The 55,592-nt window shown below is 61.3% G+C and carries 61 protein-coding genes, 1 tRNA gene and 1 pseudogene (1 of these 63 running past the window's edge); 4 read left to right on the forward strand and 59 right to left on the reverse strand.

The annotated features are described in order from the left end of the window. From BQ7471_RS03655 to glmS, 6 genes are all read right to left on the reverse strand, one after another. Positions 1-129 carry the beginning of an ABC transporter permease gene (locus tag BQ7471_RS03655; protein ID WP_235821233.1) on the reverse strand. It extends 822 nt beyond the left edge of the window, so only the first 129 of its 951 coding nucleotides appear in the window; the start codon lies at positions 127-129; its stop codon lies beyond the left edge, outside the window. 9 nt (positions 130-138) lie between these two features. Further along, the gene (locus BQ7471_RS03660) at positions 139-1,695 is read right to left on the reverse strand and encodes an ABC transporter substrate-binding protein (protein WP_076464273.1); all 1,557 of its coding nucleotides are present in this window, start codon (positions 1,693-1,695) and stop codon (positions 139-141) included. Positions 1,696-1,909: 214 nt separating this feature from the next. Further along, positions 1,910-2,704 carry a DeoR/GlpR family DNA-binding transcription regulator gene (locus tag BQ7471_RS03665; RefSeq protein WP_076464441.1) on the reverse strand — a complete coding sequence of 265 codons (795 nt, stop codon included), beginning with the start codon at positions 2,702-2,704 and terminating at the stop codon, positions 1,910-1,912. 21 nt (positions 2,705-2,725) lie between these two features. Next, positions 2,726-3,265 (reverse strand): hypothetical protein, encoded by a 540-nt coding sequence (locus BQ7471_RS03670; protein WP_076464275.1) that lies wholly within the window; start codon positions 3,263-3,265, stop codon positions 2,726-2,728. Beyond that, entirely contained in the window at positions 3,249-3,770 is a 522-nt protein-coding gene (locus BQ7471_RS03675; RefSeq protein WP_076464276.1) for a hypothetical protein, read from the reverse strand. Before BQ7471_RS03675 ends, BQ7471_RS03670 begins: the two co-directional genes overlap by 17 nt. A 228-nt stretch (positions 3,771-3,998) precedes the next feature. Next, positions 3,999-5,909, reverse strand: coding sequence for a glutamine--fructose-6-phosphate transaminase (isomerizing) (gene glmS, locus BQ7471_RS03680; protein ID WP_076464278.1), 1,911 nt, complete (start codon positions 5,907-5,909; stop codon positions 3,999-4,001). Positions 5,910-6,149: 240 nt separating this feature from the next. On the opposite strand from glmS, the gene BQ7471_RS03685 reads away from it, so the two are divergent. Genes BQ7471_RS03685 through coaA form a run of 3 tightly spaced genes read left to right on the forward strand, consistent with a single transcriptional unit; the run spans position 6,150 to position 9,858 of the window. Further along, positions 6,150-6,653, forward strand: a complete 504-nt coding sequence (locus BQ7471_RS03685; protein ID WP_159438508.1) for a hypothetical protein — start codon at positions 6,150-6,152, stop codon at positions 6,651-6,653. Positions 6,654-6,702: 49 nt separating this feature from the next. Further along, on the forward strand, positions 6,703-8,862 hold the full coding sequence (locus BQ7471_RS03690) for a GDSL-type esterase/lipase family protein (protein ID WP_076464281.1): 2,160 nt from the start codon (positions 6,703-6,705) through the stop codon (positions 8,860-8,862). A gap of 21 nt (positions 8,863-8,883) precedes the next feature. After that, complete coding sequence (gene coaA / locus BQ7471_RS03695) at positions 8,884-9,858, forward strand: type I pantothenate kinase (RefSeq protein WP_076464282.1); 975 nt, start codon at positions 8,884-8,886, stop codon at positions 9,856-9,858. Between the two features lie 161 nt (positions 9,859-10,019). On the opposite strand, the gene glmM is transcribed toward coaA, so the two are convergent. The 51 genes from glmM to BQ7471_RS11790 form a co-directional block, all read right to left on the reverse strand. Further along, the gene (glmM, locus tag BQ7471_RS03700; RefSeq protein ID WP_076464284.1) at positions 10,020-11,381 is read right to left on the reverse strand and encodes a phosphoglucosamine mutase; all 1,362 of its coding nucleotides are present in this window, start codon (positions 11,379-11,381) and stop codon (positions 10,020-10,022) included. Positions 11,382-12,002: 621 nt separating this feature from the next. Further along, complete coding sequence (gene rpsI / locus BQ7471_RS03705) at positions 12,003-12,494, reverse strand: 30S ribosomal protein S9 (protein WP_076464285.1); 492 nt, start codon at positions 12,492-12,494, stop codon at positions 12,003-12,005. Between the two features lie 44 nt (positions 12,495-12,538). Beyond that, complete coding sequence (gene rplM / locus BQ7471_RS03710; RefSeq protein WP_076464442.1) at positions 12,539-12,982, reverse strand: 50S ribosomal protein L13; 444 nt, start codon at positions 12,980-12,982, stop codon at positions 12,539-12,541. Positions 12,983-13,225: 243 nt separating this feature from the next. Then, positions 13,226-14,173 (reverse strand): tRNA pseudouridine(38-40) synthase TruA, encoded by a 948-nt coding sequence (gene truA / locus BQ7471_RS03715; RefSeq protein WP_076464287.1) that lies wholly within the window; start codon positions 14,171-14,173, stop codon positions 13,226-13,228. Beyond that, positions 14,161-14,910 carry an ROK family protein gene (locus BQ7471_RS03720; RefSeq protein ID WP_076464288.1) on the reverse strand — a complete coding sequence of 250 codons (750 nt, stop codon included), beginning with the start codon at positions 14,908-14,910 and terminating at the stop codon, positions 14,161-14,163. The genes truA and BQ7471_RS03720 overlap by 13 nt, the downstream gene beginning before the upstream one ends. Positions 14,911-15,094: 184 nt before the next feature. Then, on the reverse strand, positions 15,095-15,592 hold the full coding sequence (gene rplQ, locus BQ7471_RS03725; protein WP_076464290.1) for a 50S ribosomal protein L17: 498 nt from the start codon (positions 15,590-15,592) through the stop codon (positions 15,095-15,097). Positions 15,593-15,634: 42 nt separating this feature from the next. Beyond that, a complete protein-coding gene (locus tag BQ7471_RS03730) occupies positions 15,635-16,633 on the reverse strand; it encodes a DNA-directed RNA polymerase subunit alpha (RefSeq protein WP_076464291.1) in 999 nt (332 codons plus the stop codon). A 144-nt stretch (positions 16,634-16,777) separates the two neighbouring features. After that, a complete protein-coding gene (gene rpsK / locus BQ7471_RS03735; RefSeq protein ID WP_076464293.1) occupies positions 16,778-17,188 on the reverse strand; it encodes a 30S ribosomal protein S11 in 411 nt (136 codons plus the stop codon). 70 nt (positions 17,189-17,258) lie between these two features. Further along, positions 17,259-17,633 carry a 30S ribosomal protein S13 gene (gene rpsM, locus BQ7471_RS03740; protein ID WP_076464294.1) on the reverse strand — a complete coding sequence of 125 codons (375 nt, stop codon included), beginning with the start codon at positions 17,631-17,633 and terminating at the stop codon, positions 17,259-17,261. Between the two features lie 150 nt (positions 17,634-17,783). Further along, complete coding sequence (gene rpmJ / locus BQ7471_RS03745) at positions 17,784-17,897, reverse strand: 50S ribosomal protein L36 (RefSeq protein WP_003790577.1); 114 nt, start codon at positions 17,895-17,897, stop codon at positions 17,784-17,786. Between the two features lie 40 nt (positions 17,898-17,937). Then, positions 17,938-18,159 carry a translation initiation factor IF-1 gene (infA, locus tag BQ7471_RS03750; RefSeq protein WP_076464296.1) on the reverse strand — a complete coding sequence of 74 codons (222 nt, stop codon included), beginning with the start codon at positions 18,157-18,159 and terminating at the stop codon, positions 17,938-17,940. A gap of 252 nt (positions 18,160-18,411) precedes the next feature. Further along, positions 18,412-19,326, reverse strand: a complete 915-nt coding sequence (locus tag BQ7471_RS03755; protein ID WP_129583340.1) for a type I methionyl aminopeptidase — start codon at positions 19,324-19,326, stop codon at positions 18,412-18,414. Positions 19,327-19,411: 85 nt separating this feature from the next. Beyond that, positions 19,412-19,990, reverse strand: a complete 579-nt coding sequence (locus BQ7471_RS03760) for an adenylate kinase (protein WP_076464297.1) — start codon at positions 19,988-19,990, stop codon at positions 19,412-19,414. Further along, positions 19,987-21,279 (reverse strand): preprotein translocase subunit SecY, encoded by a 1,293-nt coding sequence (gene secY / locus BQ7471_RS03765; protein ID WP_076464299.1) that lies wholly within the window; start codon positions 21,277-21,279, stop codon positions 19,987-19,989. The genes BQ7471_RS03760 and secY overlap by 4 nt, the downstream gene beginning before the upstream one ends. A gap of 188 nt (positions 21,280-21,467) precedes the next feature. Further along, positions 21,468-21,944 carry a 50S ribosomal protein L15 gene (rplO, locus tag BQ7471_RS03770; RefSeq protein ID WP_076464301.1) on the reverse strand — a complete coding sequence of 159 codons (477 nt, stop codon included), beginning with the start codon at positions 21,942-21,944 and terminating at the stop codon, positions 21,468-21,470. A gap of 2 nt (positions 21,945-21,946) precedes the next feature. Next, positions 21,947-22,129, reverse strand: a complete 183-nt coding sequence (rpmD, locus tag BQ7471_RS03775) for a 50S ribosomal protein L30 (RefSeq protein ID WP_076464303.1) — start codon at positions 22,127-22,129, stop codon at positions 21,947-21,949. Further along, positions 22,129-22,824, reverse strand: a complete 696-nt coding sequence (gene rpsE / locus BQ7471_RS03780; RefSeq protein WP_076464304.1) for a 30S ribosomal protein S5 — start codon at positions 22,822-22,824, stop codon at positions 22,129-22,131. Before rpsE ends, rpmD begins: the two co-directional genes overlap by 1 nt. Before the next feature lie 28 nt (positions 22,825-22,852). Continuing rightward, the gene (rplR, locus tag BQ7471_RS03785) at positions 22,853-23,224 is read right to left on the reverse strand and encodes a 50S ribosomal protein L18 (protein ID WP_076464306.1); all 372 of its coding nucleotides are present in this window, start codon (positions 23,222-23,224) and stop codon (positions 22,853-22,855) included. Next, entirely contained in the window at positions 23,224-23,760 is a 537-nt protein-coding gene (gene rplF, locus BQ7471_RS03790) for a 50S ribosomal protein L6 (RefSeq protein ID WP_076464307.1), read from the reverse strand. Before rplF ends, rplR begins: the two co-directional genes overlap by 1 nt. 15 nt (positions 23,761-23,775) lie before the next feature. After that, complete coding sequence (rpsH, locus tag BQ7471_RS03795) at positions 23,776-24,174, reverse strand: 30S ribosomal protein S8 (protein ID WP_076464308.1); 399 nt, start codon at positions 24,172-24,174, stop codon at positions 23,776-23,778. A 61-nt stretch (positions 24,175-24,235) separates the two neighbouring features. Further along, positions 24,236-24,421: a type Z 30S ribosomal protein S14 gene (locus tag BQ7471_RS03800; protein ID WP_076464310.1), complete on the reverse strand. Its 186-nt coding sequence runs from the start codon at positions 24,419-24,421 to the stop codon at positions 24,236-24,238. A gap of 3 nt (positions 24,422-24,424) precedes the next feature. After that, positions 24,425-24,970, reverse strand: a complete 546-nt coding sequence (gene rplE / locus BQ7471_RS03805; protein WP_076464312.1) for a 50S ribosomal protein L5 — start codon at positions 24,968-24,970, stop codon at positions 24,425-24,427. Between the two features lie 2 nt (positions 24,971-24,972). Beyond that, complete coding sequence (gene rplX / locus BQ7471_RS03810; RefSeq protein ID WP_076464313.1) at positions 24,973-25,404, reverse strand: 50S ribosomal protein L24; 432 nt, start codon at positions 25,402-25,404, stop codon at positions 24,973-24,975. Beyond that, positions 25,404-25,772 carry a 50S ribosomal protein L14 gene (gene rplN, locus BQ7471_RS03815; RefSeq protein WP_076464315.1) on the reverse strand — a complete coding sequence of 123 codons (369 nt, stop codon included), beginning with the start codon at positions 25,770-25,772 and terminating at the stop codon, positions 25,404-25,406. The genes rplX and rplN overlap by 1 nt, the downstream gene beginning before the upstream one ends. 494 nt (positions 25,773-26,266) lie before the next feature. After that, on the reverse strand, positions 26,267-26,533 hold the full coding sequence (rpsQ, locus tag BQ7471_RS03820) for a 30S ribosomal protein S17 (protein ID WP_076464316.1): 267 nt from the start codon (positions 26,531-26,533) through the stop codon (positions 26,267-26,269). A 5-nt stretch (positions 26,534-26,538) separates the two neighbouring features. Beyond that, a complete protein-coding gene (gene rpmC / locus BQ7471_RS03825) occupies positions 26,539-26,772 on the reverse strand; it encodes a 50S ribosomal protein L29 (RefSeq protein ID WP_076464318.1) in 234 nt (77 codons plus the stop codon). Then, the gene (rplP, locus tag BQ7471_RS03830) at positions 26,772-27,191 is read right to left on the reverse strand and encodes a 50S ribosomal protein L16 (protein ID WP_076464319.1); all 420 of its coding nucleotides are present in this window, start codon (positions 27,189-27,191) and stop codon (positions 26,772-26,774) included. The genes rpmC and rplP overlap by 1 nt, the downstream gene beginning before the upstream one ends. A gap of 5 nt (positions 27,192-27,196) precedes the next feature. Further along, a complete protein-coding gene (gene rpsC, locus BQ7471_RS03835; protein WP_076464321.1) occupies positions 27,197-27,997 on the reverse strand; it encodes a 30S ribosomal protein S3 in 801 nt (266 codons plus the stop codon). Position 27,998: 1 nt separating this feature from the next. Then, positions 27,999-28,370: a 50S ribosomal protein L22 gene (rplV, locus tag BQ7471_RS03840; protein WP_076464322.1), complete on the reverse strand. Its 372-nt coding sequence runs from the start codon at positions 28,368-28,370 to the stop codon at positions 27,999-28,001. A 28-nt stretch (positions 28,371-28,398) separates the two neighbouring features. Beyond that, positions 28,399-28,680: a 30S ribosomal protein S19 gene (gene rpsS, locus BQ7471_RS03845; protein ID WP_005962242.1), complete on the reverse strand. Its 282-nt coding sequence runs from the start codon at positions 28,678-28,680 to the stop codon at positions 28,399-28,401. Positions 28,681-28,696: 16 nt separating this feature from the next. Next, positions 28,697-29,533, reverse strand: coding sequence for a 50S ribosomal protein L2 (gene rplB / locus BQ7471_RS03850; RefSeq protein WP_076464324.1), 837 nt, complete (start codon positions 29,531-29,533; stop codon positions 28,697-28,699). A gap of 24 nt (positions 29,534-29,557) precedes the next feature. Further along, positions 29,558-29,863, reverse strand: coding sequence for a 50S ribosomal protein L23 (rplW, locus tag BQ7471_RS03855; protein WP_076464326.1), 306 nt, complete (start codon positions 29,861-29,863; stop codon positions 29,558-29,560). Beyond that, a complete protein-coding gene (gene rplD, locus BQ7471_RS03860; RefSeq protein ID WP_076464446.1) occupies positions 29,860-30,504 on the reverse strand; it encodes a 50S ribosomal protein L4 in 645 nt (214 codons plus the stop codon). Before rplD ends, rplW begins: the two co-directional genes overlap by 4 nt. 2 nt (positions 30,505-30,506) lie before the next feature. Beyond that, complete coding sequence (gene rplC, locus BQ7471_RS03865; protein ID WP_076464327.1) at positions 30,507-31,175, reverse strand: 50S ribosomal protein L3; 669 nt, start codon at positions 31,173-31,175, stop codon at positions 30,507-30,509. 11 nt (positions 31,176-31,186) lie between these two features. After that, the gene (rpsJ, locus tag BQ7471_RS03870; protein WP_003790631.1) at positions 31,187-31,495 is read right to left on the reverse strand and encodes a 30S ribosomal protein S10; all 309 of its coding nucleotides are present in this window, start codon (positions 31,493-31,495) and stop codon (positions 31,187-31,189) included. 1,045 nt (positions 31,496-32,540) lie between these two features. Continuing rightward, a complete protein-coding gene (locus tag BQ7471_RS03880) occupies positions 32,541-34,199 on the reverse strand; it encodes a SpaH/EbpB family LPXTG-anchored major pilin (RefSeq protein WP_083663227.1) in 1,659 nt (552 codons plus the stop codon). A 292-nt stretch (positions 34,200-34,491) separates the two neighbouring features. Then, positions 34,492-37,401, reverse strand: a complete 2,910-nt coding sequence (locus tag BQ7471_RS03885) for a CshA/CshB family fibrillar adhesin-related protein (protein ID WP_407922678.1) — start codon at positions 37,399-37,401, stop codon at positions 34,492-34,494. A 795-nt stretch (positions 37,402-38,196) separates the two neighbouring features. After that, the gene (locus tag BQ7471_RS03890; protein ID WP_235821219.1) at positions 38,197-39,162 is read right to left on the reverse strand and encodes a class C sortase; all 966 of its coding nucleotides are present in this window, start codon (positions 39,160-39,162) and stop codon (positions 38,197-38,199) included. A gap of 1,036 nt (positions 39,163-40,198) precedes the next feature. Beyond that, positions 40,199-40,270: transfer RNA gene (locus tag BQ7471_RS03900), tRNA-Asn, on the reverse strand. Positions 40,271-40,589: 319 nt separating this feature from the next. Beyond that, positions 40,590-40,973, reverse strand: a complete 384-nt coding sequence (gene rplL, locus BQ7471_RS03905) for a 50S ribosomal protein L7/L12 (RefSeq protein ID WP_076464332.1) — start codon at positions 40,971-40,973, stop codon at positions 40,590-40,592. Between the two features lie 99 nt (positions 40,974-41,072). Continuing rightward, the gene (gene rplJ / locus BQ7471_RS03910) at positions 41,073-41,594 is read right to left on the reverse strand and encodes a 50S ribosomal protein L10 (RefSeq protein WP_076464333.1); all 522 of its coding nucleotides are present in this window, start codon (positions 41,592-41,594) and stop codon (positions 41,073-41,075) included. A 560-nt stretch (positions 41,595-42,154) separates the two neighbouring features. Next, positions 42,155-42,700 (reverse strand): hypothetical protein, encoded by a 546-nt coding sequence (locus tag BQ7471_RS03915; protein ID WP_076464335.1) that lies wholly within the window; start codon positions 42,698-42,700, stop codon positions 42,155-42,157. 449 nt (positions 42,701-43,149) lie between these two features. Further along, complete coding sequence (locus BQ7471_RS03920; RefSeq protein ID WP_129583341.1) at positions 43,150-43,518, reverse strand: type II toxin-antitoxin system RelE family toxin; 369 nt, start codon at positions 43,516-43,518, stop codon at positions 43,150-43,152. Beyond that, positions 43,505-43,633, reverse strand: coding sequence for a hypothetical protein (locus BQ7471_RS11785; protein WP_268874457.1), 129 nt, complete (start codon positions 43,631-43,633; stop codon positions 43,505-43,507). The genes BQ7471_RS03920 and BQ7471_RS11785 overlap by 14 nt, the downstream gene beginning before the upstream one ends. Before the next feature lie 64 nt (positions 43,634-43,697). After that, positions 43,698-44,405 (reverse strand): glycosyltransferase, encoded by a 708-nt coding sequence (locus tag BQ7471_RS03925; protein WP_076464338.1) that lies wholly within the window; start codon positions 44,403-44,405, stop codon positions 43,698-43,700. Positions 44,406-44,414: 9 nt separating this feature from the next. Further along, positions 44,415-46,496 carry a CDP-glycerol glycerophosphotransferase family protein gene (locus BQ7471_RS03930; RefSeq protein WP_076464340.1) on the reverse strand — a complete coding sequence of 694 codons (2,082 nt, stop codon included), beginning with the start codon at positions 46,494-46,496 and terminating at the stop codon, positions 44,415-44,417. Positions 46,497-46,605: 109 nt separating this feature from the next. Then, positions 46,606-49,047: an acyltransferase gene (locus tag BQ7471_RS11475; RefSeq protein ID WP_205408241.1), complete on the reverse strand. Its 2,442-nt coding sequence runs from the start codon at positions 49,045-49,047 to the stop codon at positions 46,606-46,608. A gap of 93 nt (positions 49,048-49,140) precedes the next feature. Then, positions 49,141-51,936, reverse strand: coding sequence for a bifunctional glycosyltransferase/CDP-glycerol:glycerophosphate glycerophosphotransferase (locus BQ7471_RS03950; protein WP_159438509.1), 2,796 nt, complete (start codon positions 51,934-51,936; stop codon positions 49,141-49,143). 17 nt (positions 51,937-51,953) lie between these two features. Beyond that, positions 51,954-52,367: a hypothetical protein gene (locus tag BQ7471_RS03955; RefSeq protein WP_076464346.1), complete on the reverse strand. Its 414-nt coding sequence runs from the start codon at positions 52,365-52,367 to the stop codon at positions 51,954-51,956. Then, a complete protein-coding gene (locus tag BQ7471_RS03960) occupies positions 52,364-53,380 on the reverse strand; it encodes a hypothetical protein (RefSeq protein WP_129583343.1) in 1,017 nt (338 codons plus the stop codon). The genes BQ7471_RS03955 and BQ7471_RS03960 overlap by 4 nt, the downstream gene beginning before the upstream one ends. A 334-nt stretch (positions 53,381-53,714) precedes the next feature. Next, complete coding sequence (locus BQ7471_RS11790) at positions 53,715-53,843, reverse strand: hypothetical protein (RefSeq protein ID WP_268874458.1); 129 nt, start codon at positions 53,841-53,843, stop codon at positions 53,715-53,717. Between BQ7471_RS11790 and BQ7471_RS11620 the strand changes: the two are divergent. Further along, positions 53,833-53,937 (forward strand): annotated as a pseudogene (locus tag BQ7471_RS11620) (IS481 family transposase); the annotation flags it as partial. The gene BQ7471_RS11790 and the pseudogene BQ7471_RS11620 overlap by 11 nt on opposite strands. 203 nt (positions 53,938-54,140) lie before the next feature. On the opposite strand, the gene BQ7471_RS03970 reads toward BQ7471_RS11620, so the two are convergent. After that, entirely contained in the window at positions 54,141-54,701 is a 561-nt protein-coding gene (locus BQ7471_RS03970; protein WP_076464350.1) for a transposase, read from the reverse strand. Positions 54,702-55,290: 589 nt separating this feature from the next. Further along, complete coding sequence (locus BQ7471_RS11830) at positions 55,291-55,359, reverse strand: hypothetical protein (RefSeq protein ID WP_328586644.1); 69 nt, start codon at positions 55,357-55,359, stop codon at positions 55,291-55,293. Positions 55,360-55,592: the final 233 nt, after the last annotated feature.

A 55,592-nucleotide genomic window follows, 5' to 3' on the forward strand; every position in this document is an offset into this window, starting at 1 on the left:
CGAAGCGTGTTGGCCGAGGATGATCGCCGCAACGTTGCCGCCGGCGGCTCTGATCAAGACGAAGATCAGAATCGATGCGGCGAAGCCGGCGATGAGGAAATAGCCAACACGCCTCAGCACGAAGGACATCATGATGGGTCACCACGACATCTCGTAGAGAGGGATCTCTTTGAAGACCACCGAGGCGGCCCCGGCGTTCTTCAGATCCGGCTTCGCAAGGCCGATGCCATAGGTGTAGGTGAGGGGAACGATGACCATGTCGTTCTTGAGGATATCGTTCGCCTGTCCGAGCAGATCGTTGTACTCCTGGGCGTCCGCCGCTGCGTCCGCTTTAACGATCAGGTCGGTGAACTCGGAGGAGCAGTACGTCGTCCACCCCGCAGAGTCCGCGTCGGCGCAGGTGAATTGCGTGATCCCCGCGGGGTCGCTCATATTGGTCACCTCGAACTGCGGGGGCCTGCCCTGGAAGATCGTCTGGCTGTAGCGGGCGAGATCGATCGGCTCGCGATCCACTGTGATCCCAGCGGTCTTGAACTGTTCGATGAGGACATCAGCGGGAAGGGACAGATCCGGAACGTCGCTCAGGGAGACGAAGTGGCTCGCTCGCGCTCCCAGATCGAGTTTCTCGGCGAGCTGCTTCGCCAGGTTCGCGTCCTCTGGCACCGGACAGGTCTGCGAGTCCGCCCTTTTGACCCATGGATCGGTCTCCAGACCGTAGTCGCAGGTCGGCACCATCGCCCAATCGGCGTTGACTGCGGCGACCAGTGCACTCCGATCGATGGCGGAGGCGATCGCCCGTCGGACTTCGCGATCCTTGGTATTCTCGCCGTTCGCATTGAGGACGAGGTACTGCTTCTCTCCCATGGCCGGATTCTGCAGCAGCGTCATCTGCTCGTCGAGCCTCTGATTCTTCAACTGCTCCCACATGTCGTTCTGGATCAGCGGCATTCCGTCGGCCTCGCCCGATTTCAATGCGTTGAGGGCCGCGGCGCCGTCCGTGATGATCCGGATCTCGGCCTCTTCGATCGCTGGCTTCTCACCGGCGTAGTGGGGGTTGGCCTTGAGGAGGATCCGGGAGTTCTGGACGTACTCGGCGAGGACGTAGGGGCCCGAGCCGATGGGATTCGTCGCGATCCCGTCGAAGGCGGCCTCCGGCTGGATGAGTCCCGGAACAGAGGTCATCCCCTGAATGAATGCCTGACTCGGCTGCTTGAGTGTGACTTTCACCCGGTTCTCGTCGAGCTCTTCGATCGACGAGACCTGTGTGTAGGCGCTCGCCCAATTCGCGATCGGGCTCTCCTTCATCGTGTTGAGGGAGAAGACGACATCGGAGGCCGTGATCTTCGACCCGTCCGAGAAGCTGTTGTCCCCGATCGTGAAGGTGTATTCCGTCCTTTCGGGGTTGACCTCGAAGTCCGCGAGTCCGGGGCCTACCTCCCCGTTGTCGTCCTTGCTGAGAAGCGGCTCGACGACATTGCCCGGGATCCAGTTCAGCAGCGCCGTCTGGAGGCTCTTCGTGTAGTCCAGCGATCCTGGATCCTGCCGGCTGATGAGCACGACCCTGTTCCCGGCGGTACCGGGTGATGCGCCTCCCGACGAGGCCGACGACGTCTGATCAGATCCTCCGCAGCCGCTCAGCGCCATTGCCGTGCTCATCGCTAGGGCGATCGCGATACCGACTCTTGTGGTACGCATACCTCTCTCCTTCCTTGGAGTGTGAGATCTATTGAAACATACTACTCAGAATCTCGCAAGATCAATCACAGATTAATGAATAAAACTGCATCTTCTTCCAAAGATATCGCTGAACGTACCGATTCTCCTGTTCGAGCAGACAGATCATGCCGCAGTGTGAACGCATCCGAGAGACTCGGATCTCCCTGCGCCATCGGCGCCGGAGATACTGGATTCACTCGGCTCCGGACACGGCGTCCGCGATGACGACATCGAGTCCGCCCCGCCTCAAGAGTTCGACGGCTTCGACATCCGCTCTGGAATCCGTCACGAGCGCATTGATGGAGGCCGTGGGGGCGACGTGTGCGAGCGCCCTCTTCCCCAGTTTCGTATAGTCGCCAAGAGCGACCCTCATCCTCGCCGACGCGATGATCATGGATTTCGTCTCCGCCTCGATCGCATTCATCGACGACAGTCCCTCTTCATCGATCGCACTGACGCCGATGAACGCGACATCGACGCGCGCGGCGCTGATCTGCCGGTTCGCATCGGGACCGACGGTGGCGAGCGTGCGGGCGCGGAGTTGGCCGCCGACAAGGGTGACCTCCGTGCCCGAGGTCGCCAACTCGAGGGCGATCTCCGGGCTGTTCGTCAAGAACACGAGATCGCGTCGGTCGCGCAGAAGAGAGGCCAGGGGCGCGACCGTCGTACTCGCTTCGAGGAAGACGCTGTGAACCTCGGGCGAAACGAAGCGCAACGCGGCGCTCGCGATCCGATTCTTCTCGTCCTGGCGACTCGCCTTCTCGTTGAGGACGTGAGGATCATCGGCCCCCCCGGCGGGCGCCAGTACACCGCCGTGGACCCGCTCGACGAGGCCGCCGCCCGACAGCACCGTCAGATCGCGATGAATCGTCGCAGGTGACACGTCGAGGTCCGCGCACAGATCCGCGACCGACGCGCTTCCCCTCTCGGTGACCATTCGAAGGATCGCCTTCCTCCGCTCGGCACCGACGAGTCCATTCCTCCCCATCACGTCCACACCTCCAGTCGCTCACCCGAGCCGCCGCTCGACGCGATGCACGTTCTCCTCCGACCAGGATCCGAGGAGGCGAACATCGTCGTGACCCGAGACCGCTCCGGGCGCAGACGCCTTGGCCTTGGAGGACTCGGCGCGGATCTCCCACCAGCAGTGGCCGAGGTGATCATGCTCGTGGTCGGCCGAGTATCCGGCGTCCTCGAGCGCGGGCTCGATCCATGCCGCGCAATGCGAACAGTAGTCGGCCGAATAATCCAGTCCATTGCGGAGCAGGAATCCCTGCGACGGGCAGGCGTACATGTCGATTCGCATGACCTCTTCCCCCTCCACGATGAACCGGTCCGAGGTGTAGCCCGCTCCCTCCTCAGCGAGAGAGCGCCCCCAGTACTTCTCCATTCCGGAGAAGCCCTCCATGAAGGCGCGTCGCGCATGCCGTTGCGCATCCTTCGAGACCGCTTCGCGCCAGTAGCGCATCAACTCGTCTTCTCCGAGGTTCGTTCGGAGCCAGGTGAACGTCCATGCGTAATGTCCGCAGAAATCATAGGTGCCGAGCATCAGGGGCCTCCGTTGAGCAGGTGCTGATCTTCGACAGATCCTGGGGGGAGGCGAGCCCGGCCGGGAGGATCCTCTGTCGACAGCTCCCGTTCCCTCCTTCGACGCGGACGGCCAGACCCGCCCGTCGTGCCGCCGAGTCGAACACGAAATAGCAGTGCTGGCAGTAGTCCTTGTACGGCTGTCTGCCGTTGGCCCTGAGATGGGCGATCGCCGGACAGCGGAGCACGGTTAATTCGACCGCATCGTCGTCGCGCTCGACCCTTGCCTCAGATCCTGGTTCCACGTCGAATGAGCGCTGAAGATAAGCGGCCACCGCATCCAGGCCGCCTTCGCGCCATCTCATCCATACCGGGCTCATATAGTCGCGACCGAGTTCCCCCCAGTAGCGCCTCAGCCCCTCGGCGCCGATCCTGTCGGCGAGATAGGCGAAAGTCGCGTTGATGCAGAAGTAGAAGTCGGCGGCTCCTCGATCCTTCACATCAGCGAATGGAAGCACGTCACTCATACAAACCTCCCACTCTCAATCAATTTCGATCATAACATTGCATATTGTGTGACGCAAGTATCACAGCACTCGCGCATTCCTCTCGCATTACACAGCGGGATCTCTCACGCGGGCACGAGGAGCGGGCTTTCCCGAGTTGTCGGATGCCGTGACCGATGGCATCCTTCAGCCGGCACGAGGAGCGAGCTCAGAACGGGCCTTCAGCCCGCCACAGGAGGTCGAGCGCGCCTATTCGACGGTGACGGACTTGGCGAGGTTGCGCGGCTGATCGACGTCGAGGCCCTTCGTCTTCGCCAATTCGCAGGCGAAGACCTGCAGCGGCACGACGGCGAGGAGCGGCGCGTACAGAGTCGGGATGGCGGGCACACGGAAGACGATATCGGCGAATTCGTCGACCGCCCCGTCCCCTTCTTCGGCGACGATGATCGTCTTCGCGCCGCGGGCGCGGACCTCTTGGATATTGGCGAGGACTTTGGAGTGCAGCTCCGGGCGCCTGGGGGTCGGCACGATGACGATGACGGGCTGGCCATCGTCGACGAGGGCGATCGGCCCGTGCTTGAGTTCTCCCGCTGCGAAGCCCTCTGCGTGGATGTAGCAGATTTCCTTGAGTTTGAGGGCTCCTTCGAGGGCGACGGGGAAGCCGACGTGGCGACCCAGGTAGATGACGGAGGTCGCGTCCGCCATGGTCCGCGCGAATTGGCGGACCGTCTCGGCCCCGTCGAGGACCTGCTGGATCTTCGCGGGCGCTTCTGCGAGCTTGTCCATGTAGTCGGCGACCTCGTCGGCGTATTTATTGCCGCGCACCTGCGCAAGGTAGAGGCCGAGGATGTAGCAGGCGGTGATCTGCGAGGTGAAGGCCTTCGTAGAGGCGACGGCGATCTCGGGGCCCGCGTGAGTAAGGAGCACGGCATCGGATTCGCGCGAGATGGTGGAGCCGGGGGTATTGACGACGGCGACGACTTTCGCGCCCTGCTCGCGCGCGTGACGGATCGCCATGATCGTGTCCATGGTTTCCCCGGACTGGGAGATCGCAACGATGAGGGTCTTCTCCGTGACGACGGGATCGCGGTAGCGGAATTCGCTGGATAATTCAACCTCGACGGGGATGCGGCACCAGTGCTCGATAGCATAGCGGGCGACCTGCCCGGCGTAGGAGGCGGTTCCGCAGCCGATCATGATGATCTTGTCGATGGTGCGCAGGACGTGCTCGGGGATGCGGACCTCGTCGAGTGCGAGGCGCCCGTGGGAGTCGATGCGGTCGGCGAGTGTGTCGGCGACGCCGCGCGGCTGCTCGTTGATCTCCTTGTCCATGAAGGTCGGCCATACGCCCTTGGTAGCCCGGTCGGAGGCGAAGTCGACCTCGTATTCCCTGAGGGGGATGGGGACGCCCGCGGCGTTGATATCGGTGACGGCGTCGGCTGTGACGACGACCGTATGGTCCTGACCGATTTCGACGGCCCGGTTCGTGTGTTCGACGAAGGCGAGGACATCGGAGCCGAGGTAGTTCTCCCCCTCCCCCAGTCCGATGACCAAGGGCGAGGAGCGGCGCGCTGCGACGATCGCATCGGGCGCCTCGGTGGTGACGACGAGGAGGGTGAATGTGCCCTGCAGACGGTCGGCGACCCGGCGCAGCGCGGCGACGAGGCGGCGGACCGGGGCTTCGGAGGCGCTTAAGACCCCTGCGAGCTCGCCGTCCCATGCGTCCGCGGCGGCGTCGTAGGTGCGGGCGAGGAGGTGGACGACGACTTCGGTGTCGGTGTCGGAGGCGAATGAGACGCCGTCGGCGATGAGCTCTTGGCGCAGGGCGTCGGCATTCTCAATGATCCCGTTGTGGACGAGGGCGAAGCGGCCGTCGGCGCTCGTGTGCGGGTGGGCGTTGGTGACGGTGGGGCGCCCGTGGGTCGCCCAACGGGTGTGTCCAATGGCGGCGAGGGCACCGTCGGGGGCCTTCTCGTCAATGGCGTCAGCCAGGTTCGCCAATTTGCCGACCGCCCGAATGACGTCGAGTACGCCCGGCGCGACGAGGGCGATGCCCGCCGAGTCATAGCCCCGGTATTCGAGGCGGGCGAGTCCGTCCATGACGACCAGGCGCGAGCGCTGCGACGCCGACCGTCCCACGTGTCCAACGATTCCACACATGAGTGCAATTCCAGCACAGCGGTTGGGCGATGCGCACGCCCCTACGCACGTGTGTGCCGAGATCCACTTGTCAGATAGGATGCGATGCGTGGTGTCGATCCTGCTGTTCGGCGACGATCTGACATGCGGATATCGACGCCGATCATCCATATCGGCACCTATTCCGGAGCGCGCGGGGTGTCCCGCATGTCGATTCTGCTATTGAAAACCCCTCGCCCCACCCGATATGGTCGCCGCATCATGAGCGCTTACCAGCATCGACCTCGTGCGAATACTCCTCGGCGCCCCCTGCTCATCGGCGGGCTCGTCGTTGCCCTCCTGGCTGCGGTCGGCTTCGGCGGCTACACCGTGGGTGCCGAATCGGGATGGTGGGGGCGTTCGTCGCGTCTCACGGCCCTCGTCGAGGATCCGATCGTCGGGCGCGTCGTCGCCGACCATCCCAGGCTCGGCCTTGAAGTGTCGACACCGGCGGGCCTCTTCGCAAAGGCGACGCCGGATGTCGTCGCGGCCTGCTACTCGACCGGAGGATCCTCGCCGTCGCAGGTGCGTGGGGACATCGTCCGCGCCGCCGAAACGCTCGGCTTTCACGTCGACGATGCCGCGACTGACTCTCAGACAACGGTTCTCAACCGCGACGCGTCCTCCCCGGAAAACCGCACCTGCCTCATCATTGACGAAAACCCGTCCAACCCGCCCGGCGCCGTCTCGGAGCCATGCGTGAGTGTCAGGCTCTTCTACTCCTGAACAGCCCCTAATCCGAACCGCACACCCATCCCATCGCCAAGGAGGACCCATGAAGAGACAGGCAATTACGGCGCTCGCAGCCCTTGGACTCATCGCCCTTCCCTTCGCCGCCGCGCCGACCGCTTCGGCAGTCGACCCCGACCTCCGGTTGAACGCCGTCGTCATCGGGGACTCCTACTCGGCCGGCAATGGAGCCGGAGCCTACGAGCCGGGCACCAAGGGGACGAGTTACCGTTCGACGCGCAACTGGGCGCGGGTGTACACCGCATGGCTCAACTCTCACGGGATCCACACGACCCTGACGAATCTCGCCGTCTCCGGCTCGGTGACTTCGAACGTCCTCAATGAGCAGATTCCACGCATTTCGGAGGAGACCGATCTCGTGATGCTCACCATCGGGGGCAATGACATCGAGTTCTCCACCATCGTCTCCTCCTGCTTCGCAGCCGGCCTGCGGAGTCGTGAAGACTGCGTCAATGCTCTCGACACCGCCGAATCCGGGCTCGATGCGACGATCGATGCGACCCGGACGATCCTCGAGCGGGTCAACGACAGGATCGGAGACGACGGCCACGTCGTCCTCCTCGCTTATCCCCTCCTGGCGACGACTCGGGAGTACGCGCTTGCGAGCTGCGCCGAGTACATCTGGACCATCGACGGACAGTGTATCTGTATGCGATACGAGCAGACCGATGTCGGCAGCCGTGTGCGGTCGCTCGGCACGAGCGCCACGGCGAAGCAGAAGGCGCTCGTAGATTCGTGGAATGCCTCCCACAAGATGAAGGTGTCTTTCATCGACTCCATCCCGCAGGCCTTCGACGGCCACGAGCCCGACCCGTCCGCGCTCCACCGCAATCCTGCGCGCTGGATCAACGAGTTCTTCGAGACCGAGGGCGTCGAGTCCGGGGGGAACACGTCGAGCAAGTGGAGCACCGACAAGATGAATTTCTACCACCCGAATATCACGGGTCACCGCATGATGGCCGATGAGATTCAGAAGAACGTCGGCGTCTCTTTCTCCGCAGAGCCGATCCAACCGGGCCTGGCCGACATCGATATCGTCTTCGTCGTCGATGCGACGGGCTCGATGAAAGACGACATCGGAGAGGTTCGCGCCAACGTCACCGGCATCGTCTCCAAGATCGAGTCGTTGACGGACTCCCACCGCTTCGCCCTTGTCACCTACAAGGACTTCGCAGATCAGGGCGGTGACGAGGGCGACTACCCGGCTCGAGTCGAGCTCGACTTCACCTCGGACCCCCAAGCCCTGCGTTCGGCCCTCGACGCGGTCAGCGTCGACGGGGGCGGCGATTGGCCCGAGACCGTGTATTCGGGGGTAACGGCGGCTCTTGATCTGCCGTGGCGCGCGGGAGTGCGCAAGATCGCGATCGTCCTCGGCGATGCACCGGCGAAGAACCCCGAACCGGTGACCGGGCACACCGCTCATTCGGCTGCAGTCCACGCACTCGCGGTCGATCCGGTCGAAGTCTATGCGGTGGACACCGGTAGTTTGACGAGCGTTACAGGCGCCTTCCAGGACCTTGTTGACGAAACCGGTGGGAAGGCCTTCAGCCTCCGAGACTCCTCGGATGTGCCCGACCGCATCACCGAAGCGATCACAACCGCCCTCGATAAGCCCTTCGGTTGGCTCCAAGGGCCGATCTCCGGCGAGGTCGGCGAATCCCTCGACTTCGACGCGCGCGGCTCCTACGCCCTCGACGGCGGGCTCACGAGCTACGAGTGGGATTTCGATTCGGATGGTCTCGTCGACGAGACCACGACGACTGGCTTCACCCAGCACGTCTTCACTGAGCCCTTCGAGGGCATCGCGAGCGTCCAAGTGACGGATTCGGCGGGCAAGACCGCGAAGGGCTCCGCACCTCTGTCCGTTGTCGTTCCGCCCGAGCCCGAACCTGAGCCCGAGGTGCCCGCCGATCGCACCGGTGTCATCGAACTCCTCGACGGGGCGCCCTTGCCGACACCCGATCCGGGAGCCTCCCAGTCCGGGGATCCCTCCCCGAGTATCCCACCGGCATCGCCTTCGGACCAGCAGAGTTCATCGGCCGCCGGCCCCGGGACGGCGCCGAAGAACTCACAGGAATCCGACCTGGCGCATTCAGGGTCGGCGACGATGAGCGTAGGAGTCGTCGTACTTCTCCTGTTCGGCATCGGCAGCTTCATTCTCATCGCCCGTACGCGAAGGAGTTGATGCGCACACGGATCAGGCGATATGCGGGACAATACAGGGGTGTTGACTCACCAGGAACGGCGCCGCGTCTCGCCCTTCACCCGATTCGAACGCGAACAGTGGGATCGACTCGTCGACCGCACTCCCCTGCCCCTCACTCAGGACGATATCGATCGGATCGCCTCTCTTGGCGATCCGATCGATATGACCGAAGTGGACGTGATCTACCGCCCCCTGTCGGCCCTCCTCCAACTCTACGTGGACGGGCGCAGGCGCACGGCCCGTGAGCGACGTGCTTTCCTCGGAGAACGCGCTCATACCCCAACCCCCTTCGTCATCGGGATCGCGGGGTCGGTCGCCGTGGGCAAGTCGACTGTTGCGCGTCTGCTGCAACTCCTCTTGTCCCGATGGGAGCACACTCCGCGCGTCGACCTCGTCACCACTGACGGGTTCCTCTATCCGAATGCGGTGCTCGAAGCGAAGGGGATCCTTGCGCGCAAGGGTTTCCCCGAGTCCTACAACCGCGGCGCACTCATTGATTTCCTCGCCAAGGTCAAATCAGGGGCGCCCCATCTCGAGGTGCCCGTCTACTCCCATGTCGTCTACGACATCGTCGAGGGTAAGACCCTGAGCATCGACGCCCCCGACATCCTCATCGTCGAGGGTCTCAATGTGCTCCAGCCTCCGCGCGTACAGCCCGGATCAGTGGGGGTCGCAGTGTCGGACTACTTTGACTTCTCCATTTATGTCGACGCCGATGAGACATCCATCGAGCAGTGGTACGTCGATCGCTTCCTCACCCTGCGCCGCACGGCCTTCTCCCGCGAGGACTCGTTCTTCCGCACCTATGCGGGGTTGAGCGACGAAGAGGCGGCGGTGACGGCACGGATGGTGTGGACGGCGATCAATCTGCCGAACCTGCGGGAGAACATTGCGCCGACGCGGGAGCGCGCGACCATGATCTTCACGAAGGGCCCCCACCACCGGGTCGAGTCCCTCCTCATCCGCAAGGACTGACGCCGACCGGATCACACGCTAAAACGCACACGGCTCCTCGCCTATCGGGAGTGATGTTTTTCAGCAGAAGACTCTGCTGCGACAATGCGCGAGGCGCAGCAGTCGCAATGGCGACGAGAGGGGAAAGCGTGTGCGTTTAGCGGGTTAAGCGTTCACGTCCCTCACAGGGACAGGTTCTCCTTGACAACATCAGCGAGGCGAGAGGCAACGGAGTCCGCCCGATCCTGGGTGGCCGCCTCCACCATGACGCGCACGAGCGGCTCAGTGCCCGAGGGGCGCAGAAGGACGCGCCCCGTGTCGCCGAGTTCCACCTCGGCTTCGGCGACGGCAGCCTGCACCGCCTTATTCGTCCCCGCGGCGCCCTTATCCACACCTTTGACATTGATGAGGGTCTGCGGAAGGCGTGTGACGATGCTCGCCAACTCGGCCAGGGACTTGCCGGTGCGCTTCATCCGCGCGGCGACCCTCAACGAGGTGAGGACGCCGTCGCCGGTGGTCGCATGCAGCGAGTCGATGACGTGGCCGGATTGTTCACCGCCCAGGGTGTACCCGCCCTGGAGCATCTTCTCCAGCACGTAGCGGTCGCCCACCCCGGTCTGCACAGTGCGGATCCCGTGTTCACGCATCGCGAGGATGAGGCCGAGGTTGCTCATAACCGTAACGACAAGGGTGTCGGAGCCGAGAGTTCCATCTGCTTTCATACCGACCGCGAGCAGCCCCATGATCTGGTCGCCATCGACGAGCCTGCCATCCGCATCAACGGCGAGGCAGCGGTCCGCATCGCCGTCATAGGCGACGCCCATATCCGCATGGACCGAGGTGACGTAGTTCTGGAGCTGCTCGGGGTGAGTCGAACCGCAGTCGTCATTGATATTGAGACCGTCGGGTGAGGCATTAATCGCGATGACTTCGGCTCCCGCTGCGCGCAGCGCCGCGGGACCGACTGACGAGGCCGCACCATTGGCCGCGTCCACGACGATGCGCAGGCCGGACAGATCCGTACCGACGGAGTCGACGAGGTGGTTGATGTACGTCTGATCGGCGACCGTCTCCCCCTTGATGACGCGCCCGACGCCGACGCCTGTGGGGCGGGCGTCGACCTTGCCGAGGAGGGCTTCGATCTCGTCCTCGACGGCGTCTTCGAGTTTGTAGCCGCCGCGCGCGAAGAACTTGATCCCATTGTCTTCGAAGGGGTTGTGCGAGGCGGAAATAACGACACCGAGGTCGATGTTCTGCGTCGCCGTCAGGTGCGCGATCGCAGGAGTGGGGAGGACGCCCGCGCGAGTAACGTCGACACCGGAGGCCGCAAGACCGGCGCTGATCGCGTGGTCGAGGAACTCGCCGCTGGCACGGGTGTCGCGTCCGACGATGGCGCGGGGACGGCCCGTGCGCGAGAGCTTCCCCGCGGGGATGTCCTTGGTGAGGACGCGGGCGGCTGCTTCGCCGAGTTGGACCGCCAAGGCTGGGGTCAGCAGCTCATTGGCGAGGCCGCGAACTCCGTCCGTACCGAACATCCTGGTCATATCGCATCCCTTTCGCAGCTGAACACTGACGCATGAATCATATCGCTACCGATGCAGAACAATGCCGGAGGGACCGCTGAAACCGTTTTCACCTCCCCGCTCTAAACTGTGACATATAGCACACTGTCAAAATCTAGAGAACTCTACCTCACGACCAGATTCAGACCGAGATTAGTCACCTTTCGATGCCGGCCCCGAATCAATCAACGATATAACGGTCTGCCGAAACCAAGAGACAGAGAAATATTACTTCAACGATAAAGAAGAAGATCGCATCATTTTTGCCGCCAGCGGGCGCAGCTGCACACCGTGGGCAGAAGTATCCCGATCAACTTGTTTGTCATATCTTTGCAACCTCTGATCGCCAAGGAGCACCCCCATGAATCCCCCGATGAGGCTCATCGTCCATTGGCTTTCGATACTCGTCGCTCTCTGGATTCTCCTGCATGAGGGGGAACGCCCCCTCTGCATGCGACTCTTCATGGCGCACACAAGTCCGTCGCTGTCACGCGCATTTACCGCACACTGGGATGTCAAAAGCACTCCAGAATCCGTCACAGCACTGCAGCCCCGCCCTCGTGAGTCGAGGAGCGGGGCTGCAGCTGCAGACTGTGCGTGGGATCAGCGCTTCGAGTACTGCGGGGCCTTTCGGGCCTTCTTGAGGCCGGCCTTCTTGCGCTCGGTAGCGCGCGCATCGCGGGTCAGGAAGCCCGCCTTCTTCAGCGCCGGACGGTTTGCATCGCGGTCGATCTCATTGAGCGCGCGCGCGATGCCGAGGCGCAGAGCGCCCGCCTGGCCGGAGATGCCGCCCCCGTTGATGCGGGCGATGACGTCGAAACGGCCGTCGAGGTCGAGAAGGACGAAGGGCGACTTCACGAGCTGCTGGTGCAGCTTGTTCGGGAAGTAGTCCTCGAGCGTGCGTCCGTTGATCTTCCATTCGCCGGTTCCGGGAACCAGGCGAACGCGGGCAACGGCCTCCTTACGGCGGCCCAGGCCCGCGCCGGGCGCGGTGATGGACTGGCCTGCGCCGGCGGGCGCGGTCTCAGTCTCGGTGGTGTACGAGCTGGGGGCGTTCTCCTCATCCAGCTCGACGAGGTCGATGGTCTCAGCCACGGTTCTCCTCAGTAAGTTGAAAGGTTCTCAGTCACGCGCTGCGCTCACTGAGCGACCTGGGTGATCTCGTAGGGAACCGGCGACTGGCCGGCGTGGGGGTGCTCAGCACCGACGTAGACGTGCAGCTTCTTGAACTGCGCGCGGCCGAGGCTGTTGTGGGGAAGCATGCCGCGGACGGCCTTCTCCACCGCGCGCTCAGGCGACTTGGCCATGAGGTCGCGGTAGGGGGTCGCGGTCAGACCACCGGGACGGCCGGAGTGGCGGTACGCCATCTTCTGGTCGAGCTTGTTGCCGGTGAGGGCGACCTTGTCCGCATTGATAATGATGACGTAGTCGCCCATGTCCATGTGCGGGGCGAACGTCGGCTTGTGCTTCCCACGGAGGAGGGCGGCAACCTGCGCCGCCAGGCGGCCGAGGACGACGTCAGTGGCGTCAATGACGTACCACTTCTTGTCCGCATCCCCGGGCTTGGGTGAATAGGTGCGCACGGGCGTAACCTTCAATTCTTGTCGGTCATGGAGCTGCAGCACTCGAAAGCGAGGGCCGCGCTCACGATGAAACGGTTCGCGCGAGGCGTCGACGAGCTGCCGGGCGGCGAGTGGGAGAACACCGAGGGCGCTGTTGACGCACAGCATTATTCAGTTTATCGAGGCCCCCGATTCGGGTCAAAGCCGTAGGGGCACTGTGTCCGATTCCTCAGCATCGGCGTCCCCGAGAAGCAGAAGCGGCGCTCACGCCAAAGCGGCGCAGTCGCGGCGCGCCCTCGCGCGGGCGGACCGCTCCGCCCACTGCGACGGGGGCGGATACTCGACCCCTTCGAGGGTGAGGCCGTGAGCGGGCGCAATCGGTGCGGCAGACGCCCGCGAGCGCGCATCCAGCAGCTCCTTGGGCCATGTCGTCTCGCGTGCTCCCCTACCGACGGGCAGCAGTGCGCCCACGAGGGAGCGGACCATGGAGTGGCAGAATGCGTCGGCGCCGACGCGCACCTCGACGATTCCTCCCGCTCTGGTGGCCTCGAGGCGCGTGAGGGTGCGGATCGTCGTCGCTCCGTCACGCGGTCGGCAGTAGGCGAGGAAGTCGTGTTCGCCGAGCAGGGCGGCTGAGGCCTCGTTCATCGCGTCGAGATCGAGTGTCTCTCCCACGGCGAGGACGTCCCTCCTGCGTAACGGGTCGAGTGCTCCTTCACTGAGCCTGTAGCAATAGTGGCGCCCCAAGGCGCTGAAGCGCGCATCGAAGGATACGTCGACGCGCGCGGCAGCGGTGATGACGACATCTGAGGTGCCCGCCGCGCAATTCACGCCCCTGTCGCAGCACCATGTCGAGTAGCTTCGGGCGAGAAGGCCGTTGATCCTGCGGACGAGGGCAGCGCCGATTGCGTCCTCATCGTCGGGGTTTGCGCCCCTGGGCGCGAGTCGCCGCCATAGCGCCAGCGGCATGTCGAGGTGGGCGGTCTGGTGGCTCGCGTGCACACCCGCATCGGTGCGCCCTGCAACGGTGAGGGCGGCGGGGCCCCTAGTCACCACTGCGAAGACGTCCTCGATACTCCCCTGGACGGTGCGCAGGCCAGGCTGGGCGGCCCATCCGTGGAAGTCCGTGCCGTCATAGGCGAGGTCGAGGCGGATCCTCGCTTCCTCTCCATCGACGGAGTGCGGAGATCGGGCCGCGTCTAGAGGTCCCACGCCCGCACTCCCCCGATGATGCCCGCATTATTGGGGACGATGATGACGTCGTCGCCGAGTCTGTTCCGATTCGACTCGGTGATGCGCTTCGAATTGCCGCCGCCGAGGTAGAGCCTGTCCCACATGTACATGGGCCGCAGTCCGTCGATGATGCGGCGCACGCGCCGCGACCAGTGGACGTCGCCGAGCCGCAGCCGCTCATGTTCGCCGATGTAGTCGTCGTAGGTGAGTCCCCAGCGCACGAAGCCCTGGGAGAGTTCGATATGGGGGGCGAGTTGGCCTCCGTCGAAGACGGCGTTGCCCAGTCCCGTCCCCAGGGTGATGATCATTTCGAGGCCGCGCCCGGTGACGACTCCGGCGCCCGCGACCTCCGCGTCGTTGAGGACCTTCGCCGGTAGGCCGAGGGCGGCGCTGATGGCGCGCCCCATGTCGAAGTGACGCCACTTTTCGACGAGTTCGGGAAGGACGCGCGAGCGTGGACCCGATTTCGTGATGTAGTGCGGGGTGGCGATGACGACTCCATGGCGGATCATCCCCGGCATGCCCATGGTGACGCGATCCGCCTGCGGGAGCCTCTCGGCGAGGTCGAACGCTCTCTGCACGAGCAGTTCCGGGGGCAGCGGATAGGGTGTGGGTGTGCGCGTGGGAGGCGCGATCATGGTGCCGCGTTCATCAAGGACGGACGCCTTGATCCCGCCGCCGCCGCAGTCGATCGCCAGCGTCATCTCTTCAGCCATGTGCTCCACACTAGTTGACGGGGCGGGCGTCGGCGCACGAGCGGCGCACACAGGGCAGTCGGCGACGGGCATCGGCTCCCAGCGGCAAGACGTTCTGGGACCGAGCCTGGCGCAATGCAGGGGCCGGGTGATCCGCGCGGATCACCCGGCCCCTGCATGACTGGCGAAGTCGCCTACCGGAGAATCACTTCTCCTCGGCGGCTGTGTCCTCGGCGGAAGCCTCTTCAGTGGGCTCCTCGACCGTGGGCTCTTCAGCCTTCGGCGCCTCGGCTGCCTTAGCGGCGGTCTTCTCGGCCGCCTTCACGACGGCCTTCTTCTCGACCTTCTCCATGACGAGTTCAATGCGCATGAGGGGCGCATTGTCACCCTTGCGGTTGCCGACGCGGATGAGGCGGGTGTAGCCGCCCTGACGCTCGGAATCCATCGCGGGGACGATCTCATCGAAGAGCATGTAGACGGCGTCCTTCGAGGTGATCTTCTTCGCCACGGTGCGCCGGGCGTGCATGTCGCCGCGCTTCGCCTTGGTAACGAGCTTCTCGAAGTAGGGCTGCAGCAGCTTGGCCTTGGCCTCCGTCGTCGTCAGAGCGCGGTGTTCGATGAGCTGAGTCGCCAGGTTCGACAGGATCAGCTTCTGGTGTGCCGGGCTGCCGCCCAGACGAGCACCCTTCTTGGGGGTGGGCATTGTGTCTCCTACGAGTTATGTGCGTCCATCGGACGCAAGCGGTCAGATGGACTGTTCGTCGCTGAACTGGATCGAACCGGAGTCGGGCTCTGTGAAGGTCGGCATCACCGAATCCTTCAGTGTCATCCCGAGGGCGGCGAGCGATTCCTTGATCTCCTCGATCGACTTCGTCCCGAAGTTGCGGATGTCGAGCAGGTCGACCTCGGAGTGGGCGACAAGCTCGCCAACGGTGAGGATTCCGCGGCGGCGCAGCGCATTGTACGAACGCGACTGCAGGTTGAGGTTCTCGATCGGCAGCGCGAGGTCGGCGGCGAGGGTCGCGTCGGTGGTCGACGGACCCACTTCAATGCCTTCGGCCTCCTCGTTGAGTTCACGCATGAGGCCGAACAATTCGACGAGGGTCTTGCCTGCGGAGGCAATGGCATCGCGGGGGGTGATCGCCGGCTTGGTCTCCACGTCGATGACGAGGCGATCGAAGTCGGTGCGCTGCTCGACACGGGTCGCCTCGACCTTGTAAGTCACCTTGACGACGGGCGAGTAGATGGAGTCGATCGGGATGCGGGAGATCTCGGCCTGCGGGTCCTTGTTCTGGGCTGCGGACACGTAGCCGCGGCCTCGTTCGACCGTCAGTTCGATCTCCAGCTTGCCCTTCTCGTTGAGGGTCGCGAGATGCAGATCGGGGTTGTGGATCTCCACACCGGCAGGGGGCGTGATATCGCCTGCGACGACGGCGCCGGGGCCGGCCTTGCGCAGGTACATCACAACCGGCTCGTCCATCTCAGAGGAGAGGACGATCTGCTTGATGTTGAGGACGATCTCAGCAACGTCTTCCTTCACGCCCTCGATCGTACGGAACTCGTGGGCAACGCCATCGATGCGGATGGACGTAACCGCAGCTCCGGGGATCGACGAGAGCAGAGTACGGCGCAAGGAATTGCCCAACGTGTATCCGAACCCGGGCTCGAGGGGTTCCAGAGTGAAGCGGGAGCGGAATTCACTGACCCTCTCTTCGGTCAGGATGGGTCGCTCTGCAATGAGCACGTCTTAGTCCTTTCTTCCCGGCGACCGCTATATGACGCCGGACAGTGGGTCCCGTGTCGGGACAGGGGGTGTGAGGCCACGGGTGCGGCGCTCAGACGTGGGGATCCTTTCGTCTAGTGACGAGGTCGAACCCCATGAGACATATCAGACGCGGCGACGCTTCGACGGGCGAGCACCGTTGTGGGCCTGAGGTGTGACGTCCTGGATCGAGCCGACCTCGAGGCCTGCGGCCTGGAGGGAGCGGATCGCGGTCTCACGGCCGGAACCGGGGCCTTTGACGAAGACGTCGACCTTCTTCATGCCGTGCTCCTGGGCGCGACGAGCGGCGGCCTCCGCAGCGAGCTGAGCGGCGAAGGGGGTGGACTTGCGCGAACCCTTGAAGCCGACCTGGCCGGAGGAGGCCCAGGCGATGACGGCACCGGTGGTGTCGGTGAGGGACACGATCGTGTTGTTGAACGTCGACTTGATGTACGCGTGTCCGTGCGTGACGTTCTTGGAAATCTTGCGACGGGGCTTGCGTCCAGCACCGGCGCGCGAGGTCTTTGCAGCTGCCATGTTTGTGACTCTGTTCCTTCTTCAGTCGTGTGAGCGGCCCGATCCAATCTGATCGACTGGCCGCGAGGCCTTACTTGGCCTTCTTCTTGCCTGCAACGGTGCGCTTGGGGCCCTTACGGGTACGAGCGTTGGTCTTCGTGCGCTGTCCGTGTACCGGCAGACCACGACGGTGGCGAAGTCCCTGGTAGGAGCCGATCTCGATCTTTCGACGGATGTCAGCCTGAACCTCGCGGCGGAGGTCGCCCTCAACCTTGAAATTCGATTCGATGTAATCGCGGAGTTTGACGAAATCCTCTTCGGTGGCGTCCTTGACGCGCAGATCGGGGCTGACGCCCGTCGCTTCGAGGGTCTCGGCGGCGCGGGTGCGGCCCACTCCGTAGATGTAGGTGAGTGCGATCTCCAGTCGCTTTTCGCGAGGGAGATCGACACCGGCAATACGTGCCATGTTGTTGGTGCTCCAGTTGTTCCTCGGAGGTCGTCATCGCCCCTTCCGGGTGAGCCACCCGGCCCCGGCCTCCGAACCGGGGGTTGCCGCATCTGCGGCACGTGGTGCGATCCTGTCGGGCTTACGCCCTGGGGTCAGCGTTGTCGGGGTTCAGCCCTGACGCTGCTTGTGCCTGGGGTTGTCACAGATGACCATGACATTGCCGTGGCGACGAATCACCTTGCACTTGTCACAGATCTTCTTGACACTCGGCTTGACCTTCATGGTGGTTCCTCCACCGCCCGAGGGCGGTCAGTGTCGGTTCTTACTTGTATCGGTAGACGATCCGACCTCGTGAGAGGTCATAGGGGCTGAGTTCGACGACGACACGATCCTCAGGAAGGATTCGGATGTAGTGCTGTCGCATCTTTCCCGCAATGTGCCCCAGGACAACGTGGCCGTTGTTGAGCTCCACGCGGAACATCGCGTTCGGCAGGGCCTCGATGACCTTGCCCTCCATTTCGATGACGCCGTCTTTCTTCGCCATATCCTCTACATTCTTCGGTGTTCGGCGGCGGTGTACCGCCGAGGGCGTCCCAGGTACAGTACTTCCCTGTGGCGACACGCCCAATCGTCCACTTTACGGCATAATGCCGCCGCTATGGTAGTCGGCTACCCTGTCGACTGCCTCACGATCCGCCTGGAGTCCCGTTACACCCGTGTGTCACTCCTGCTTGCCCCGCTCAAACGCACACAGTTTTCGGGTCGCCTCCCGATTGTTCTTCGCTCTGTTTTTCGATCAGTCGAGGCTCATGGGCGTTACACCATAGGGGGCCAGGCCTGCCGCACCCGCATCGGGAGCCGTCAAAACGCTCACTCCCCCATCGGGCATGATCGCAATCGAGTGCTCCCAGTGCGCGGCGTCCGACCCGTCGACTGTTCGCACGGTCCATTCGTCGGCCTCGGTGAGAGTGTCAATCCTGCCCGTCGTCAGCATCGGTTCAACGGCGAGCACCATCCCCGGTTTGATCTTGGCACTGATGCCGCGCGCGTTGTAGTTGAGGACCTCGGGCGCCTGATGCATGGCTGTACCGATGCCGTGGCCGGTGTACTCCTCGATGATGCCCGCCTCCCAGCCGAGCTCTTCAGCGCGCGCAGCGACCACATCTTCGACGGCACGTCCCACTGCGGAGACGCGCTTCGCCCCGGCCAGACCGGCGAGGGCCGCCCACAGGGATTCGCGAGTCACCGCATCGAGTTCGCGTCGGCGCCGCATCGTAGCCTGCGCGACTCCGTCAACCGGGCGTCCGCTCGCCCTCTCCCCCGCTGCGAAGCGCTCATCGGAGATCCACTCGTCGCCGACGATCATTGAGAAGGCGGCGTCCCCGTGCCACTGGCGCCCGTTCCTGCCGACCCAGGCTCCGCAGTCGAAGCTCACGAGGTCGCCCTCGCGCAGGGTGAGGGGACCCGGGATGCCGTGGACGACGACGTCGTTGACGCTGATGCACACGGTTGCGGGATAGCCCCCGTAGTGCAGGAAGTTCGATGTCGCGTTGCCCCGAGCGATCGTTGCAGCGGAGACGGCGTCGAGTTCGGCGGTTGTGACGCCCGGCGCGACGGCGTCGCGCAGCGACGCGTGGATGTCGGCCACGACGAGGCCGGCCTCGCGCATCCACTTGAGCTGTTCGAGCGTCTTGATTTCAATACGCACCACTGTCAGATCCTTTCAACACATGCGCGGCGATGACAGCATGAACCGCGCGGCTCCAATCGCCGCGCGGTATGCAGATGAAGGATGGTCAGCCTTCTCGATGAGCGTCCAGAACGGCGAAGATCCGCTCGGAGACCTCGTCGACCGTTCCCATGCCGTTGACGACTTCCAGCATGTCGTGATCCGCGTAGTAGGCGGCGACGGGCTCCGTCTGCGCGCGGTACACCTCGAAACGGTGGCGCATGACGGGCTCGGTGTCATCGGCGCGGTGCTGTTCTTCGGCGCGCTTGAGCATGCGGGTGACGACCTCGTCCTCATCGACCTGGATCTCGACGACGACGTCGATCTTGGTGCCGAAGTCCTCGCACAGTCCGGCGAGGAAGTGGACCTGGTCCACATTGCGGGGATACCCGTCGAGGAGGAATCCGGCCTCGACGTCGGGGGCCTCGAGACGGGCCCTCATCATGACGTTCGTGACCGAGTCGGGGACGAGTTCGCCGCGATCGATGTATTCCTTCGCCTTGAGGCCGATCTGCGTTCCCTCGGCGATGTTTGCGCGGAAGATTTCACCGGTGGAGATCGCCGGGATGGAGAGCCGCTCGGCGATACGGGCGGCCTGCGTGCCCTTACCGGCTCCGGGAGGGCCGAGGAGAATAACAGCGGTCATCGCAAGAATCCTTCGTAATGGTGCTGCTGGAGCTGGGTGTTGATCTCCTTGACCGTCTGCAGACCGACGCCGACGATGATGAGCAGTGTCGTTCCACCGAAGGGCATCTGTGAGGAGGACAGCTTCAGGGGGATGATGAGCAGCGACGGCAGCAGGGCGATGACGACGAGGTAGAGCGCGCCTGCTGACGTGATGCGGTTGATGACGTAGCGCAGGAACTCAGCGGTGGGCCGTCCCGCGCGGTATCCGGGGATGAAGCCACCGTAGCGCTTCATATTGTCGGCGACCTCGTCCGGGTTGAAGGTAATCGTCGTGTAGAAGAACGCGAAGAACAGGACGAGGAGCGCATAAATCGTCAGATACACCCACGAGTCCTGGTGGAAGTTAGCGGTGATCCACTGGACCCAGCCGTCCGTGGCATTGCCGAACTGGGCGACCATGAGGGGCAGCGCCAAGATCGAGGACGCGAAGATGACGGGGATGACGCCCGACATGTTGATCTTCAGCGGGATGTAGGTGGTGGTGCCGCCGTATTGGCGCCGTCCCACCATGCGCTTGGCGTATTGGACGGGGATGCGACGCTGGGCCTGCTCGATGAATACGATCGCGAGTGTGACGCCGAAGAGCATGAGCACGATCGCCCCGACGGCGCCCCATTTACCGGATTGTCCGATGGAGAGTACCTGGGAGGGCAGGCGCGCTGCGATGGAGGTGAAGATGAGCAGCGACATGCCGTTGCCGATGCCGCGCTCTGTGATGAGTTCACCGAGCCACATGACGACGCCCGTACCCGCCATCATGACGATCACCATGATGAGGAACATCCACCACGACTTGTCAGCGATGACGGACTGAGAGCAGCCGGAGAACATGCGCCCTGTGCGCGCCAGGGTGATGGTTGTCGTCGCCTGGAGCACGCCGAGGAAGATCGTGAGGTAGCGGGTGTACTGGGTGAGCTTCGCCTGCCCGGTCTGTCCCTCTTTATAGAGGTCGTCGAAGCGCGGGATGACGACGCGGAGCAGCTGGATGATGATCGACGCGGTGATGTAGGGCATGATGCCGAGGGCGAGGATCGACAGCTGGAGGAGTGCGCCACCGGAGAAGAGGTTGACGAGGTCGAGCAGGTTCACCTCATTCTGTTGCGCGAGGCACTGCTGGATGGCCTTCGAGTCCACGCCGGGAGTCGGAATATACGATCCGAGGCGGAACATCGCCATGATGAGCAGCGTGAAAAGCAGTTTTCGGCGCAGATCAGGGGTGCGGAACGCCTGTGCGAAAGCACTGAGCAAGGCTTCCTCCTACTGGTGGTGGGCATGCGCGGGGGTTGTCCCCCGGTATCGACCGTGTCAGCCTACCCGAGTTTCGCAAGTGGGCTGCAGTCGCATTCTACGGAGTTGGTGGACGATCGACGAGGCCGACCGTCCCGTCATACGCCGTTGAGGGTGGCCCGGGGCTCCGGGCCACCCTCAACCGGGTGTCAGCGGGCGGTAATGGTTCCGCCCGCCGCGGTGATCTTCTCGTGGGCGCTGGCCGACCAGGAGTCGACCTCGACTTCGAGCTTGACGGTGAGCTCCCCGGTGCCGAGCACCTTGACGGGGGCGCCGTCGCGAACCGCGTGCTTGGCGACGAGGTCCTCGACCGTCACCTTGCCGCCCTCGGGGAAGAGCTCCTCGAGTTTGGACACGTTGACGACCTGGTACTCGACGCGGAACGGGTTCTTGAAGCCGCGAAGCTTGGGCAGACGCATGTGAATCGGCATCTGGCCGCCTTCGAAGCCCGCGGGAACCTGGTAGCGGGCCTTGGTGCCCTTAGTACCGCGTCCAGCGGTCTTGCCCTTCGAGCCCTCACCGCGACCGACGCGGGTCTTGGCCTTCTTGGCTCCGGGGGCCGGGCGAAGGTGGTGCAGCTTGACGATTTGCACCTTCTCACCCGAAGTGGTCTTCGAGTCCGCCATTGTCAGTCGACCTCCTCAACAGTCACCAGGTGACGCACGGTGCGGACGGCACCGCGAACAGTGTTGGTGTCCTCACGAACGACGCTCTGGCCGATCTTGCGCAGCCCGAGGGTGCGCAGGGTGTCCTTCATGTTCTGTTTGGCGCCGATCGTGGACTTGACTTGCGTGATCTTCAGATTCGCCATCACTCGTTCACCCCCGCTGAAGCCTTGTCGGCCTCGGCCTGTTCCGCCTTGGCGCGCTTGTCGGCCTCGCCCTGCGCGCGTGCGCGCAGCATCGACGCCGGTGCAACCCGCTCGAGGGGAAGGCCACGGCGCGCCGCGACTGCCTCGGGCTGTTCGAGCTGCTTGAGGGCGTCGATCGTCGCGTGGACGATGTTGATCGCGTTGTCGGAGCCGAGCGACTTGGTGAGCACGTCGTGAACACCAGCGGCCTCGAGCACTGCGCGAACCGGACCGCCGGCGATAACGCCGGTTCCCGGTGCGGCCGGACGCAGAAGCACGATGCCGGCGGCGTCGCGTCCCTCGACTAGGTGCGTGATGGTGCGGCGGATCATCGGGACGCGGATGAAGTTCTTCTTCGCCTCTTCGACGCCCTTGGAAATGGCCTGGGGGACTTCCTTGGCCTTTCCATAGCCGACACCGACGGTGCCTTCTCCATCGCCCACGACGACCAGAGCCGTGAAGGAGAAGCGGCGCCCGCCCTTGACGACCTTGGACACGCGGTTGATGGCGACAACGCGCTCGATGTATTCATTCTTGTCATTGCCACGACGGTTATCGCGGTCATTCCCGCGGCCGTTGCGGCGGTCGCGACGCTCGCTGTCGCCCGAACGCTCAGAGCCTTCCTGACCGTTCCTGCTTCGCTGCTGTGCAGCCATCAGTTGATCTCTCTTTCCTTCGATCCGGTCACAGCTCGAGTCCGCCCTCACGGGCGGCTTCGGCGACGGCCGCCACGCGGCCGAAGTACTTGTTCCCACCTCGGTCGAAGACGACCGAGGTGATGCCGGCGGCCTGAGCGCGCTCTGCAATGAGAGCGCCGACTTTGCGCGCCTTGTCGGTCTTGGTGCCTTCCGCCGCAGCGAGTTCGGCTTCCATGTCCGACGCGGAAACCAGGGTGTGTCCAACGGTGTCGTCGATCACCTGGGCCACCATGTGGCGGTTGGAACGGGTGACGACTAGGCGAGGACGCGCAGCCGTACCGTTGATCTTCTTGCGAAGGCGCAGGTGACGACGCTTGCGAGCGACGAACTTGCCTTTGCCCTTGACCGTGTACGCCATCACTTACCAGCCTTTCCGACCTTGCGACGGATCGTTTCGCCCACGTAGTGGATGCCCTTGCCCTTGTAGGGCTCCGGCTTCTTGAGCTTGCGGATGCGAGCCGCAGTCTCGCCGACGAGCTGCTTGTCGATGCCGTGGACCGTGAACTTGGTCTGGGATTCGACGGTGAACTCGATGCCTTCAGGGGCCTCGACGAGGACCGGGTGCGAGAAGCCGAGCGCGAACTCGAGGTTCTTGCCCTTGGCGACCACGCGGTAACCGGTGCCGGTGATCTCGAGTTCTTTCTTGTAGCCCTCGGTGACGCCAATGATCATATTGGCGATGAGAGTACGGGTCAGGCCGTGCAGCGAACGGGACGTGCGCTCGTCATCAGGTCGTGCGACAGTGATCTGGCCATTGTCGATGGTGACCTCGATGGGGGAAGCGACAGTGTGGCTGAGCTGGCCCTTCTTGCCCTTCACGGTGACGTCCGCGCCGTCGATTGCGACGTCGACGCCAGCGGGGATGGCAATGGGGTTCTTACCGATACGCGACATTGTTCAGCCTCCTGTTCACCAGACGTAGGCGAGGACTTCCCCGCCTACGCCCTTCTCGGCTGCCTGGCGGTCGGTGAGCAGGCCGGAGGACGTGGACAGGATGGCCACGCCGAGGCCGCCGCGGACCTTGGGCAGGTTGGTGGACTTGGCATATACGCGCAGACCTGGTTTGGACACGCGCTGCAGCCCCTGGATGGCGGCCTCACGATGGTTGCCGTACTTGAGGGTCAGCGTGAGGGTCTTGCCCACGCGGGCGTCCTCGACGCTGGTCGAGGAGATGTAGCCCTCTTCGACCAGGATGTTCGCGATCGCGTTCTTCAGCTTCGAGTACGGCATGGAGACCGTGTCGTGATGAGCGCGATTCGCATTGCGCAGACGCGTCAGCATGTCTGCGATGGGATCTGTCATTGTCATTGGGGGTTGTCCCCTTCCTCGTCGCGGTATCCCCTGTTGCGGGACCTACGACGTCAGTGTCTTACCAGCTGCTCTTCGTGATGCCGGGGAGTTCGCCCTTGAGGGCGAGCTCGCGCAGGCACACGCGGCATAGTCCGAACTTGCGGTAGACCGAGCGGGGACGCCCGCAGCGGTTGCACCGCGTGTAGCCGCGCACACCGAACTTAGGGGTGCGCGCTGCCTTGATCTTCAAAGACGTCTTGGCCATGGGTCAGTCCTCCTTGAACGGGAAGCCGAGGCGACGAAGCAGGGAACGGCCTTCTTCATCGGTGGATGCCGACGTGACGACCGTGATGTCCATGCCGCGAACGCGGTCGATGGAATCCTGGTTGATCTCGTGGAACATGGACTGTTCCGTGAGGCCGAAGGTGTAATTCCCATGACCGTCGAATTGCTTGGGGGACAGGCCGCGGAAGTCGCGGATGCGCGGGAGGGCGGTCGACAGGAGTCGATCGAGGAATTCCCACATGCGATCACCGCGCAGCGTAACGTGCGCGCCGATGGGCTGGCCTTCGCGGAGCTTGAACTGCGCGATGGACTTCTTGGCCTTGGTGGTGGCGGGCTTCTGACCGGTGATGGCAGTGAGGTCGCGGATTGCGCCCTCGAGTGCCTTCGAGTCGCGAGCCGCCTCGCCGACGCCCATGTTGACGACGATCTTCGTCAGCCCGCCGACCTGCATGATGTTCTCGTGTTTGAACTCTTCACGCAGAGCTTCGCGGATCTCCGACAGATACTTTTCTTTCAGACGCGGGGCCATGTTCAGATCTCCTTACCCTGCTCGATGCCGCGCTTAGCGCCACCACGGGTCACGCGGACGCGGACGGTGCGGGTGCGGCCATCGCGCTCGACGGTGTCCTCGCGGAAGCCGACGCGCACGCGCTGCTTGGTGTCGGGATCGACCAGTGCGACCTTCGACAGGGAGATGGGGGCTTCGATGGTCTCGATGCCGCCGGCCTGTCCCTGCTGGCCCTGGCGAACGTGACGGGTCTTGAGGTTGACGCCCTCGACGAGAACCTTCTGGTCGGCGGGGAACACCTTAATGACGCGCCCCTGCTTGCCCTTATCACCGGGCTTGAGGGGTTCGAGGCCCTCAGCGATACGGCGCTCGTTGCGCTTTGCGAGCTTCTTCTCATCGGACGTGCGTCCGCGAACAACCTCGACGAGGTCGCCCTTGCGAATCTTCGCTGCCATCAGATCACCTCCGGTGCGAGGGAGACGATGCGCATGAACTTCTTGTCGCGCAACTCGCGGCCGACTGGGCCGAAGATGCGGGTTCCACGCGGTTCGCCGTTTGCGTTAATGATGACGGCTGCGTTCTCGTCGAAGCGGATGTAAGAGCCGTCGGCGCGACGGGTTTCCTTACGGGTGCGGACGACGACCGCCTTGACGACGTCGCCCTTCTTGACGGTACCGCCGGGGATGGCGTCCTTGACGGTGGCGACAATGGTGTCGCCGATTCCTGCGTAGCGGCGAGAAGAGCCGCCGAGTACACGGATGGTCAGGATTTCCTTCGCACCAGTGTTGTCGGCGACCTTGAGTCGCGACTCCTGCTGGATCATGTTCTATTGCTCCTGTGGTCGAGCCGGTTCTCGCAGGAGCATTACTTCCCGCGAGCCTTGCCGATCGTGCATTGACTATTGCGCATCGATGCCGACAATAGTGCGAACGCACCGCCCCAGCGGGAGATGTTGCTCGCTCGCACTATCAACTCGGGGCGCAATGCGCCCCGAGTCACGCAACTGTCCCACCCTACCCCATCGCAATACACCGGCAAAAGCGGATCTCGCGTGATCTGCCCCATGGAATCGGTCCCTTCTGCTGCATCCGGGGCTTGACGGGCAGTACCTCGGCGCCTCGCATCATCACCATTGCGAACGTCGCGCGCGTCATCGGAACACACCGCGCAGCTTCCGAATGTTGCACCGTTCAGGTCCGCGTCACAACGTTCGGATCCACATTAATGTTGTCCGATACTGCGGATCAGGTGATACAAGAACGGGGGCCGACACCCTTGCGGATGCCGACCCCCTGTGAGGCGCTGTGATCTGTCAGATCACTTGGCCTTCTCGATGATCTCGACGACGCGCCAGCGCTTGGTGGCTGACAGCGGACGGGTCTCCATGATGAGGACGAGGTCGCCGATGCCGCACTCGTTGTGCTCGTCGTGCGCCTTGACCTTCTTGTTCTTGCGCATGACCTTGCCGTAGAGGGCGTGCTTGACACGGTCCTCGATTCGAACGACGACGGTCTTGTCCATTTTGTCCGACACGACGTAGCCGCGACGGACCTTACGATCATTGCGCTTGGTGGTTTCTGCCATGTGACTCACTCCTCGGTGCTCGGGGCGGTGCGGTAGCCTAGCTCCCGCTCACGCGCGATCGTGTAGATCCGGGCGATGTCACGGCGCACGGTCTTCATGCGGCCGTGGTCTTCGAGGCTGCCGACAGCCTGCGCGAAACGCAGGTTGAACAGTTCGGCCTTGGCCTTCTCGAGTTCCTTGGACAACTGCGCGTCATCCATGGCATCGAGGTCGGAGACGTTCAGACCCTTTTCGGCCATCAGTTGTCACCACCCTCTCGGACCACGAAACGGGTCTTGATAGGAAGCTTATGCTGGGCGCGGCGCATTGCCTCGCGAGCGAGGTTCTCATCGACGCCTCCCAGCTCGAACAGGATTCGTCCGGGCTTGACGGGGGCGACCCACCACTCCACGGCGCCCTTACCGGAACCCATTCGGGTTTCAGCGGGCTTCTTGGTTAGCGGGCGGTCGGGGAAGATGTTGATCCACACCTTGCCGCCGCGCTTGATGTGACGCGTCATGGCGATACGAGCGGCCTCGATCTGACGGTTCGTGATGTACGCGCCGGTCAGCGCCTGGATCCCGTAATCGCCGAATGCGAGTTCGGTGCCGCCGGTTGCGTTACCGGTGCGGTGCGGGCGGTGCTGACGACGCCACTTGGTACGACGGGGAATGAGCATCCGGCTCAGGCCTCCGATCCGTTGTCAGTAGCTGCGGGCGCGGCTGTAGCCTGTGCCTGCTGCTGAGCGTTCTCCTGGTTCGGACGTCCACCGCGGCGCGGTCCGCGACGGTCACCCCGGCGTCCACCACGGTTGGCCTGCTCGGCCTGCTGGCGCGCGAACTCGCGTTCAGTGATGTCGCCCTTGTAGATCCACACCTTGACGCCGATGCGACCGAAGGTCGTGCGCGCCTCGTGGAATCCGTAGTCGATGTTCGCGCGAAGCGTGTGCAGTGGCACGCGGCCTTCGCGGTAGAACTCCGAGCGGCTCATTTCGGCTCCGCCGAGACGACCGGACACCTGAACGCGGATGCCCTTGGCACCGGCGCGCTGAGCGGACTGGATGCCCTTGCGCATGGCGCGGCGGAAGGAGACGCGGGCAGCGAGTTGCTCGGCGATCCCCTGTGCGACGAGTTGTGCATTCAGATCGGGGTTCTTCACTTCGAGGATGTTGAGCTGGACCTGCTTGCCGGTGAGCTTCTCGAGGCCCTGGCGAAGACGATCCGCCTCGGCACCGCGGCGACCGATGACGATACCCGGACGCGCGGTGTGCAGGTCGACGCGGACGCGGTCACGCGTGCGCTCGATATCGACCTTCGCGATGCCTGCGCGTTCGAGGTTCTCGGACAGGGTTTTGCGGATCGCAACGTCCTCGGCAACGTAGTCCGAGTAGCGCTGCCCCTTAGTGGTCGAGTCGGAGAACCAGCGGGACCGGTGATCGGTCGTGATTCCCAGGCGGAACCCGGTGGGGTTGACCTTCTGGCCCATATCAGCGGTCTCCCTTCTTCTTGTCTTCCTTGGTGCCGACCACAAGGGTGATGTGGCTCGTGCGCTTGAGGATGCGTCCTGCGCGTCCCTGTGCACGTGGGCGGAACCGCTTCATGGTCGGACCCTCATCGACGTAGGCCTCAATGATCATGAGGTCGGCCTCGTTGAAGGCCTCTCCGGCGAGTTCAGCCTTCACCTTGGAGTTGGCGACGGCGCTGAGCAGCACCTTGCGGACATCGGTGGCGACGGCCTGCGGGGCGAACCGCAGGATATCGGCGGCCTCCAGGGCGGCCTTGCCACGAACCTCGTTCACGACACGGCGGGCCTTCTGGGGCGTGACGCGGACATAACGCGCCTGCGCCTTGGCTTCCATTAATCTGCCTCTTCTTCCCAGGACCGGCTCAGCGCCGGCGTCCCTTACGATCGTCCTTGTCGTGGCTGCGGAAGGTGCGCGTGGGAGCGAACTCTCCGAGCTTGTGGCCCACCATCGATTCGGTGACGAAGACGGGGACATGCTTGCGGCCGTCGTGGACCGCGAAGGTCAGCCCCAGGAAGTCCGGGGTGATGACCGAGCGGCGCGACCAGGTCTTGATGACGTTCTTCGAGCCGGATTCGTTCGCGGCATCGACCTTCTTGAGCAGGTGGTCGTCGACGAACGGGCCCTTCTTCAAACTGCGTGGCATTGTTATCGGCTCCTACTCAGCGATTCTTACCGGTCTTGCGACGACGAACGATCAGGCGATCGCTTTCCTTATTCGGACGGCGAGTACGGCCCTCGGGCTTGCCCCACGGGCTCACCGGGTGACGGCCACCGGAGGTGCGGCCCTCGCCACCACCATGCGGGTGATCGACGGGGTTCATGACGACGCCGCGAACGTGCGGGCGCTTGCCCTTCCAGCGCATGCGGCCGGCCTTGCCCCAGTTGATGTTCGACTGCTCGGCGTTGCCGACCTCGCCGACCGTTGCACGGCAGGCGATCTCGACATTGCGGATTTCGCCGGAGGGTATGCGCAACTGGGCGTAGCGGCCTTCCTTGGCGACGAGTTGAACGGACGATCCCGCGGAGCGGGCGATCTTCGCGCCTCCGCCGGGCTTGAGTTCAACGGCGTGGATGACCGTGCCGAGGGGGATGTTGCGCAGCGGCAGGTTGTTGCCGGGCTTGATGTCGGCTCCGGGACCGGCTTCGACGCGGTCGCCCTGGGAGAGCTTCGCCGGGGCGAGGATGTAGCGCTTGGCGCCGTCCGCGTAGTGCAGGAGGGCGATGCGCGCCGTGCGGTTCGGGTCGTACTCGATGTGCGCGACGATTGCGGGCACGCCGTCCTTGTCGTGGCGGCGGAAGTCGATGACGCGGTACCGGCGCTTGTGACCGCCTCCGCGGTGACGGGAGGTGACGCGGCCATTGGAGTTGCGTCCACCGGTTTTGTGCAGCGGGCGCAGCAGCGACTTCTCGGGGGTGGAGCGGGTGATCTCAACGAAATCGGAGACCGACGCGCCGCGACGACCCGGAGTCGTGGGCTTGTACTTGCGGATTCCCATGTTTGTCCTCTACCTCTCCGGTTCTCAGGCCTGATCGCCGAAGATGTCGATGGTGCCCTCGCGCAGCGTCACGATCGCTCGTTTGACGTCCTTGCGCTTGCCCAGACCGTTGCGGGTCCGGTAGGTCTTGCCCTTGCGGTTCTGAGTGGCGACCTGGCCGACCTTGACTCCGAAGATCGCTTCGATGGCGATCTTGATTTCGGTCTTGTTGGCGCGCGGGTCGACCTCGAAGGTGTACTTGCCCTCATCCATGAGGATGGAGGACTTCTCGGTGACGACCGGCTTCAGGATGATGTCGCGGGGGTTCTTGCCCGCTTCGATGGTGCTCACTTGGCTTCCTCCTTGGTACCGAGGAAGGACTCGAGGGCGGCCTGCGTGAACACAATGTCGTCGGCGTTGAGAACGTCGTAGGTGTTCAGCTGGTCGGCCCACAGAATGTGAACCTCGGGGACGTTGCGCAGGGACAGGGCGGTCAGCTCGTCTCCGCGTTCGAGGACGACGAGGGCCTTGCGGTCCTCGACGATTCCGCGCAGCGCAGCCAGTGCGATCTTCGTCTTCGGGGTCTCGGACTCGATGAGGGCCGTGACGACGTGGATGCGACCGGCGCGCGCACGGTCGGACAGTGCCGAGTACAGTGCGCCGCGGATCATCTTCTTGGGGGTCCGCTGGTTGTAGGAGCGCGGCTGCGGGCCGTGGACGACGCCGCCACCGGTGAACTGCGGGGCGCGGATCGAGCCCTGACGGGCGTTGCCGGTGCCCTTCTGGCGGTACGGCTTCTTGCCGCCGCCGGAGACCATGCCGCGCGTCTTGGTGGCGTGCGTGCCCTGGCGGGCGGCAGCAAGCTGAGCGACGACGACCTGGTGCATCAGCGGGATGTTGGTGGGAGCGTCGAAGATCTTCGCAGGGAGTTCGACCGTGGCGGCCTTCTTACCCTTGAGATCGAGGACGTCGAGGGTCTGAACGTCAGACATGATCACGCACCCTTCACAGCGGAGCGAACCAGGACCACGCCGTTCTTGGGGCCCGGGATGGCGCCGCTGATGAGCAGCAGGCCCTTCTCGGTGTCGACGGCTTGGATCGTGAGGTTCTGGACGGTACGGCGGGCGCCACCCATGTGGCCGGCCATGCGCAGGCCCTTGAAGATGCGACCGGGGGTCGCGCAGGCGCCGATGGAGCCGGGCTTGCGGTGGTTGCGGTGGGCGCCGTGTGTGGCGGAGACGCCGGCGAAGCCATGACGCTTCATGACGCCGGCGAAGCCCTTGCCCTTGGTGTTTCCGGAGACGTCGACGCTCTGTCCTGCTTCGAAGGTGGAGGCGTCGAGTTCCTGGCCGACCTCGTAGGAGTCTGCGGAGGAGGTGCGGACCTCGGCGAGGTGGCGACGGGGCTCGACCCCGGCTTTCGCGAAGTGTCCGGCGAGGGGCTTGGTGACCTTGCGGGCGTCGATGTCGCCGAAGCCGATCTGGATGGCGGAGTAGCCGTCGACCTCGTCGGTACGGACCTGGGTCACGACGTTGGTGTCGACCTGGACGACAGTGAGGGGCACGACGTGACCCTCGGCGTCCCACACCTGGGTCATGCCGAGTTTGCGGCCGAGCAGCGCCGCGATGGGCGCTCCAGCGTGCTGCTTGTTGTCAGTTGTCATTGCAGATGTCCTCAGAGCTTGATCTCGATGTTGACGTCCGCGGGCAGATCGAGGCGCATGAGCGAGTCGACGGCCTTCGGGGTCGGGTCGATGATGTCGATGAGCCGCTTGTGAGTGCGCATTTCGAAGTGCTCGCGGCTGTCCTTGTACTTGTGGGGCGACCGAATGACGACGAACACGTTCTTTTCGGTCGGCAGCGGCACCGGGCCCACGACTGTGGCGCCTGCACGCTGCACGGTGTCCACGATCTTGCGCGCGGAGGAGTCGATGACCTCGTGGTCATACGACTTGAGCCGGATGCGGATCTTCTGTCCCGCCATGCCGTGTTACCTCTTCTCATTGAGATTCGTCACCGGTCCCCGCACTCGGGCGTGTCGTCATTTCGGCGACAGTCCTTTCGCGCGGTTCCTCCTTTATGCGGGGGGTGGACCGTTGTCTTGTCCAAAGATCTCGGGCGTGATGCCCGGTCCGCGGAGAGCCCGCGGAACCGCCCCACATGCGCGGGGCAACCGTATAAGTCTGTCAGATTCACATTCTTCCCGGCAAGTTCGGGCGCGCGAGAAATCGTGTGAATCCTCCGACATTCATCCGGACGACCATTGCTGCTCCGTTTGCCGATTGACGAGGGCGATCCCGGTGGACACGCCCCGCCTGTCAACAATGGGCAGCGCCGAGCACCCAGTGTACCCGCACTCGGGCGTGTCGCCAAAGTGGATGTGGATCACAACCTGTTGGCGGCGGGGCTCGCGAGTGTCCGCTCCCCTCACCCCGTGTCGCCCCCGTTTAATCCTCCTGGAGCGACCAGGTTGAACGGTTCTTCGCCAAAACCAGCTGCGATCTGATCAAACGCTTCGATGCGTTCAGCGACGAATAGCTTCCTCCTACAATTGCGCACCTCGCTTTCAGTGACAATTGAAAGCGAAGAGACACGTTTGTCAGTGAGATCATTTCTGTGTCGCTGAGATGGTCTGGCGAGCAGTCCTCCGGCACTCCGACTCAGTTCGTCGACAGGAGTAGTCGTGCGGCACGCTGATGGGAGACTCCCAGGATGGTGCCAACATCTCGCGCAGCGTCGGCTCTTCGGAGCGCCACGCATCGCAGGGCGGAGTGCGTTGAAAACCCGCCATCCGAACTTGCTTGCGAGGTCGCTCCATCAATTCCAGAATGCCGTTCAAGAGTCCGTGTCGTCACGCAGCCCGCCATCATCGCCGTGACGCGCGTTACCAACGCGTCTTTCAGTGAGAATGCAGCCGTCAAGGCCGTGGAGCGGGCATGACGAAGGGTGGCGGGGAGTATTTCTCCCCACCACCCTTGCGAGTGTCAGGATACGTTACACCGTCAGGTGCTGCTCCGATCCTGGACTGGTCAGCCCTGCTCGCGACGGCGACGTGCAACCAGGGTTGCGCCCGCAGCGATGAGGATGAGCGACGCACCGCCGATAGTCATCAGCAACTGGCCATTCGCACCGGTCAGCGGCAGTCCGGGAACATCCTGCTTGATGTTCGGAACCTGTGCGTCAAACGAACCCACAGCGGTCGCGTCCGGAGTCACTTTCACTGCTGTCAAAGCGTTGTCACCGGTCGGCAGGGTGTAGCCAGCAGGTGCAGCGACTTCCTTGAGCACGTAGCAACGATGGGTATTGTTGTGATCCCAGGCGGGGTCGTTATAAACCGGGGTCGTGCCGTCTGCCTCGAAGACCGGCTTGCCGCCAGCCTCCTTCTGGGAGGCCTTGCCCTGATCAACGAACAGGCCGTCAATCTTCACGGTGCCATCGACACCAGTGGTGAACTTGCTCTTGCCGTTGACGACGAGGGCGTTGCCCTCAAGCTCCTTGGTGCAGGTGCCATCGTAAGCGGCCTTGGCATTGTAAACTTCAAAAGTTGCACCAGCAAGCTTCTTCTGGTTGTCCTGGTCATGCTTCTCAATGATCACATCACCCCAGCTGGTGACGACCTTGTTAGTTGGCTGCGGCTCATCGTCACCCGGCGGTTCCTCCGGGGGAGGCGGGGTGTCACCGGGGACCGACTTGACGTATGACTGGGCCCAGTTGTCGAGGAGACCGATTTGCGTGGCCTTCGTCTTGAAGGTGACGACCACAGTCTTTCCGGCCTTGGTCTTCAGAGTTTCGAGCGCAGCCTTGTCAAGGGACACGTAGAGCTTGCCGTCTGCACCCTTCTTGGTTGTGTATCCCAGCACGGTGCCGTCGTCCAACTTGACGGAATCGACATTGCTTGGCTCTGCATCCTGGCCTGCAGACATCTTGTCACCGATGATGAAATACTTGAAGGAGTAGCCAGCGCCGAGTTCAGGAACCTTCTGCGAGACCGTGTAGGTCAGCTGGCCCTCATTGACGAGACCGTTGTTCGAAACGACGACGTCCTTGGTCGGCTTGTCAACCGGCTTATTCTTCGGGTAAACGTGAACGTCGTACAGCCACTCTCCATCACCGTTCGCGGCGTTCGCAGTGTTATTCGGGAACGGAATCGTCACGAAGAACGGGGCCGCTTTCTGGACGATGTTGGCAGGGGCCTTCGTCTCACACACGAGATACCCTTTAATCTCGAGACCGCTGACCTTCACCGTGCCATCGGCAGCAGTCAGACCTGAGACAACAGGGGCACCAAACGTGGCGGGCTTATCGTAAACCGAAGGGTTAGCATCATTGGGCAGCTTGAGAGACACCGGATTGTTACAGGCGTCAGCCGGAACAGGCATGTCCTTCAGACCATTCCACGCTGCTTGGGTGGTCAGGTCGAGGTTGGTGATCGGGTACAGGGTGAACTGAACGCCTTCGACACCGGTACCATCCACCTGAGTCTTACCATCAGGCGTACCTTGCGGTGTCTGAGAGCCATCGATGTGCTTGTGGATGGTGAGCGAAGCACCGCTCCCAGGCATCTGAATATTGCCCGGAGCCAGTGCCGGATCCGCGTAGGTCGCGGAACCGAAGCCGACGAAGCCGACTGCGAGAGCAGCGGCTCCGGCGAGCACCCGACGCCCACCGGGTAGGTGTTTGATAGTCACAGGATTTTCCTCTCACTGTGTTGCGCTACGGGATGTAGCAAGTTTTCTCTATGAACTGATGATGTGGATGCGATGAATCAGAGACCCGCGCCTCCTGACTGAGCAATTGGACTACCGGGGCTCGGCCCCGACATAGTCCTCAGGCTCTGTCGCTCGACACAATTCTCTTCTTCAGTGCGAGGCGTCTTTCGACGTCCCCACGTCTGTTCATCAATCAACGATCGAATAGATACTGGACAATTCAACCATGATTGACCGTACTGAGTAAGCATGTGATGTGTGAGCATTGTCATCACATCGCTTGCTTCTTGCGGTTCCATCCCACTACGGCCACCGCGATGGCTCCGACGGCGAGCACTCCAACGCCTCCAAAGATGAAGGCATCAGCACTCATTCCGCCTGTCAGCGGCAGATCCGGAACACCTTGCTTCTTATTCTCGAACGCTATCCCGAACGTGTAATTGAGCGCTGTCGGCGTAATGGAGAACTTATGCTCCTCTTGAGAGAGTTGATATCCCGCAGGAGCCTTCGATTCCCTCAGGACGTACTGATCTGTCGCCCAATCGATTCCGACAACCTTGAATGAGCCAGCAGTAGGATCAGAGTCGTAGTAGGTAGCATTGGGGACTTTGGGGCATTGATCGGCGGAATCCGCGACGCAATCCGTGATTGTGACTCCGCTCAGAGGCAGCCCGCTACCACCTGTCAGACTCCATTCCGACCCGCTGAGTGCTTCCTTGTTATCTGCGTCAACCTTCTTCCAGGTGACAGAACCGGTGAGCCGCTTATTGATGATCGCACCTGCATCAGTCACCTTTCCATCAAGTTTCGCAAGACGGGATTCGAGATGAAGCGGTCCGACTGTCGGGAAGACAAAGGTATCGGTCAACTTCTGATAGCCCGCAGGTACAGATTCTTCAACGATCGAATAAGTACCCCAGGAGAGCCCCGTAAGCTTGAATTTACCCGCAGCAGGATCCTGATCCTTGTACGGGCCCACAGGGCACGTCGCTGCTGTGCAGTCGGAGACAATGGTACCCGGCGGAACCTCGGGACCAGTCAGTTTCCACGTGGTTCCCGCAAGTAGACTCGTCCCGTCAGCATCAACCTTATCCCAGCCGATCGTTCCCGGCTTGGTCGCGTTCGTAACCTCACAGGTGACACGATCAGTGTTCTTTACAGTGACGATCCCCACTCCAGGATCTTGCGACTCAACAGATGATGTGTATGAACTTCCAGCGGCCGCAATTGTTCCGGGCGTCTCACCGCATGTCCACGTACTCGCCTCATAGCCGTCGGCGTCAGCATGTGAAGATGTTTCAGACAGAGCGTAATTCCCATTAACGACGTTCGTCACACCGGTGTCCGTCGTGCCGGACACGATTGCGAATCCAGCGGGCGCGGCATTATTTCGACCTGTGAGCGTCCATTGATCGGTATTCAGGGCTGATACTTCAGTAGAGGCATACTTACCATCAACCTTCTTTACCAGCTGAAGAGTCGGAATCCGAACAGGGACTCTGTAGTCCTCGACTTCACCGGTCGTTGTGATACCGGTAGCGTGCTGACCGTTCCCCCCGTTGTCCTTGGTGATGCGCAGTCGCATGTACGTGTCGCTTTGGGAGTTCTCTTCACCGGTGACGGAGCGTACGACATCTGATGGGACATCCCATGTCAATGTAGCCTTTCCCGCCACGCACGCCACTTCATCACTCTTTTCGGTGGCCTCGTCGAAAACACCATTGTGGTTCCAGTCAATCCAACCGGCAGCTTTGCCCGTTCCGCCGCAGACAACTGTTTGTTTGTGTGTCCCGCCTGGAACAGTCTCGATGTGAAGGTCATTCGCGTCAATGGCATCCTCATCGTTGGAGAAACCGTCTTTGTCATCGCCGTCTGCACCATCGGAGAATCTCTGCATGCCTTCTGCATCGATCTTATGACCGAGGCTCGGTGCCGCTTCGTCAGCGATCAACGTGGCAGGATCAATACCGTCGAAGAGATCAATCTTGCGGTCACTGCCGATGGCAGCTGTTCCTTTATTCCAGGAGATGTTGCCCTGCTCCCACTTGGGCTCGAAGAGGGATCCTGCGTATCCATAAGAGTACGGGGCATCGCCGAAGTCCGTTGAGATGATGAGGCCAAGCGCGACAGCGGAGTAGCCCGCTCCTTGCATCGTGATCTTCGCGCTCGTAGCCCCTTCCATGAACACCACCGCATCCGGGCCGCCCAGTCCGTTCGGGTGCGCATAGGAACCACCCTGGTACACGCACTCTTCACCTGAGGGCATCAGGCGCAGTTTTGTGTTGTTAGAGGAGATAATGGCGTTCGTCGTCACTCCGTTGCAGTTTTCGCTGCGCAAGCGATCGAGTAAACGCCACTTCGTCCCTGCGGGGACCTCGGCTTGGATCCACTCGTCTTCCCGAGCCCCAACGGAGTCCGCGGTCACAGTCGTATTTGAATTCCCGTATGGCGTCCTGTCACTCGACGCCTCAGCATCGGCGAAGACGAGCCCGCGAACTTGCACGGGTTTCTCGGATCCATTGACGACGAGCTTCGCGGTACATGACAGATTGAAAGAGACTCGGGCGTCTTGACCGGTGCCCGGCCCGCCGCTGCCATTGTAGGCGTACCCATTGGCGAGCCCAATGACCATCTCATTCTTATTCGTGTAGTCCTGCGGGTAGGTAAGACCACTGTGCCAGAAGAGCGAACCGTCCTTCCACACGCCAGGGCCTCCCACGTTATACAGACTGTCGAGTGCATCGCCCGCCCAGGTTCCCGGAATCGTCGCCACGAGGGGCCCCTTCCAGGAAGACGGATGGGCCTCCCCCTGCTGATTCTTCTGCGAGATGAGATCGAGATTGTCGAGAGTGCAATTCGTGATCAAGGACCCGGCATCGCCAAGGTCTCGAACATTGGAGAAGACACGCTGCTGCCCATAGTTCAGGACGGGAACATTCGGCTTGTCTTTCCGGGAGCCGTCAGGGTTCAGAAAGTCTGAAAATGGGGCCCACTGGAGCCACTGGATGGAACTCGTGTAGCTTCCCGAACCCCCGGTGGCGAAGACGGCGGGGAGCTCTCCCGCACGCGGTGCTCGCGCACGCGGAGAAGCTCCCAAGCCGGCCAGTGTGGATGATCCCTCGTCGGCCAACTCCGAGCCCACGGAGTTACTGTCATCGTCGTCGGTAGCTTCAGCATTCACCTCAGGCGCGGCAGGTGCGGTAGACCCCGACGCGCTCATAGCACCGGACTCGGGGGTTGCCTCGACAGGGGTCGCACCGCTCTGGTCGGACTGCGATGCATCGGCCTCGCCAGCGGAAGCGACCTGAACTCCGCTCTCGGGTGCGTTAGTCGCCACCGCGTAGGTAGTGAATTCATCCGCTTCAACGGCGCGAGACTGTCCAATCGGGAAGACCCCAAGGGATCCGCCGACTGCCAGTGAGGTCAGCGCCGCCATCGCTGCAAGGCTTCGCCCCCACTTCTTCCGTCGGTGCGCAGCATGCGCTGGACCAGCGTCAATCCGCCCGTGCGAGTTGAAGTGCATATCGACCCTCATCGTGTTGCTTTTAGGGATACTCTTCCGACCGCAGCCCTCGCATATGGAGGAAATGTTGTCAGATAAATCCTACACCATAATGGATCTGTATGGTTACCCGGTAGCGTGCCCACATTCTTTCAATAGAAATTGAACAAGCTGCACATCTTTGCAACATCGCAATGTTTCAAAACTGGGCATACCGGTCGCGAGAAGCGCCAATGCCTGATGACTATCATTTTCGCGAACGTGAATTAACAGCATGAGAGTGCGGAAACTCTCACATATGCTTCAGGTTTCCATCGGCCGGAGTGAGGAAGATCACATCTGTCACTCACGCCAGGCAAACCGGACCAATCAGAGCTTTCATCACCGATAGTTAAAACACTGTTACATATGATGTGCGTCGCATTTGCACATCATCGATCGCTCGCGCATCATACCCACTCAGCATGCTGATCGTCACTCAGCAGGGAGCAGCTCAATCTCGTCCAGCGACTCGTCCTCGTCGCGGCGTTGGGGAGCGATCGGCCTACCCGCCCACCAGATGTACACGCCAACGACGACAAAGCCCGCAGGAATCCACACAGCCCACCATGGGAAATGTGGCACCGTCGGGGTCTTGCCCGCTGCTTCCACATCCTTAATCGGAGTCGGCATGATCCGCTCCCCCGTCAACAGAATGCGGTGGGTATTGATCCCCAGAGGCGTACACGTCACCAGGGTCGCAAGATCCCGCCCCGCCTCGACTCGCAAAGATTCAGTGTCCTCCGGTTCCACAACCTTCTTGTCATCCACCTGATAGGTGAGGACCTCGCCGAAGATCTCCAACACGAAGGTGTCGCCCGGCTGCACCTTGTCGAGATCGGTGAACATCTTCGCGTCTGCGAGGCCTCGGTGCCCCGTCAAAACGGTCCGAGTCCCTTCGCCACCCACCGGCAACGACGTACCCTCCAGATGTCCCACTCCCTGAAGGAGAGTCTGATCACTGGTGCCGTGGTAGATCGGCAGATCGAGATCAATCGAATCAATGCGGATGCGGCCCATCAGACCCGAGGAATTGACACTGAGGATCGAGTTGTAATCCAAGCTCTCGTCACTCGACGTACCATTGCCGGTCGGGACATTCGTATTTGCCTCGAGCAGAGCCCCCACATTGAGTGCGGCATTGTATTCATGGGCACGGCTCAGCTGGACCTCCTTCTCCGGATCCGCTGTGTCCACCTGGACCTCGTAGCGGGAAACGATTTTTGACTGGTTGTACTGGCTGATCCAGCTGGCCACCGTCGGATAGGACAAGATCAACAGACCCGCAATAGCCAGGAATGCAGGAATAAGCGAGAACCAGTTGAGCTTCCACTTGCCGGGCGCCTGCGCAGCAGTACGGGGCGAGCGCGCGTCGGTACGCGACGCACTCGCCGGCTCCACCCCGGTATGAGGCGCCGAAGCGGTGCTAGAAGCGACCCCGAACCGGGACACACCGCGATTGCCGCGAACCTCAGCGTGCTGCGGACGATTCTTCATCATGTCTTTATCTTTCCACCGGTACAACTCTTCTGACAGCCTAGCGGGCGAGCATGGTTAGCGTGAATCCATGAGAGGCGAGGCCTCGGAAGCGATTAGAATCGATCTGGACGATTGGAATCGAAAAACAGGCTCCGCACCGCCTCGAAATAGCGAGATCTGCTCTATAAGCATGATTCGCTAGGAGGTGCGGCTCATTGGATGCACGAAGTGAAGAGGACATGTATCGCTGGCAGAGCCATAGGGATTCGGGAAGGGTGAGAGCCTTTGCCAAGAGCCGGGGCGTAGGCCACAGCGATTGTCGCAACACAGGCATCGCCCTCGTTGTGAGTGCAGCAAGCACTACCTACGCCATCCGAATCCTCCGGCACTCAGCAACCATTTCCGCCTCATCCGCTTGCGTCGGCAAGATCTGCGAACCGTCAGCAATGACTACACGGTGAGTGACCGTAGCACCCACCGCCAGCGCGTAGCGGCGCAAGGTAGACAGGCGAGGATCATGTTCCTGACTGTCGAATTCGGCAACGGCCGGTTGCGTCACTCCCATGATCTCCGCGATCTCACGCTGCGAGTAGTCAGCCTGATAGTCCGCCTTCGCACGTACCGGATCGCGCTCTGGTCATATGCTCCACAGCAATGAACGGTCATCCTCAAGGATCCCAGAGCAGCTAGAACCAGAAAGACTCCAAAAAAGAGCCGACACCCCCTAGTGTCCTTTAACCCCGGGGTCCGGTCGAAGCAGACAGCCTGAACCAGCTCGGCACTCCCCCGATGTCTGCCGCGAACCTCAACTATGATCCGCCAGAAGGCGGCGTGTGAGCGATGCGCCGTGCACCATTGCATCTTCAGTGAGCCGAACGCGAAATAGTGGGCTGATCGCCGAGGGATCGCGTAGTGGTGAAGCAAGTGGTCCGAACCGACGGTTCGGACCACTGAACTGCTCCCGCGACTGGATTCGAACCAGTAACCGTCCGATTAACAGTCGGATGCTCTGCCGTTGAGCTACGCGGGATTGCGACCCGTCAATTATGGAGCACACTCCCGGGCAGGGGCAAATCGCCGAACGTGGCACGCGCCTCACTTCACTTGCGGGTCCGCGCGCACGCCTGGCGAATCCCCGACCTGTCAATAGCAAGGGTCACTGCGGGAGTGCGGCTCCACCGGTCAACCCGTCGACCGGAGGCCACGACATCCTGCCCGAAAACGGAACGACAAGCCACCCGACGATACGCGTGTGCCCGGCGGGCATCACACCCACCGGGCACACGTCGAAGCATCAGAGCGCTTCTGGTCCCTACGCCGCGCGGAGCGTCAGCCCAGGGACAGCGAAATCACTTGAGGGTGACCTTGCCGCCGGCCTCTTCGATTTCAGCCTTGGCCTTGTCGGCGTCTTCCTTCTTGGCGTTCTCGAAGATGGTCGAGGGGGCGCCGTCGACGAGATCCTTGGCTTCCTTGAGGCCCAGGCCGGTCAGGTTCTTAACGACCTTGACAACGGCGATCTTCTTGTCGCCGGCAGACTCGAGGACGACCTCGAACTCGGTCTTCTCTTCCTCAGCAGCGGCCTCGCCAGCCGGAGCGGCGGCAACGGCAACGGCGGCCGGAGCAGCAGCGGTCACGTCGAAGACCTCTTCAAAGAGCTTCACGAAGTCGGAGAGCTCGATGAGGGTCATTTCCTTGAAAGCTTCGATGAGCTCGTCATTGGAGAGCTTTGCCATGGTAGGCATCCTTCCTTGTTGGCCTGCTACGAGAGCAGATATTTGGTGAGTTCCGCGCGCGTGATCCTGCGGGGGCGTCGGCGCGCAGGGCCTGTCTCGTCAGGCCGCTTCGCCCTGCTTCTCGCGCAGAGCATCGATGGTGCGCACCGTCTTGGACGGCAGCGCGTTGAACGCGTACGCAGCCTGAGAGATCTTGGCCTTGAGGGCGCCTGCGGCCTTGGCCAGCAGCACCTCGCGGGACTCCAGATCCGCAAGCTTCTTGACAGCCTCTGCGGACAGCGCGGAGCCATCCATTGCGCCGGACTTCAGTACGAGCTTCGGGTTTTCCTTGGCAAAATCACGCAGCGCCTTGGCGGCCTCGACGGGCTCGCCGGAGACGAAGGCAATAGCGGTCGGACCCTTGAGGTCCTCAGCCAGGAAGTCGAGTCCGACTTCCTGCGCCGCCAGCCGTGCCAGCGTGTTCTTCACCACGGCGTAGCTCGCGTTGTCGCCCAGTCCGCGACGCAGCTGCTTGAGCTGGCCGACGGTCAGGCCGCGATACTCAGTCAGCAGGACAGCGTCGGACGCGCGGAAGCGCTCCACGAGTTCGGCAACTGCCGCCACCTTGTCAGACCTCGCCATGGTCCTCCTTCCAGATAATTGCCGCCAGACAAATGAAAAAGCCCGACACGCAGGTTCGTGTCGGGCTCACAAGTCCGTTCCGCCGTCGGTCCCTTCCCTATCAAGGAGATTCCGCGTGACGGTTCACTCACCTGCGTCGGCTGCTTTCGCATTTCATCGCGGTCGCCCGCGCGCCTGACGGTCTTCGGCACCCCCAACCTTAGCAATCGACGAGACCGCCCGCCAAGTCAGTCGGCTGTGAGGGTGGGCACGGGGATCGTGCATCGAAGGCGAGAGCCGCGTAATACCCCCTGTCCCACACACTCGCCGCGCCTTCGTACACATCTCGCAAACGGAGAGTACGCCCTCGCCCCGACCCCCTCTCAATCGACGGGGCCTGCTCCGGGCATTACGCGGGGATTGCCCCCGGACAAGGACTGTCGACATGCGGCACAGCCGCGTCCGACGCAGCCCACTTGCCAGCGCGGCACGACCCGGAATAGGCCAAGAATAGGCACAAGCATCAGCGGGAATGACATGTCCACCGGCGCGCCGACGCGAGGCGTTGATGTGATGTGTCGTTACTCAGATTGCTGGGTGTCTGCGCCATTGTCGCCGTTGTCCACCGGATCAACCGGCTCTTCAGGCGGAACCGGTTCAAGCTCGGACTCAGGTTGGGGCGCAGGGTCAGGCTGGGGCACGTGTGTGTCGACGGGTGCGGACTCCACGGGCGGGGCGTAGTAGCCGGCATCAGACTGGTAGTATCCGCCGTCGTTCTCGGTTTCAACCCACGGCGTGTAGGTCTCGACCTCGTCGCTCGCCTCAACCTCGACGGTCCCGGCCGACTGAACATCGGATCGGCCCGCGGACTGCGCATCGCCTGATTGTGCGTTGGACTGTTCGAACCGCACCGACTTCACGGGCTGGGGGGTCTGCACAGCTGCAACCGCATTGTTCTCAGGCTCGGCGTGGGAGCCGGAAACGAAGTAGACCGCCGTCACCGCGAGCACCGCAGTGACGCCGATCTCGATGATCAACGGGAAGATCATGGAACGAATACGGGAATGACGCCTCGGGATATCGGTCGTCTCAATGGACGACGCCGCGTCGTGTTGGTCGTGTGCCATGCGTCCTCCCGTCCGCCTCATAATTCCCTATTAACTGTATACGGACCGCCGTACCCGAACCAGAGCCTTTTCCCCACTACGGGCGGCTGATTGATCACAGTCACTGTCATTCGACCCGCTGAAACGCACACAGTTTCGGCTCGAGGCGATCTTGAGAGCGCATCGGCTCCACTATTAATGCAGGTCAGAGAGTGGCGTTGCGACAGATAGAGCTAACGGATCAGGAAACTGTGTGCGTTTTCGCGGGCGGACACCCCGCGCCTTGTATCACCCGCAGTCTATTCCAGGGTTCCCGACCGATTCCCGTCGTATTCCCCGTGATTTCGGCAGGAAACCTAGAGCAGACGCGTCCCCGACGAACCACACCACGTGCCACCTACCATTTGCAGGTCGGGGCACTGCGTGTGACAACACTGCATACGAGCGCCAATCCTGTCACACGTTACCGTTTATAGACCTCTTATAGACCTCGTGCGATGGATGACTCGAACGACGGTGACGACCAGAGCAGCATCGATCATGTCGTGAATGACGCGATAGTCGCCACCCTTGATCCGCCACGCAGCCTGCTCACCGACGAGTTTCTTCGCACCGTGCGGGCGCGGCTCCTCCCCCGCCGCCGTGTCCTCACCAGTCGTGTCCCCGCCACCGACGGCCGAAGCTCCGACCGGCACGGCCTCACCCTGCACATACATTGTCGTCACCTCACCGTTCTCCCCGATCGCCGCCCGGTCATACCCCTTGAGCAGGAACAGGCGCGCCCGTGCTGCGGCGGTGAAGTACCCCCCACGGGGCGCGGAGGATCTACTTGCCGTCAATATCGGCGAGCAGTTCACGCAGCAGGCTCACATGTTCTTCCCACACCTTGCCGACAGCGGCGAGCATTGGATTCTGGTCGATGAAGATGAAATGCCACCCGAGGCCGTAGAGCACCGTCTGCTGCGCCCACGCCGCCGATTTCGCTGCGCGCAGGTTACGGCATGTAGCGTGTGCCGAACTAATCGACGTACCCGTCCGGCTTCGTCCACGCGGTTTGTACGGCGGAGTCGCCCGCTTCTCGCTTCTCGAAGTAGTACACGGCGTCGGACGCGACGACCGTTCGCGTGTCGGCGGCCCGCAGCCGTCCGATCAGCGTGGCGCCGTCGAAGATCGGGGCGTCACGGTCCTCGGGGAAAAGCTCCGGCCCGAGCGCCTCCAGGGCGGAGCGGTGGATGAGACAGCACTTCGTTGCAAGGTGGATGCCCTGCGGCTGGGCGGCCGCATCAATGGTGCGCGCCCCGGCCTCGAATCGGAAGTCGAGCGGATGAGGCGAGTCGACCGCTCCCCGGCGGATCCGCATTCGCGCGACGAGGAGCGGGCTGCGCAGATCGCGGGCGCCCATGAGTTCCTCGACGTAGGAGGGGCCGAGGGTGTCGTCAGGGTCGGGGAATCCGATCCATTCCCCTGTGGCGCTGGCGAACCCGCGGTTGCGGGCGGCGGCCTGTCCAGCGTTGTCCTGTTCGACGATCCTCACGCTCATATCGGCCCCGGCCGACCACTGCGCGCACAGCGTGGGCGAGTCGTCGACGACGCCGTCAAGGACGAGGACGATCTCGATCCGCTCGTGCGGATACGTCTGCGCGTCGAGCGAAGCGAAGAACTGGGGCAAGCAGTCGGCAACGCCGTAGACGGCGACGACGAGGCTGACCCTCGGCGTTCCAATCATGCGAGGCGCTCACGGCGAGGGTCCGAGTCCCGCGGCGAGTAGGCGCTCCACGATTCTGCGTCGCGCCTGGTCATCGGGGATGGTGACGGCGGATGAGATGCGCAGGATTCCGCGCTCGGCCTCGTCGACGAAGTCGATGACCGCGCGTGCGCTGCGCGCTTCGAGTGCGCCGACGTTGACATGCATCTGCCGGTAGTGGTCGGTGTCGGGCGATTGGGTGGGATCCCAGACGATGCCCACCCCGCCGAGCAGCATCGCGTCGTCGAGGATGGAGGACCTGTCGGAGACGGTGGCGATCGCCCGCGAAAGCTGCTCGGGCACGTCGCGCCCGGTTGTCGTGTCGAGGTCGAGGCCGTCAACCCATGCCGGGGCGAGCAGCGCGATCTTAGGGTGGATGAAGAGGGTGACTCGTTTGCCCGCCTCGTGTAGTCGGCGCGCGAGCGCGATCCACGGGGCGTAGACGGCATTAAGACCCGTGTAGTCTCCGGAGTGTTCTTCGAGGCCGTGTACGAGGGAGACTCTCCATGTGGGAGCGAGGACAATGCGGTCCCGGTCCCTGCCGAGCATCGGGTGCAGCAGGTCATGGCGGGGGAAACCGGTGAGCCACACTTCCGGTTCGGTGAGCGTGTAGGACGTGTGGTCGTCAACGAGGGCGTGGTATTCGACGGGGGTCGCGGCGATCATGACGTCAATCCGTTTGCCGTTCATCCATCGCCACATGTCGCGCATGGTGACGCCGTGTTGCAAGAAGACGACTCGTTGGTCGCGCCGCGTTCGCTTCCCGGTCAGGCGCAGGTGGGCTGCGGGGTCGCCGATGTCTGCGAGGAGCAGGGCGTCGGCCTGCGTCCACGCCTGGTCGAATTCGTCAGCGTGGATGTCGACGAGGGCGAAGCCGTCGGCTTGCAGGCGCTCCCAGTCCTCGCTGGTGCGTTCGAGGGCGAAGATGTGGCGTACTCCGGGCACGTGGTGTGAGGCGTAGCGGTAGAGGGGCTCGGCGTTGTCGCCTGCGGAGTTGTGCCGGTCCATGTACAGCCAGACTGGTTGTCGGGTCTGCTGGGCGGTAGCATCCGTGTCACTCGCTACTTTCGGCTCGTTGTTGATGAGTCGCTTCATCCATGCGGACGCGTAGGCGTTGATGGCTTTTCGACTGCGCCACGACACCGCTTTGACGAGGCGAGCAGCGAAGGAGGGCGGGTTGATGACGGGTGGTCGGCGTCGACGGTGGACTCCGGTGGTCAGAGTCGTTCCGTCCCGCACGAGCTCCACAGTTCCCCTGGGCAGCCAGGCGATCCTCTCGTGGACGAAAACGTCGTCGAAGAACTGATGGTCAATCGTTTTGACGTGTGCGACTTGGACCGGTTCGCCGTCGACACGCCAGTGATCGTCCGGTGAGGTTCCTGCGGGGTGGAAGACGCTGACACGACGGACGGGCAGTGTGGGTGTGTCCGCCATGAGGGTCGGGGCGGGCATGGTTCCATCGGCAACAGCGAGCAGAGCCGCAAGGCGATTGGGCGCAACGGATGTCACCTGGTAGTCCTCGATGATCGAGGGCGGGATCCGGGTGAGAATCTCACGCAACCTGTGCGCTACCCATGCGCGTTGATTGCTGCTGAGATGCGCCGCCCCGTAGTCGTGTCCCCGGTCTGCTTCGGTGACCTCGAGTAGCCGGTAGATGATGAGGCGTCCGATCCACGGGTTGGCTGTGATATCGAGGGCGAGCAGGCGGGGGATCTCGTAGTTGAGGACCTGCCGGTAGATGTCGATGCGGCTCCACCGTGCAACGCGCGCATCATTGTCGACTCGTTGGACGATGGGCGTTCCGCCGAGCTTGACCCGTGATCCGTGTCGGCAGATTGTCTCCGCGGTCCACACGACGCCGTCGCAGTCTTCGGGCGCACGGGAAGCGTACGAGTCCGGTTCTCCCTCGACGGTCACTCCGTCGGCGCCACAGACGAGTGCCCACGCCTCAACGTTGAGGTCGATCACCCGCGTGTGTTGCACACTCCGCGTCAACAACGGATGATCGTCATGGATCCCCCCGTCGTGCTCCCGCAGGATCGGGGCGACTGCGACTGAACCAGTGGGAGCCATTCCTACTCCATGCTTCTGTTCATATGCCTCACCGGTTCCTTCAGCCGTTCGTAACATGTTAGGTTGCCGTTCTCGCCAGGCGCCTCCTCAACCAACGCGAGCAGGCTCTTCATTCCTCCGTGAGTTTCCAATAGTCGATAGATCTGGTAACCGTCGAAGCGTCAGGCTTGTAGAAGGGTTCCGCAAGCCCCAGGTGCGGACGTTCCCAGGCGATATCCCGCCGAACGACACGTGCAGGGGAGCCAACGACGACACAGTTATTCGGAACCTCCTTCGTCAGCAAGGAGAAGGCTCCGAGAACTGTTCCGCTTCCGACGCGCGCACCTCCAAGAACTGTTGCACCCCAGGCGAGCCACACATGGTCACCGATGACGATGTCCTCCGCGGGGTTCACTCTTTTTCCTGAACGTACATCGAAGATGGGATGCCCGTCATCAGCGCGAACCTGATTCTGCGATGCGAACATCACATCATCGCCAACGCGGACAGTGGTTCCCTCAACCGCTGAGATAATAACCGGCGATGTGGAACTGACACCCGCCCCGATATCGACCGTTGAATCCTGCCCGACGCGCACCGATGCCGAGAATGAACGTCGTTGCGGATTCGCACCGATGATGAAACGTCCGCCGTCCCCGTTGAAGTCGATGCTGAGCTTGGTGACACTTGCACCAGGGCGGACGAGGACCGTCGCATCATAACCTCGAAAGGTCACGACACATCCGTTGAGGGCATCGCCCTCGCAGATGATTCGATTACCGCGCTCGTCACTATAGGCTGCGCACTCCACTGTCACGGGATCCGGTCGCATGCGCGTCTGCTCATTCACGCTTGTCAGTCCCCCATCTCCTCGCGGTCCACTCTCAATATGTGCCTTACCTGTCGCGTCCGTCGTCGCCCATGTGGGCTTCGCACCAACACGCAGATCACCTCGGCCATTGCGGATGCGGAGGGCACACAGATTCCCCGAGCTCGCAATACTCCACGGAGTCGAGACCACGACAGCGACCCCGTACTCTCCGTCGGGGAATTGATCCAGAGGAATCCCTGCGAGTTTCATATCGCTGTAATAGGCCTTTTCCGCACTACGTGGAATACCGGGACCAGGGCGACTCAGCATCCCTAAAGCGATCGATCGCAGCGACTCCCCATCATCGAAGATTGCAGTGTACTTGAGATCTCCCCAGTTCATTGCGATCATTCCACTGTCCAGCAGCCTCCCACGGAGGTTGAGGTGACACCCCCCAGCATCCAAAGTACATTCATCAAGGAATGTCACGTCGGATGTCGGGACAAGCCGAACATCGGAGATCTCAGTGAGTTCAAGCTCGGCCCCTTCAGAGTCCGAGCAGAATCGGACAATCCGGCGACCTACATTGCCCGTATCATGCATTACGCGGGTTGATTTTATCGACGTAACATGAGTTTGAGACTCTCCGTTTCGCGTCAATTCTAGCATCAGAGGATGGCGTCCGTCCGAAATCTCCCGGATGTCGATGCCTCTATTCTTGAAGGAGACCGAGCGAGCGGCTCGATAGTTCACGTAGTCGACGGCGTAATACTTCTTCGACAACTCCTCGTGTATCTCGGAGCCGAGCTGAACCCTCTGGTCTCCGATTCGTAGAACCCGCTTCCATTGGCCGTATTCATCGATAGGCATACCTCGCACGAAGGTATCAAGCTTCGGAAAGAAAGTTCCCTCACGGAGTTCTCCTCCAACGCACCAGGCTTCGACAGTATTCGGCTGATCAATCCGCGGGCGCCTGTCGACCTGCCAACCGATCTGCACTTCACCAACCTGGGGGACGAGGCCATCAAGAAGGAGGAGCAACAAAGCTTGAATGATCGGCACACAATACGGCGTGACATCAATGTGCTTTGAAACGAAGACAGAGTCAACCATGACAAGATTAAATTGAGTGAGCGCCTGAAAACTCGGAAGATTGGGCTCGATCTCAGAGAAGAACTGAGGATCGTCTTCGCTGCTGAGCAGATAGACCGGAACCTTGGAACCCTTATGTCGTTGCAGAGACTGATGGAGTATACCGTCAAGTTCTTCTGTAAAGACTTCGCTGCCTCTGGTCATCGCCTCATGAACTTCGGGCCAGTGATATTTAACATAGGAGGCCATCCGTAATTGCGGAACCCCGATCACACATCCACCCAGTCCGCATTCGAGGGCAAAATACAGCGCAGCTGAGCCTCCCTTTGAGAACCCCGTAGTTACGATTTCACTGTATTTGACCTTACGTTTCTCAGCGAGGAGCTCAAAGAATTCCTTTACTAAAATCGATGGACCATAGTCGCCGTCAGCAGCGATGTAATAGCCTTCTTTACTGCGTATACCAAACACATCATGAATCCAGAAAATCTCATTGCGTACCGGCGCAAGACTGTCGCCACCAAGATCAACCGTAAATGCTTTGCGAAAACCGGAAAATACAACAAGAATTCTGCGCCTATCTGACGATGGTGGCTTCCTAGTCACCGATAGCTTCCCAGACGGGAGATCAACCTCAAAGCATCCCACTCTATCCAGTTGATCACTCATTTCATTCCCTTTCAACAGAAGTTACGCCAACTTGAGGATGCCGAGTGAAGCAAACTCACGTCCGTGAGCTCCCGAAGCCTAAAAACTTCACCGTCAGTCCTCGAACTCGGAAGGAGACGAAGAGGTCAAATCAGACATTTTGATCCGAACGACGTGATCCTCAGCCTGATGCACTATCCAAGCAGAGTCACCACTCAACATATGCTCGATCGCCTCCACGACTCTGAAACAGTTATTAGTATCGATATAAGCAAAGGTATTCTTCACCCTCTCACGATAGAGCTCCTCAGTGTCTAGCACGCCCAATGAGACATTATGAATCCATCGCTCGGCAGATTCATGATCCTTCAGGAGCGGTCCCAAGCCCATCGTTTCGTAATCGAAGTAGCCTGGCGTCCACGAATGCACACCAGTCCCAATCGTTTCACGATCGAACTGATAATAGGCAACTGAGCGCCCCGCATATGCCATGTCGAAGGCCAAAGAAGAGTAGTCGGTCAAGAACAGATCCGCCTCGACAATCAGATCTTGGAAAGATTGCTTCGTTGGATCAACAAATTCGATCCAGTCCGGATGATCAAGGAGATGTTGAAACTCAACGAGATTCGGATGCGCAACGAAACGAACGCGAAGCTTGCCATCATCGACGAGAGCCTTTAGCACCGGGGAAGCGACAAGGGACAGCCAGCTCTTGATGAAGGTCGATTCACGAAGAATCTCCCTTCTTTCTTCATCACTTATCGCTGCATCCAACGACAGTTTTAATGAACGGCGCCAGGTCGGCATAACGAGGAGACAGGCAGCTCCCGACTTCACCTTTGAATCGTGCACCCGCGCCTTCATGAGCAATGCATCGAATCTCGGAAATCCAGTCAAGGCAACGTTTGCAGCTTTAAAGAGGTACTTTGACTCTTTCCATACGAAGACATCATATTCGCTTCGAGTCACGGCGACACACAGATCGATCGCCTTGTAATTCAGCCAGTCTGAAATATCATTAATAGTTACTCCATGCTGAAGGAAAACAAACTTATACTTCGCTTTGATGCCAAGCGCCTTCGGAATGAGGTGCATGCACTCCCCGACAGCATCGGAAGAGATGACAACAGCTGCACGCGAAGCGGCTGCGATTCCTTCTGGCGAGCCGTACGCCAATAGCCTGAACCCTTCCTCTTCCAGACGAGACCAGTCGGGAGAATCTTCCCTCAGCAGGAAGAAGGCATTGATGTCTTGGCATTTATCTTTGATGTAGCGGTAAAGGTGTTCACCGTTGTCATCAGCCTTATGCGGCCGATCGAGAATGATCCAACAATTATCGAAACTATTTCCTACTGTCGCAATGACGGATTCAACATCAGCCTTTGACACGCTTGTGAGTGTCGTCGGATCTTCAGCATGGGACTTTAGTCTATTGATGAGCTTCTGACATGCAAGCGTGGCGCGCCCTACGGAACGGATTCCAGCCTCGACTTCGAAGCGTTCAATCATCTTATCGCGACTGGTCTGCCTCAGCATCACTTCACGACACCGCTCAGTCAGTTCAGCGAACCGATTGAGCCCAGGATCCCCGAGGACGCAAGGCTTGCTCGATGCAAGCGGAATCGGCTTTCCATCGATAAACACTGCCATATCACCGACCGGCGCCTCGATGGAGTACTCACGCATCAACACGCGTCCGAAGTATTCGTGGATCATTACGCTCTCAGGACGAATATCGACTGAGCGGCCTCGTTCGAAGATCTCAATGAGATGATCACCGTCGGGCACTTCGAGAGTCCAGCTGGTTGTTGCGCGGGTCGATCCCCACTTGAAGAGTCGGGCATTCGGCTCCGTCATCCCAAAGCCTACGAGGAGCGCCTCTCGCAAAGAAAATCTCGGAGTATTGACTTTTAATCCAGAGATTTGACGCCAGGTTAACTCCGCAAAGATCTGATCACAAGTCTTCATGAATGCGGCGTTAGTCTCTGCGCCGATCCAGCGAACTGATGAACCTATCCGATGGTATTCTTTAAAATACCACATGAGGTCATATAGAAGAGCACAAGAAAGCCAGTCGGGCACAGTACCAAATTTGTCCATTGCACGATGAACAAGGTCAAGATATCCTTTTTTCGGCTGAACAGTATATTTTTCAATCTGGGCCCATCCTGTCTGAACCGCAGACGAGGAATCTGCTCGTTTTCTGTAAAAATAATGAGCAGTTGCAACAAGACCAACTACGGGATCGGAAAACTCCATCAGGTAGCGAAGAATCATGTGACCGTCTTCAAAAGTTGGTTGAATTTTGGGATCGAAAGTGATCCCGTTGTTCTCCAGAATGTCCCGACGCATCACGCACGTCGCTCCGAGTTGGACTGTATTCGGTTCATCGTTCAAGCTGACCACGCGGTTACCCGATCGGAATTTTCCTCCGAGCGGATGTGAGTCGCGGAATCGGCCAGTCGAACCGTTTGTGATGTACACACGCGTTGTATAAAGGGAAACGACGTTTTCGGTATCAAGGATGATCATCTTCTTAATTTCGTCAAAATAGTTACGTCCAACGAGATCATCCGGATCGATTGAAGTCACCCATCTGCCGCGTGCATGCTTGAGAGCGTGTTTGCGCGTCCAGGCGATTCCTTCATTATTCTTGTTGACCAATACAACTCGGGAGTCTTTTGCAGCCCACCTTCGTGCAAGCTCGAAGGAAGCATCCGTAGATCCGTCATTCACCACGATGAATTCAAGATCATTCGCATCGATTGTCTGACGACACAAAGAGTCGATTGTAGCGGCGAAGTACTCTTCAGCATTATAGAGAGCAATGACAACGGAAAACAAGGGGACTCTCTGCTCATCCCTCCTATCGAACAACTCGATAGCACTTGTCTGCTCAATCGGATTCATGTCGCTGTTCTCCACGTTCATTCGGCAGCAGCACTATCGCTGATGATTCGCCGAAGCATATCTTCAATGACTTCTCGTTCATCAACCGATCGCACAATGAGTGTAAGAGCGTAAGTCGCTACCCTCTTCGCGTAGGCGTATCTACCGCGTCTAAACAGAATAATCGCTTGGATTGTACGAAGCCACGCTCCAAGAGACTTCGCAAAAAGATTGCCTTTAAGCAACTGATCTGAGATATCGCCGAGTTCCACCATCTTGCTCACATCCGGACACTCTTCATCCGTGACGATCAGTGCAAGGGCCTGACCGATGACCCCCGGTGACTCGAGACCATCAAGTGCAGTGGGATCGGCGACGAATCTCAGACCGTTGAGCCTGATCGACCTGCACAGCTCGGTCAGGCTGTGCAGTTCCTGCATAACGGGAATCATGGGAGTGATTTTATCGAGGTGGATATGGGGTTTTCAACGCATTGAAGCGCAGCCCAGTCCGAGAAAACTATGAGAAGCGACTCGGACACAGGAGCGAGCTCACCTGTAGATACAAGAGCCTCAGCAGACTCACAGACGTCTTCCCATCGGGCATCTCGGAAGTCCTGGGCGACGAGATCGATCAATGCACGACCAAGATACCTGTGATCGTCGACGAAACGGAGATTGTGGACTTTTCCGTATTGGCCGATCCGATCTGCCTGAGTGAAAAGATCAGTCGGCTTCTCGTTGAGATTCATCTGCATCACCCCGATGTCCCGTGCGAGGTGGACACGGGTATCATCTGACTCCAAGCGCTCAAGAAGCGCTCCAATCCGAGCGTTCGATACTCGCTCCAAAAGTTTTTCTTTCACTGCACGTTCAAGTCCATCTTCCGGATCAGCCCCGATATCCAGGCTGAGCACCGTGTCCTCGACAAGCTCCATCATCCGGTAAAGAAGCTCTCCCGGCGCTTCGGTCTCGGATACCGCAACCATCCCGTACGTCAGCAAGTCAGCGAGCGAACGATCAATGACAGCCGCGAAGAGGAACGCCGTCGCTAGGTCGGCCGAACACTCGATATGAAGCTCTTCCGAAGCCTCCTCGACGCCGTCATCGGCTGCTGTCAACAGGACGCGACGCCACTTCATTTCTTCTTCAGTCAGGATGAAACAAAGCAAAACGTCTTCTTCGGAATGGATTCTCGATTCAGTCGCATGCCTTGTCAAGAAAGCTGCACGTGCCGATTGCAATGCAGCAGCATCAAGTGGCGAGATCTCAACGTGAAAAGCCTCAAATGCCTGCCTTAGAGCCTCATACTGACGATTCAAATGACGAAAAGCTCCCGTATCCCACTCTGATATGGCTCTCTTGAGCTGTCGATCCCATAAGCTGGACCAATTCAACCAGTAGGCAGGAATCTCTGGACGAGAGGATTGAGGATTGTCCTTCATTGAATCCACGTCCTTCGACATATTGAATCCTTTCAAAACGAGTCGAGTCCCTCATCATCATGAGAAGAAACGAAATACAGTGAGACAACCTTGCTGGTGATCTCACTTATCCTATACAAGACTCCCTCCGACGACCCGAAGAATTGGAAGTCAAAGTGTTGCTGAGGTTTGTTCCCTGAGGATGTCACCGTGTCGACGCGGGTGTGTACGCGCGTGCCGGGCGCTCGGTTGTGACAGGCGTTCAACTTCTTCACCATCATCCTCTCCACCGGCCCGGTCGCGGTAATCTCAGGATAGCCGGATGGGTGACGATATTTGCCCGATAACACTCCTGATCGTGGCACGATGACGCTAGTCAGGTGAAGCGACGCAAAACGTCGTCGCGCCGCCGTGCGACCCGTTGCCTCAGAGCATCGGCTCGGACGACGGTCAGATAGGGTTCGATCTCGTCGATAAACGGATCGAATGCCTGCGGCGTCGCCATCGAGCAGGTCCTGTCTGATAACGGATCGGCCTACAAGCCACGTCTGTGGCACCACGTCTGCGACCAGCTCGACATCACCGTGAAGAAGACCAGACAGTCGAGTTTCTGGTAGTGGTGTAACGGGGGGTGTTTGGGTTTAGGCGTGGAGTGTGAGGATGGTGTTGGTGGCCTTGGGCGGGGTCGGTGGTGGTGTAGTTGTGGGTAAGGGTTTCTAGTCTGAGGTAGCGGTGGTTTTCTGCCTATTCGTTGGTTTGTTCGGCTAGGACCGTAGCGACCAGGTGGGTGGTGGCTTGCTGGTTAGGGAAGATGCCACGCAGTCGGTGCGGCGGCGTATCTCGCGGTTGAGCCGTTCGTTGGGGTTGTTTGACTAGATCTGGGCCCACAGTCCGGCAGGGAAATGGGCAAAGGCCAGGATGTCTGCCCGGGCAGTGTCCAGGTGTTCAAAGACCGGGGGAGTTTGTCTTGGACGTAGTCCACGAGGCGGTCAAACTGGGTGTTGGTGGCCTGGGCGTCTGGGTGTTCGTAGACCGAGTGTCGCATTGCTTTGATAGCCGGCCAGTAGGTCTTTGGGGTTATGGACATCAAACTTGGCGGCGTAGTGAGTGCGACAGCGTTGCCAGGTAGCACCCGGCGGTGGGCTGCGATTGCTTCTACTAGGCCCGTGTGGGAGTCACTGGTGACCAGGCGGACCCCGTTTAGGCCTCTGGCTAAAAGGTCAGAGAAGAACTCTTTCCAGGCTGCGCCAGTCTCGCTGGTAGCAACACGCATTCCCACTCCTTCGCGCCTGCTATCGGCGTTGACGGCGGCGGCTAGCAAAACCACAGCGTTAAAGACACGCCCGCCTTCTCGTACTTTCATGGTCAGCGCGTCGGCAGCCAGGAAGGTAAAGGGGGGCCAGCATCATGCAAGGGACGGTTGAAGAACTGATCAACGTATTCGTCCAGATCAGCAGCCATGCATGAAACTTAGAACTTAGACAAGGAGTCGTAGCAACACAGCAACGCAAGCCGTTGCGTTGCATATGCGTTGCATGAACGAGGCACAGGACGCGGACGCCAATCCGTAAATTCCAGCGCGGCAAGCTTTCGCGTCCGCTCGGCCTTAATGCAGGTAGAACGGTCGATGCCCAGCTCGTGCACAACGTCTTTTTTCTGACTCTCCTCCGACTGCTCTCGCGCGCGACGAATCGCTGCCCAAACGTCTCACACGACGACTCTCCCGTGGTGGGATTTCAGCACGTGCAGCACACAGAATGCGTCCACCCTCTCAAAGAGCGTCGCTACCCCGCCCGGCGGCGCGGTGCTCGCGCGCACGACCGATTCAGTCGGAAAGATGATGCGACGGCTTCCATCGCGGGGGCCTCCGTCGAGTTGTTCCTTGACGAAGCCGCATGCCCCCTGCGAGAGGGAAGTCCCGCCTGACCGTCGTCAGGGGTGGGAAAGCGCATTCAGCCGGGGGAAGCCCGTAACCCCACGACGGACACATCCTGGGGGACTCGGCGCCCCCTCTCGTGCATTACCCGAACACCCCCGAGGGCGGCCTCGTCATTGACACAGAATGGCTGTTAGAAGAACACTCAGCGGACCCACAGGAAGCGTAAGGCACCATGACAACAACACAAAGCGGGGTGGTGAGAATCTTTCACCACCCCGCCGCGTTGTGATCAGGGCCTCCTACGTTTCCTGAGTCTGTGCGGCGTGCTCGTCAGTCTGTGCGGCGTGCTCGTCGCGCAGCCGCGCGTTCTGCTTC

The sequence above is a fragment of the Actinomyces mediterranea genome (genome assembly GCF_900155595.1).
Taxonomy (GTDB): Bacteria; Actinomycetota; Actinomycetes; order Actinomycetales; family Actinomycetaceae; genus Pauljensenia; species Pauljensenia mediterranea.

Bases quoted from the DNA above. Each gene is read 5' to 3' on its own strand.
- rpsE (WP_076464304.1), bottom strand. From the start codon at position 22,824: ATGGCTGCACAGCAGCGAAGCAGGAACGGTCAGGAAGGCTCTGAGCGT.
- glmS (WP_076464278.1), bottom strand. From the start codon at position 5,909: ATGTGTGGAATCGTTGGACACGTGGGACGGTCGGCGTCGCAGCGCTCG.
- rplV (WP_076464322.1), bottom strand. From the start codon at position 28,370: ATGGAAGCCAAGGCGCAGGCGCGTTATGTCCGCGTCACGCCCCAGAAG.
- BQ7471_RS03665 (WP_076464441.1), bottom strand. From the start codon at position 2,704: ATGGGGAGGAATGGACTCGTCGGTGCCGAGCGGAGGAAGGCGATCCTT.
- BQ7471_RS03950 (WP_159438509.1), bottom strand. From the start codon at position 51,936: ATGAATCCGATTGAGCAGACAAGTGCTATCGAGTTGTTCGATAGGAGG.
- BQ7471_RS03970 (WP_076464350.1), bottom strand. From the start codon at position 54,701: ATGAAAGTACGAGAAGGCGGGCGTGTCTTTAACGCTGTGGTTTTGCTA.
- coaA (WP_076464282.1), top strand. From the start codon at position 8,884: ATGCGGGACAATACAGGGGTGTTGACTCACCAGGAACGGCGCCGCGTC.
- BQ7471_RS03930 (WP_076464340.1), bottom strand. From the start codon at position 46,496: ATGGCTCCCACTGGTTCAGTCGCAGTCGCCCCGATCCTGCGGGAGCAC.
- rplL (WP_076464332.1), bottom strand. From the start codon at position 40,973: ATGGCAAAGCTCTCCAATGACGAGCTCATCGAAGCTTTCAAGGAAATG.
- rpmD (WP_076464303.1), bottom strand. From the start codon at position 22,129: ATGGCGAATCTGAAGATCACGCAAGTCAAGTCCACGATCGGCGCCAAA.
- rplX (WP_076464313.1), bottom strand. From the start codon at position 25,404: ATGGCAGCGAAGATTCGCAAGGGCGACCTCGTCGAGGTTGTTCGCGGA.
- rpsK (WP_076464293.1), bottom strand. From the start codon at position 17,188: ATGGCAGCTGCAAAGACCTCGCGCGCCGGTGCTGGACGCAAGCCCCGT.
- BQ7471_RS03690 (WP_076464281.1), top strand. From the start codon at position 6,703: ATGAAGAGACAGGCAATTACGGCGCTCGCAGCCCTTGGACTCATCGCC.
- rpmJ (WP_003790577.1), bottom strand. From the start codon at position 17,897: ATGAAGGTCAAGCCGAGTGTCAAGAAGATCTGTGACAAGTGCAAGGTG.
- rplN (WP_076464315.1), bottom strand. From the start codon at position 25,772: ATGATCCAGCAGGAGTCGCGACTCAAGGTCGCCGACAACACTGGTGCG.
- rplQ (WP_076464290.1), bottom strand. From the start codon at position 15,592: ATGCCCACCCCCAAGAAGGGTGCTCGTCTGGGCGGCAGCCCGGCACAC.
- BQ7471_RS11475 (WP_205408241.1), bottom strand. From the start codon at position 49,047: ATGAGTGATCAACTGGATAGAGTGGGATGCTTTGAGGTTGATCTCCCG.
- rplP (WP_076464319.1), bottom strand. From the start codon at position 27,191: ATGCTCATTCCCCGTCGTACCAAGTGGCGTCGTCAGCACCGCCCGCAC.
- rpsJ (WP_003790631.1), bottom strand. From the start codon at position 31,495: ATGGCGGGACAGAAGATCCGCATCCGGCTCAAGTCGTATGACCACGAG.
- rplO (WP_076464301.1), bottom strand. From the start codon at position 21,944: ATGGCGGACTCGAAGACCACTTCGGGTGAGAAGGTGCAAATCGTCAAG.
- BQ7471_RS03660 (WP_076464273.1), bottom strand. From the start codon at position 1,695: ATGCGTACCACAAGAGTCGGTATCGCGATCGCCCTAGCGATGAGCACG.
- glmM (WP_076464284.1), bottom strand. From the start codon at position 11,381: ATGACCAGGATGTTCGGTACGGACGGAGTTCGCGGCCTCGCCAATGAG.
- rpsM (WP_076464294.1), bottom strand. From the start codon at position 17,633: ATGGCACGTATTGCCGGTGTCGATCTCCCTCGCGAAAAGCGACTGGAG.
- BQ7471_RS11790 (WP_268874458.1), bottom strand. From the start codon at position 53,843: ATGGCGACGCCGCAGGCATTCGATCCGTTTATCGACGAGATCGAACCC.
- rplF (WP_076464307.1), bottom strand. From the start codon at position 23,760: ATGTCGCGTATCGGTAAGAACCCCATTGCCATCCCCGCTGGCGTCGAC.
- BQ7471_RS03760 (WP_076464297.1), bottom strand. From the start codon at position 19,990: ATGACCGCTGTTATTCTCCTCGGCCCTCCCGGAGCCGGTAAGGGCACG.
- rpsC (WP_076464321.1), bottom strand. From the start codon at position 27,997: ATGGGCCAGAAGGTCAACCCCACCGGGTTCCGCCTGGGAATCACGACC.
- BQ7471_RS03960 (WP_129583343.1), bottom strand. From the start codon at position 53,380: ATGTCGAAGGACGTGGATTCAATGAAGGACAATCCTCAATCCTCTCGT.
- rplE (WP_076464312.1), bottom strand. From the start codon at position 24,970: ATGGCCCCGCGTCTGAAAGAAAAGTATCTGTCGGAGATCCGCGAAGCT.
- BQ7471_RS03800 (WP_076464310.1), bottom strand. From the start codon at position 24,421: ATGGCCAAGACGTCTTTGAAGATCAAGGCAGCGCGCACCCCTAAGTTC.
- rplD (WP_076464446.1), bottom strand. From the start codon at position 30,504: ATGTCTGACGTTCAGACCCTCGACGTCCTCGATCTCAAGGGTAAGAAG.
- rplR (WP_076464306.1), bottom strand. From the start codon at position 23,224: ATGGCGTACACGGTCAAGGGCAAAGGCAAGTTCGTCGCTCGCAAGCGT.
- BQ7471_RS03915 (WP_076464335.1), bottom strand. From the start codon at position 42,700: ATGGCACACGACCAACACGACGCGGCGTCGTCCATTGAGACGACCGAT.
- rpsS (WP_005962242.1), bottom strand. From the start codon at position 28,680: ATGCCACGCAGTTTGAAGAAGGGCCCGTTCGTCGACGACCACCTGCTC.
- BQ7471_RS03925 (WP_076464338.1), bottom strand. From the start codon at position 44,405: ATGATTGGAACGCCGAGGGTCAGCCTCGTCGTCGCCGTCTACGGCGTT.
- rpsH (WP_076464308.1), bottom strand. From the start codon at position 24,174: ATGACAATGACAGATCCCATCGCAGACATGCTGACGCGTCTGCGCAAT.
- rpsQ (WP_076464316.1), bottom strand. From the start codon at position 26,533: ATGGCAGAAACCACCAAGCGCAATGATCGTAAGGTCCGTCGCGGCTAC.
- BQ7471_RS03955 (WP_076464346.1), bottom strand. From the start codon at position 52,367: ATGATTCCCGTTATGCAGGAACTGCACAGCCTGACCGAGCTGTGCAGG.
- rplJ (WP_076464333.1), bottom strand. From the start codon at position 41,594: ATGGCGAGGTCTGACAAGGTGGCGGCAGTTGCCGAACTCGTGGAGCGC.
- BQ7471_RS03670 (WP_076464275.1), bottom strand. From the start codon at position 3,265: ATGCTCGGCACCTATGATTTCTGCGGACATTACGCATGGACGTTCACC.
- rplB (WP_076464324.1), bottom strand. From the start codon at position 29,533: ATGGGAATCCGCAAGTACAAGCCCACGACTCCGGGTCGTCGCGGCGCG.
- rplC (WP_076464327.1), bottom strand. From the start codon at position 31,175: ATGACAACTGACAACAAGCAGCACGCTGGAGCGCCCATCGCGGCGCTG.
- rpmC (WP_076464318.1), bottom strand. From the start codon at position 26,772: ATGGCCGAAAAGGGTCTGAACGTCTCCGACCTCGATGCCATGGATGAC.
- BQ7471_RS03675 (WP_076464276.1), bottom strand. From the start codon at position 3,770: ATGAGTGACGTGCTTCCATTCGCTGATGTGAAGGATCGAGGAGCCGCC.
- BQ7471_RS03685 (WP_159438508.1), top strand. From the start codon at position 6,150: ATGAGCGCTTACCAGCATCGACCTCGTGCGAATACTCCTCGGCGCCCC.
- BQ7471_RS03720 (WP_076464288.1), bottom strand. From the start codon at position 14,910: ATGGCTGAAGAGATGACGCTGGCGATCGACTGCGGCGGCGGCGGGATC.
- infA (WP_076464296.1), bottom strand. From the start codon at position 18,159: ATGGCGAAGAAAGACGGCGTCATCGAAATGGAGGGCAAGGTCATCGAG.